We start from the raw sequence: 57,671 nt of genomic DNA on the forward strand, positions 1-57,671 counted from the left end.
CGCGCGCGAAATCGCGATGGGCAACACCGATCTGTCGCAGCGTACCGAACAGCAAGCCGCCTCATTGCAGGAAACCGCATCGAGCATGGAGCAACTCACGGGGACCGTGCGCCAGAACGCAGAGAACGCGCGCCAGGCAAGCCAGCTCGCTGTGAACGCGTCCGACATCGCGACGCGCGGCGGCGAGGTGGTAAGTCAGGTCGTCACGACGATGCAGGACATCGCGAGCAGTTCGAGCAAGGTTGTCGACATCATCGGCGTGATTGAAGGCATTGCATTCCAGACCAACATTCTGGCGCTGAACGCGGCGGTGGAAGCCGCGCGTGCCGGCGAACAGGGCCGCGGCTTTGCGGTCGTGGCCGGCGAAGTGCGCAGCCTTGCCCAACGCAGCGCGAGCGCCGCGAAGGAAATCAAGGAGCTGATCGGCGACTCGACCGACAAGGTGCAAAGCGGTTCGGCACTCGTCGGACGTGCCGGTACGACGATGGACGAGATCGTGCAGGCCGTGCGCCGCGTGACCGACATCATGGGCGAAATCAGCGCGGCGTCCGAGGAGCAATCGGGCGGCATCGAACAGGTGAACCGCGCAGTCGTGCAGATGGACGAGGTGACGCAGCAGAACGCCGCGCTCGTCGAAGAAGCGGCGGCAGCGGCAGGCTCGCTCGAAGATCAGACGCGTCAGTTGCAAGCGGTGTTGAGCGGCTGGAAAGTCGCCAGCAGCCCCGCTCGCAGTTTCGCCGCGCAGGCCGAGCCGCAGGTGAAGGCGCGGGCGGCGGTGAGCAAGAGCAAGACAGTGACGAAGAGCGCACCGCGACCGGCGCAGCCCGCAGCAGCAACGGCAAATGCCGTAACGGCAGGCGGCACCGCTTCCGCTTCGGGCAATCACGAAGCAGGCGCGGCGCGCGTCGAACCGGCGCTCAAGCCGAAGACGCCGCCCGCGGCATCCGCACCCGCACCACGGCCGGCTGCCGCCAGCGTAGCGTCGGCGGGCTCGGACGCGGACTGGGAAACGTTTTAAGAAATGATGAAGAAACATGCAGTCATTCGGTATCTCGCTCCATGTGGCGCGAATCATCGGAGCACGCTCTTACAGCGTGTCGCGGGCCGACTGCATGGTGGTGATTCTTGCGGGCGGGCGCGACCCCGCAAAAACAGTCCCTTGCTCGCCGGCAGCTCCGTCGCGCAAGCGTGATGGCTCGTATCGCAGGCAGGAACTTTCATGATGGCAACGCGCGCACAGCAACGCACCGACCGGGCAGAACCGGTCAGATCCGGCGAACAGGGACGTGATTTCGATTTCACTTCGGCGGACTTCACACGCATTCGCGAACTGATTCACCGCAGCGCCGGCATCTCGCTCTCCGATCACAAGCGCGATATGGCATATAGCCGTCTCGCCCGGAGGCTGCGCGCCCGTGGCCTCGACTCGTTCAAGCAATACCTCGATCTGCTCGAAGCGGAAAACGATCCCGCCGAGTGGGAAGCATTCACGAATGCGCTCACGACGAACCTGACCGCGTTTTTCCGCGAGGCGCATCACTTTCCGATCCTGGCCGATTTCGTGCCGCGCCGCGCGCAGCCCGTTTCGGTGTGGTGCTCGGCGGCCTCGACCGGCGAGGAACCGTATTCGATCGCGATGACGCTGATCGAAGCGCTCGGCGAGACCGGCGCGCGTCAGGCCACGGTGCTCGCGACCGACATCGACACGCAAGTGCTCGCGAAAGCCGAAGCCGGTATGTACCAGTTCGACCAGGTGAAGCACCTTTCGCCCGAGCGGCTCAAGCGCTTTTTCCTGAAGGGCACGGGCGCGCATGCGGGCATGGTCAAGGTGCGTCCGCAAGTGCGTGCGATGGTGCGCTTCGAGCAATTGAATCTCACCGACCGCGATTATCAGTTGCGCACGCAGTTCGACGCGATCTTCTGCCGCAACGTGATGATCTATTTCGACAAGCCGACGCAAGCTCAGGTGCTGAGCCGCTTCGAGCCGCTGATGAAGTCGGGCGGCCTGCTGTTCGCCGGCCACTCGGAAAACTTCACCTACGTCACGCAGGCTTTCAAGCTGCGCGGTCAGACCGTCTATGAACTGACGCGCGACGCTGCAGGCGCGCGCGCACCGGCACGCACGCCGGCGACGAGCGGGGTGACGGTATGAGCAGCGCCTTGCCTATCGCGACCAATCTCTATTACGACAACCACTTCCAACGCCCAGGCGTGAAGCTGTTGCCGAACGAGTTCTACACCACGCACGACGACATGGTGCTCGTCACCGTACTCGGTTCGTGCGTCGCGGCCTGCATTCAGGACCGCACGGCCGGCATCGGCGGCATGAATCACTTCATGTTGCCCGACGACGGCGCGGAAGTCGGCCAGGCCGCGTCCGATTCGATGCGCTATGGCGCCTACGCGATGGAAGTGCTGATCAACGAACTCATCAAGGCGGGCGGCCGGCGCGACCGTTTCGAAGCGAAGGTGTTCGGCGGCGGCGCGGTGCTCGCGGGCATGACGACGATCAACATCGGCGATCGCAATTCGGAATTCGTGCGCCGTTATCTCGCGCTCGAAAAGATCCGCATCGTCGCAGAGGATTTGCAGGGCTCGCATCCGCGCAAGGTGGCATTCATGCCGCGCACCGGCCAGGTCATGGTGAAGAAGCTGCGTCTGCAGCAGGACCCGGGTGTGGCCGAGCGCGAACAGGCGCTCGTGCGGCAAACCGCCGAAGCGCGCGCCGAGCGGCTTGCCGCCGCGAGAAAGCGGGTCGAACTGTTTTCAGCGCCAGCCGCCACGAAGCCGAAGATCGAACTGTTCGGCTCAAGCGGTGGCTCGGGCAACGGCTCAGGCAGCACAACAGCGAATGGCGCGGGCGCGCCAAGATCGCGCATCGAACTGTTCGGCTCGACCCCGCGCCCGACTAACTCAACAAACGCCAGAACCGCAGAGGAGGCGTGAGCGCTGTGCAAAAGATCAAAGTATTGTGCGTCGACGATTCGGCGCTGATCCGCAGCTTGATGACGGAAATCATCAATAGCCAGCCGGACATGACCGTCGTTGCAACCGCTCCCGACCCGCTGGTCGCGCGCGAGCTCATCAAGCAGCACAACCCCGATGTGTTGACGCTCGACGTCGAAATGCCGCGCATGGACGGTCTCGACTTCCTCGAGAAGCTGATGCGTTTGCGTCCGATGCCGGTCGTGATGGTGTCCTCGCTGACCGAGCGCGGCAATGAAATCACGCTGCGCGCGCTGGAACTCGGCGCGGTCGATTTCGTGACGAAGCCGAAGGTCGGCATTCGCGACGGCATGCTCGACTATTCGGAAAAGCTCGCCGACAAGATTCGCGCCGCGGCGCGCGCCCGTGTGCGCCAGGCCGCGCCGGTGCATCATGCGCCGGCTGCCGCCGGACATGCGCCTGTCGGCGCCGCGCCGCTTTTCAACAATCCGCTGCTGAGTACCGAGAAGCTGATCATCGTCGGCGCGTCGACGGGCGGCACGGAAGCCATCCGCGAAGTGCTCGTGCCGCTGCCGCCGGATGCACCCGCGGTGCTGATTGCACAGCATATGCCGCCGGGTTTCACAAAATCTTTTGCGCAACGCCTCAATGGTTTGTGCCGGATTACCGTTAAAGAGGCAGAGCATGGCGAACGTGTGCTGCCGGGACATGCGTATATCGCCCCAGGCCACGCTCACCTGCTGCTTGCCCGTAGCGGTGCGAACTACATCGCGCATCTGTCGGATGATCCGCCGGTGAACCGGCATCGTCCTTCGGTGGACGTGCTCTTTCGTTCCGCCGCGCAGCACGCGGGCAAGAATGCGGTCGGAGTGATCCTGACAGGAATGGGGCGCGATGGCGCCGCAGGTCTGCTGGATATGAAAAAGGCAGGGGCTTACACCCTTGCGCAGGACGAGGCGAGCTGCATTGTGTTCGGCATGCCGCGTGAAGCGATTGCGCTGGGCGCGGCGGACGAAATCGCGTCGCTGCCGGATATGTGCCGGCGCGTAATGGCGCGGCTTGCGTCGATGGGCGATCGCGTTCAGCGGGTATGATGCGCCGTTCGAATTGAGGCGGTCACACGCCGCACCGTGAATCAAGTAAAGGGAATCAAATGGATAAGGCAATGAAGTTTCTGGTTGTTGACGATTTTCCGACGATGCGCCGGATCGTTCGCAACCTTCTGAAAGAGCTGGGCTACGGCAACGTGGACGAAGCCGAAGACGGCCAGGCCGGTCTCGCCCGTTTGCGCGGCGGCACCTACGACTTCGTGATTTCCGACTGGAACATGCCGAACCTCGACGGTCTCGCCATGCTCAAGGAGATCCGCGCCGATGCAAACCTCAAGCACCTGCCGGTGCTGATGGTGACGGCCGAGTCGAAGAAGGAAAACATTATCGCGGCGGCTCAGGCCGGCGCGAGCGGTTATGTCGTAAAGCCGTTCACGGCCGCGACGCTGGACGAGAAGCTCAACAAGATTCTCGAAAAGATGGCCAAGACCGGGAGCTGATGTGAACCTGCCGACCAATGCACAAGGCGCTGAAGCGGTCAACGAGAGCGGCGACTTCGCGTCAGACCGCATTCTTGCCCGCATTGGACAACTGACACGTACGCTGCGTGATTCGATGCGCGAGCTGGGCCTCGACAAGCATGTCGAGCGCGCGGCCGAAGCGGTACCCGATGCACGCGACCGTCTGAAGTACATCGCGAACATGACCGAGCAGGCTGCCGAGCGCGTGCTGGGCTCGATCGATGTCGCGAAGCCGATCCAGGAGCAGTTGCAGAAAGACGCCGGCGAACTCGACGCGCGTTGGGAGCAATGGTACGCGGCGCCGATCGAACGCGCGGAAGTGCGCGCGCTGATGAACGATACGCGCGAATTCCTGCGCGGCGTGCCCGCAGCAACCACGGCGACCAATTCGCAGCTCATGGAGATCATGCTGGCGCAGGATTTCCAGGATCTGACCGGTCAGGTGATCAAGAAGATCACTGACGTCGTGTACCTGATCGAGCAGCAGTTGCTCGGCGTGCTCGTCGAAAACATCGCGCTCGAGCGGCGCGAGCAGTTCGCGGCGCATGCTGCGGCGCTGGTCGCCGAAGTATCTCCGACCGGCAGCCCGGAGCATCTGCTGAACGGTCCGCAGATCAATCCGGAAGGCAAGACCGACGTCGTGCAGGACCAGTCGCAGGTCGACGATCTGCTAGCCAGCCTCGGTTTCTGAGCGGCCCGCGCCCTTGCGGCGCGAGGCCAGCCAGTATGAATAGCAAGGCGCGCTCCCGCGCGCGAGTGCTGTCTATCGACACAAACCGCAGGCATACTACGAGGTCAAGCAGCGGCGCGGCCGAAGGTGAACGCTATCACCAGTGGCCTGCACGACGAGGTATTCCTCGGCGATGCGGCCCCGTCCGTGCCCTATGATTTGCCTATTTGCAGCCGGTTGGCATGAGCTTGCGCCGGCTAGCAGCCAGGGAGGAGTCTCGTTATGTGGAGTCGTGTACGTCGCGCCGGTGTGGTTACGGCGCTTGTTTTGCCCTGTTCGTTGACGGCCGTGCAGTCCGCTCACGCGGCGCTCGGCGGCGCCCCAATGTCGCCTCCGGCAGATGCGTCGGTTTCGTCCCGCAAGTTCCAGCCTGCCGACACCTCGGCGAACGCCGTGGTGCGCTCGGCATCCGGTGCGGCTTCTTCCGCTTCGGCTTCCGCGTCCTATACCGTTCGTGAAACCACGCTCGGCAATGGCACGGTGGTGCGCGAATATCTGTCCGCTGACGGCACCGTGTTCGGCATCGCGTGGAGCGGTCCGCAAATGCCCGATCTGAATGAAATGCTCGGTAGTTACTTTCCGCAGTACGTCGCGGGTGTGAAGGCGGCGCGCGCGGCGCGCGGCGGCGCTCGCGGGCCGGTTGCGGTGGATCAGAGCACGCTCGTCGTGCAGTCCGGCGGTCACATGGGCGCTTTTAGCGGCCGTGCATGGCTGCCGCCCGCGCTGCCGGCCGGCGTCAGCAGCTCAGACATCCAGTAACGGCGAGGACGAACGATGCGAACCATGCATATTGCGATGAAACTCAAGAACTGGATGCAGGTTGTGGCGACTGTCGCGCTGGTATCGGCGCTCGCCGCGTGCGGTGGCGGCGGCGACAGCGGCGGCAGTTCCAGCTCCAGTGGCGGCTCGTCAGGCAGTCAGATCAGCGGCTCCTTGCCGGCCAGCCCAACCCAGCAGCCGATCGCCGCGACAGCCGCGAACACCGTGCCGATCACGGTCGCCCACGGCGCCACGGGTGTGATCAACATACCCACGATCAGCGTGACGCTGTGCGCGCCCGGCACCACGACCTGCCAGACCATCAACAACATTCAGGTCGACACGGGCTCGTTCGGCCTGCGCATCGTCGGCGGGGCGTTGAATGCGGCGATGCAAGCCGCCTTGCCGGTCACCGCGACCTCGGGCGGCGCTCAGCTTGCTGAATGCGCGACGTTCGCCGACGGCTACACGTGGGGCACCGTGCGTACCGCCGCCGTCACCATCGGCGGCGAAACCACGACATCTGCGGTTCCGATCCAGGTGATCGGCGACAAAGACGCGAGCACCGTGCCGTCAGCCGGTTGCGGCAGCGGCTCGGCGGAAAACACGGCGAGCGACCTGGGCGCGAACGGCATCATCGGCATCGGCACCGCGCTTTATGATTGCGGCGCCACGTGCGCGAATGCCTCTACTGCGGCGACTTACAGCAATTACTTCGCGTGTCCGAACGGCACGTCTTGCGCTCGCACCGCGGTCGCGCTGGCGAATCAGGTGGCCAATCCGGTCGCCAAATTCCCGGTCGACAACAACGGTGTGATCGTGCAGATGCCGCCCATCTCGAACAGCGGGGCGCCGTCGGCCACCGGCACGCTGGTGTTCGGCATCGGCACGCAGTCGAACAATGCGCTCGGATCGGCACAGACTTTCACGACGGATAACTTCGGCGATCTGACGAACAGCGTGTTCAACGGCAACACGGTGACGGCGTTCCTGGATTCGGGCTCGAACGGCTATTTCTTCAGCGATAGCTCGCTCACGTTGTGCGGCAGCAACTTCTCGGGCTTCTACTGCCCGTCTACCGCGCAAACCCGCTCCATCACGCTGGCCGGCCTGAACAACGTGAAGGCGACGGCCAATATCGGCATCGTCAGTGCATCGACGCTGTTCGGCAACGGCACCAACTACGCGTTCAACGATCTGGCGGGTCAGGTCGGCGGTCTCGCCGCATTCGACCTCGGCTTGCCGTTCTTCTACGGACGCCACGTGTATCACGGCTTCGACCTGCGGCCGATCGGCGGCACCCAGGCGCCTTTCGTGGCTTACGCAAGCTAACCTGCCGCCACGCAAAGCCTGACGGCTGTTCACAACGCCTGCGCGACCCCGCGCGGGCGTTTCTTTTTTCGGCCTCGCGCGGGTCCACGCCGCGCTTGCCCATCCCTCGAAAAGCCCCCGTTTCCCCTTCCTTATCCGCCGATCGGTGCTTGCGCCGAGCGGGAATAATCGCTCTCACTGGAAAGAGGCGTTGTGCCTCGGCCGACTGGAGAGCTTTGTGGCAGAGGAAAGCGACCTCGAAAAAACCGAATCAGCCACTCCCCGGCGCTTGCAGAAAGCGCGCGAGGAAGGGCAGATCGTGCGTTCGCGGGAGCTGTCGACGTTCGCGCTGCTCGCGGCGGGCTTTTTCGGCGTGTGGGGCATGTCCGGCAGCATCGGCGAACATTTGCAGGGCATGCTGCGCGCGGCCTTCACTTTCGATCACGCGTCCGCTTTCGAGACCCGTCGCATGTTGATCGGCGCGGGTGCCGCCAGCCGCGAAGGGCTCGCCGCATTGCTGCCGATTCTCGCGATCACGGGCGCTGCGGCCTTGCTCGCGCCAATGGCGCTGGGCGGCTGGCAACTGTCGGCGAAAGGGCTCGAGCCCAAGTTCGACCGTCTCAATCCGATTGCCGGCCTCGGCAAGATCTTTTCGATCAACGGACCTATCCAGCTTGTCATGTCGCTCGCGAAGACGCTGGTGGTGGGCGTGATCGGCGGCACTGCGATCTGGAATCGACGTGAGGAAATTCTCGCGTTGGCCACGCAGCCGCTGCACCTTGCGCTTGCGAACACCGTGCATCTGATTGCCGTGTGCTGCGGCATGACGGTGGCCGGCATGTTCGTCGTGGCCGCGATGGATGTGCCGTATCAACTATGGCAGTTCCACAAGAAGCTGCGCATGAGCAAGGAAGAAGTGAAGCGCGAGCACCGCGAAAGCGAAGGCGATCCGCACGTAAAAGGCCGGATTCGCCAGCAGCAGCGCGCGATTGCCCGCCGCCGCATGATGACGCAGGTGCCGAAGGCCGACGTCGTGGTCACGAACCCGACGCACTTTGCGGTCGCGTTGCAATACACGGACGGCGAGATGCGCGCACCGAAGGTGGTCGCCAAGGGCGTGAACCTGGTGGCTGCGCGGATTCGCGAGCTGGCCGCCGAAAACAATGTGCCGCTGCTCGAAGCGCCGCCGCTTGCCCGCGCGCTGTATCACAACGTCGAACTGAATCGCGAGATTCCCGGCCAGCTTTATGGCGCGGTCGCCGAAGTGCTCGCGTGGGTGTACCAGTTGCGGCGCTTCAAAACCGACGGCGGCGACGTGCCGGTCGCACCGACCGAGCTCGACGTGCCCGCTGAACTCGACAAGGGCGGTGTATCGGATGAAGAAGCCGATCAGGAAGCCGCCGACACGCTTAACCCCGCTAACGATAACGGAGCCTCCGCATGAACGCTCGCGCCGGTTTCCTCGCTCGACGGCCCGATGCCTTGAGCGGCACCAATTTACGCGCCTTAGCCGGCCCGGTGCTGATCTGCATGATCCTCGGCATGATGATTCTGCCGTTGCCGCCGTTCCTGCTGGATCTGCTGTTCACCTTCAATATCGCGCTTTCCGTGATGGTGCTGCTCGTCAGCATGTACACGATGAAGCCGCTCGACTTTGCCGCTTTCCCGAGCGTGCTGCTGTTCTCGACGTTGCTGCGGCTGTCGCTGAACGTTGCGTCGACGCGAGTCGTGCTGCTCGAAGGCCATACGGGTCCTGACGCGGCCGGCCAGGTGATCGAGTCGTTCGGCCACTTCCTCGTGGGCGGCAACTTCGCGGTCGGTATCGTCGTCTTCATCATTTTGATGGTCATCAACTTCATGGTGATCACGAAGGGCGCGGGGCGTATCGCGGAAGTGTCCGCGCGCTTTACGCTCGACGCGATGCCCGGCAAGCAGATGGCGATCGACGCCGATCTGAACGCCGGTCTCATCAACGAAGAACAGGCACGTAAGCGTCGCTCGGAAGTCTCGCAGGAAGCCGAGTTCTACGGTTCCATGGACGGCGCGAGCAAGTTCGTGCGCGGCGATGCGATTGCCGGCCTGCTGATCATGGTGATCAACATCTTCGGCGGGTTGATCGTCGGGATGGTTCAGCACGGCATGGACTTCGCGTCGGCGGGCAAGAACTACACGCTGCTGACCATCGGCGACGGCCTTGTCGCGCAGATTCCGTCGCTCGTGATTTCGACCGCTGCCGGTGTGATCGTGTCGCGTGTCGCGACGAACGAAGACATCGGCACACAACTCACCGGGCAGCTTTTCACGAACCCGCGAGTGCTGGCGATCACGGGTTGCATTCTCGTGCTGATGGGCCTGATTCCGGGCATGCCGCATTTCGCGTTTCTGATTCTCGGCGGCGGTTTGATCCAGCTCGGCCGCACGATGAAAAAGCGCGCCGAAGAACGCAAGAACACGACCGCGCTCGTAGATGTCGCACCGGCAGCCGTAACACCGATCGAAAACGCGGAAGCAAGCTGGGACGACGTGACGATGATCGACACGCTCGGCCTCGAAGTGGGCTACCGGCTGATTCCGCTCGTCGACAAAAATTCCGACGGCGAGTTGCTCAAGCGGATCAAAAGCATCCGCAAGAAGTTTGCGCAGGAAATCGGCTTCTTGCCGCCTGTCATTCACATTCGCGACAACCTGGAATTGCGTCCGAACGGTTATCGGATCGCGCTCAAGGGCGTGGAAGTGGGCGTCGGCGAGGCGTATCCGGGTCAATGGCTCGCGATCAACCCCGGCCAGGTTTCCGCTGCGCTGCCGGGCACGCCGACACAGGACCCGGCATTCGGTCTGCCGGCCATCTGGATCGACACCAATCTGCGCGAACAGGCGCAGGTGTACGGCTACACGGTGGTCGATTCGAGCACGGTCGTCGCGACGCACCTGAATCACCTGGTGGTCACTCATGCGTCCGAACTGCTCGGTCGCCGCGAAGTGCAGGCGCTGCTCGAGCGGATGCAGAAAGACACGCCGTCGCTCGTCGACGATCTGGTGCCGAAGTCGCTGCCGCTCACCACGCTGCAAAAGGTGCTGCAAAACCTGCTGGAAGAAGGCGTGCCGATCCGCGACATGCGCACGATTCTCGAAGCGCTGTCGGAACACACGCCGAAGATCACCGATGCACACGATCTCACCGCCGCCGTGCGCCTTGCGCTTGGCCGCGCGATCACGCAGCAGTGGTTCCCAGGCACCGGCGACATGCAGGTGATGGGCCTCGACTCGAATCTCGAACGCGTGCTGTCGCAGGCGCTTTCGACCGGCTCCAACCCGGGTCTCGAGCCTGGTCTCGCGCATACGCTGATGAACGAAACGCAGAAGGCAATGAATCGCCAGCAGAACCTTGGGCTCGCGCCGGTGTTGCTCGTGCAACATGCATTGCGGCCGATGCTCGCGCGCTTCCTGCGCCGCAGCCTGCCGCAACTGAAGGTGCTGTCGTATGCGGAAGTACCCGACACGCGCAACATCAAGGTCGTGAATCTGATCGGCGCGCACGGTTAAAGCGCGTTCGACGAGCGTGACTGCGATCGGCAAGTTGCATTTGCTTCCCGGTTCGACGACGACCTGCATATTGACCGGCGCCCCAGGCGCCGGTTTTCATTTCCGCGCCTGACTTTTCGTACCGCCGACGTATTGGCTCGTCCATGCTTCGCCTGCGGGACCCGGAAGCAATCGTCCGGCGCGCGAGTCATTCGATAGATGCAGGAGCTGCGAATCGCGGCATCCGTCCATCGTTCGAATTACCCACGTTTAACAGCCCTTATCCACCGATCGTCGGTCGTCACGTTTCGCAATAATGATCTCAATGGGAAGCGGTGTGTTGCCGGTCCGTCAGTCCGTATACCTCATCGGGGGTCCAGCTTGAACATTCGTAAATTTATCGGTGCTACCAGTCGCGACGCACTGCGTCTCGTGCGCGAAGCGCTGGGTGCCGACGCGGTCGTGCTGTCCAATCGAACGATGGACGACGGCAGCGTCGAAATCGTCGCCCTGGCCGACAGCGACCTCGCGGCAATCACGCCGAAGGCGCCGCGCGCAGACGCGAGTGCAGCGCAATTCGCATCGACGAATGCAGCGGCTGCGCAACCCGCGCCGAGTGCGCTGAATGCGCCGCGCGCAATGTCCGCCGCGCAGCCGATGCAGGCCAATCCGTACGCGAGCGGCATGCCGGACGTGTTCTCGTCGGTGTTCGGCGCGAGCCCGGAAGCCGGCACTGAAACGACGGGCAGCTTCGCCGACTCAGCGCTGGCCGCGAGTCACGATGCACAGCCCGCTGCGAAGGTCGTTCCGAGCGCGGCCATGAGTGCCGCGATGAATGCAGCCAAGGCGTCGGCCGGCCAGGCCGACTCGCGCAAGACCGCATTGCCGGGTGCCCCGGGCATGGCCACGAAGCCCGCGTCGGCGCCGCAATCGCAACAGATTCACGTCGGACAGCCGAGCGCACGCGCAGCCGCCGCTCGTTTGAACGAAGACATTCGCGCCGATCTGCTGAAGGCCGCCGGCGTGCCGTCCGGCTCTGCAGCACCGGCCTCGGACCTCCACGCGCCGCGTACGATGGCCGAATCGAATCCCTGGCTGATCGATCACGCTCGACGCATCGCCGCCGACCACGAGCCGCAGAGCGAATACAACACACGTCCGGGCGCGATGACGCCGGCCGCCGCGATGGCCAAGGGTCTTGGCGCTGCCGTGGAACCGGGCAAGGCCGCCGCGTCGCAGGCGGACAACACGCCTGATTGGGCCCGCGAAGCCGCGCAGGTTGCCGCACGGCGCGCCGCGCAGAAGGTCGCACCGACCACGCTGCCGCCGACCGACGACTCGCGCACGCCTGCTGCAGTCGCTGAAGCGATCAAGGCGCGCATGGAGCAGGTCGTCAAAGAAACCGTGATGAACGAGCTTTCTTCAATGCGCGGCATGATGGAAGAACAGTTCGCCGGTCTCATGTGGGGCGATCGTCAGCGCCGGAATCCGGCACACGCGTCGCTCACCAAGCATCTCTTCGCCGCTGGCTTTTCCGCGCAGCTCGTGCAGATGATGGTCGCAAACCTGCCCGACGAAGTCGACAACATGGACGACGGCATGGACTGGGTGCGCTCGGTGCTCGCATCGAATTTGCCGGTCATGGAAGACGAAGACACGTTGATGGAACGCGGCGGCGTCTTTGCGCTGATGGGCCCGACGGGCGTCGGCAAGACGACGACCACCGCAAAACTCGCGGCGCGCTGCGTGATGCGTTTCGGCGCCAGCAAAGTGGCGCTGCTCACCACCGACAGTTACCGGATCGGCGGCCACGAACAGTTGCGCATCTTCGGCAAGATTCTCGGCGTGTCGGTTCATGCGGTGAAAGACAGCGCCGACCTGCAACTCGCACTCTCCGAATTGCGCAACAAGCACATTGTGCTGATCGACACGATCGGTATGAGCCAACGCGATCGCCTTGTTTCCGAGCAGATCGCGATGCTCAGCCGCGCGGGCCAGCCCGTGCAACGCCTGTTGCTGCTCAACGCAACGAGCCACGGCGACACGCTCAATGAAGTCGTGCAGGCCTATCAGCGCGGACCGGATCAACAGCCGCTCGCCGGCTGCATTCTGACCAAGCTCGACGAGGCGACCAACCTGGGCGGCGTACTCGATACGGTGATCCGCTACAAGCTGCCGGTGCACTACGTGTCGACCGGTCAGAAAGTGCCGGAGAACCTGTACGTCGCGACCAAACGTTTTCTGATCAAGAGCGCGTTCTGCATTCCGCGCGATCACTCGCCATTCGTGCCGCATGACGACGATGTTCCGGCATTGCTGTCCGCGCTGTCCGCGCGCTCGACGGCCGAATTGCACGAGGTCCGCTTTGGATAAGCTCGTCTCCGATCAGGCAGAAGGACTGCGGCGCCTTCTCGCGCGGAGCGGCTCGCGCGTGATTGCGGTGACGGGCGGCTCACTTGGCGCCGGCTGTACGGCGACAGTGATGAACCTTGCGGTGGCGCTCGCGCAGCAGGGGAAAGATGTGCTCGTGATCGACGAGTGCGTGGGCGACAAGTCAGTGAGCGCGATGCTCGGCAGCGTGCGCGGCGCGGGCAACTTCGCCGCCGTGATGCGCGGCGAGATGACGCTCGACGAAGCCGCTTTGCGGCACGCGCTCGGCTTCTCAGTGCTCGCCGCCTCACGTGCGCATCGCGAAGGCTATAGCGCGGCGCAGTTCAGCGTGGTGCTGCGCGGTTCGGCCGACATCGTGCTGATCGACGCGCAACTGGATCAGCAAGGGCACCTCTCGGCGCTCGCGATGCAGGCTCATGACGTGATGATCGTCACGCGCATGGCGGCACAGGCGATCACCGACGCGTATGCGTGCATGAAGCGCCTGCACTACGCGCATGCGATCGCGCAGTTTCGCGTGCTGGTGAATCACGTGCAGAGCGTGGAAGACGCGCGCACTGCTTTTGCAAACCTGGCCGGCGTGGCCGGGCGTTACCTCGCGGTGGCGCTGGAAGACGCCGGTTGCATTGCCGCGGATGCGCGGATGGCGCGAGCCGAGGAGTTGTCGCGTTGTGTCGTCGACGCATTTCCGTCGACACCGGCAGCGCGCGACTTCCGCCACCTCGCAGCCGAATTGCAGTACTGGCCGATGCGGCCAGCGATGTCGTCGCAAACGCCATGGATGGCGCCTGCGGCAGTTACAGCGGCGCAACACGCCGACCAACCGTCTGCGCAGCACGCCTGAGAGGCGGCACAAGGACAAGGGGAGCACGATGTATAACGCTCAGGGAAAGATTTCCCAAGCCGATGTTTTGACGAAGTACGCACCGCTGGTGCGTCGACTCGGCTTGCAGCTCGTTGCAAAAATGCCGGCCAGCGTCGATCTCGACGATCTGATTCAGGCGGGCATGATTGGCTTGCTGGATGCCGCGAGTCGCTACAAGGAAGATCAGGGCGCGCAGTTCGAAACCTACGCGAGCCAGCGGATTCGCGGCGCGATGCTGGACGAACTGCGCAGCAACGACTGGTTGCCGCGTAGCTTGCGACGCACGTCGCGAGAAGTGGAGACGGCCGTACACAAGGTAGAGCAGAATCTGGGCCGCTCGGCGAGCGAAACCGAGATTGCCGAACACCTGGACATGCCACTCGACGAGTATCAGTCGATGTTGCAGGATCTCCACGGAAGCCAGTTGATCTACTACGAAGACTTCGACCGTTCCGCGGACGACGAGCCGTTTCTCGACCGTTACTGTGTCGATCACTCGGACCCGCTTTCCGCCTTGCTTGACGACAGTCTGCGCTCGGCGCTGGTCGAGGCGATCGACCGCTTGCCGGAACGCGAGAAGTTGCTGATGTCGCTCTACTACGAGCGCGGCATGAACCTGCGTGAAATCGGCGCGGTGATGGAAGTCAGCGAGTCGCGCGTGTGTCAGTTGCACAGCCAGGCGGTGGCGCGTTTGCGCACGCGCTTGCGCGAGATGGCGTGGGCGAATGCCGAGGCAACCTGAGCGGCTTGCCTCGTGAGCTAACGCTCAGCGGGGCAATGAGTTGTGAAGCGAGGGCGTTACCCGCGCCTTTCGTCATGCGTCCGCCATTTCATGTTCGGCCGCGAGCGCGAGAAAAGCGGAACGCGACATGCCACGCGCCTGCGCGTATTCGTCGATTTCATGCACCAGCGCTTCGGGCAACGAAATGTTGATGCGTACCGCCTTCTTCAGCGCGGGAATATTCCGGGTTGTCACGAAACCCCACGTGAAACCCGCGTAGTCAGGATTACGCCGATGCTCGTCTAGCGTCAGCCTTTCGGGAATCGACAAGCCTTCATCGAGCAGCGTATCCAGATGCGCCTCGATCGCTTCTTTCGCGTTCGCGTACGCTTCTTCCAGCGAATCTCCCGCCGAGTGACAGCCCGGAATATCCGGCACGACGACGCCGATCGCGTGCTGCGCGTCGCCCGCCTCGATTGCGATCGGGAAGATCAGATTTTTCATTTCAGCCCTGCCTGTTTCAAGATGCTGTTCAGCGTGCCGGCCGGCAGATCCTTCCTGGGATGAGGGACGGTCACGAGCCCGGCTTTGAATGCGTGCCGAAAATGATGGTGGCTGCCCGTTATGCGGACGAGCCGCCAGCCGTTCGCCAGAATCAGTTTGCCGACTTCGGCACTGTTCATATTGCACTCCTCGAATCATACACACGATTACACACTCTCGCTGGATGAAGTTGGCTTCGGCTCGCCGCGACGCGTCGGCACGCCCGCTAGCAACGGAAAACTTCGTTAGGGAAAAGAGGAGATTTGATCGTGCGCGACGGATTCGCGCCACCTGGCCGAATGGCTGCGGCAGGCGGGAAGCGAAGGGCGAGGAGATAGAAGACAAAAAGGGCTCGTCGAGACGACGAACCCTTCTGTTCACGCGAGGCTGCTTGAGTCGACTGCGTTGCTGCGGCGAGCTAGCCGCGCATTACGAAGTTGCGGGCGAGTCAGGCGTTGGTGTCAGACACCGCAAAGCAATGCGAGGCCCGCACCGCGATAAGCAGCATTCAGAGTAGCGAGCAGGAGACGCTGAAGCTGAGTGCCAGCGTCTCCCGGCATCACACCGCTGCGCGCGCCGGAATGCGTCCGTCCGGGCCATAGAAGTTGGCCTTTTGCGGCAACGCCACCTGCAACGCCGTGAGTGCCCGCTGGTTGTAATCCATGCGCACGCGAATCAGTTCGCCGTTGCTCGTGTTGAAGCGGCGCGCTCGCTCGGCCGCTTTTTGCAGCAGCGACCACTGTTCGGCGAGCCGCTCGTCGGTGCTGGCCGCGAGTTCCATGCCGGCCCAACCGGCCGGAAAACCCATGCTGGCGAGCAGTTCGTCGCGGCGGGTTTCGAGCTGCGCGAGTTCGCCGATCAGTTCGGTTTTCTTGTCGATGACCGGCGGCAGCAGTTCGACCGGCGACAAGGCAGTCAATGCCTTGGTCTCCAGCGTCAAAACGGAGGCGAACGCCTCGACGGCGGAATACTCTTCGATGAGGGTGGCAAGCAGGGCGTCTTTCATCTCAACAACTCGCTGAAAACGACGGCTCGCGGACGATCCGCGAGTCGGGTTTGTCGAACGCCGCCCGGCCATTCACCGTACTTCGATGCGTCGATTAATTGCCGGTCGACGGGGTTTTGCTTTGCAACAGTTCGCGTGCGGTGCTCAGCACGCCGTCGGCGATCTTGCCCGAGTCGATCTGCAGCGTGCCGTCCTTGATGGCCTGCTTGATCGACTCGACATGCGCCGTATCGATGTCGGCCGAGCCGGACGCCGCGAGGCTGCGCAGGTGCTGCGACAGACCCGACAGGCTGACGCTGGCGTCGCCCGAACCGCTGGGAGTGGCTTGCGAGGCGGTGCTCGCGGTCTGCGCGCCGGTGTTGGCCGTCGCCGCGTCGCTTTGGTGCGAGCGGGACACGCCGTCTTTCAACGTCGGCAGATTCGAATTGGTTTTGGAATCGACTTTCACGATTGGCTTCCTGAACGATTTGATCCTGATAACGGCAGGCGTCGATCAAAACTTTAGCGCAATCGCTGCTGCTTTTCCCTTGTCTGTCAATACGATCCGGCCCTGAAACGGCGGACGCATGCGGATCGGCCGCCAGCCAGGAAAGCCCGCGGCTCACAGTTGAATCTCCACGGTCGCGCCGTCCTTGACGATGCCCGAGATAACCTGACCGTTGGGCGTCTTCACGCGGACCTGCTGACCCGGCGACGCATTGTTCATCGCGCTGCCTTCCGACGAAATCGCGAATCCTTCACCGGCGGCGACGACGCGTACCGTTTGTCCGATCGACACAGCCGACGCGCTCTTGAGCATATCGCGGCGCAGCGGCATGCCTGCGGAAACGCGTGTCAACGTGACAGAGCCAACCGCTTGCGACGGGTCCGTCACGATGGCTTGCGGCAAGCCCGTCAGATCGCCCTCGCGCGCGACGAGGTCGGCGGCCGTGAGCACTTCGCCCGGCGACATCGCGCGGCCGGCGAGATAGTAGGTGGCATGCAGCGAGATGCGCGCCTGCAGATAGATGGTCCACGGACGCTGGCCCGCGCAACGCACGCCGACTGTTACGCGGCCCCACAGGCGAGCGCCGCTCGGCATGAACGGCTCCAGCACCATGCAGGCTGCGAGACCGCGTGGAAACGCGGGTGCGACGGTGATGTCCACTTTCCCCGGCAATCCCGCCGACTGCTGCTGCAGGAACGCAAGCGCGGTCGTGCGGATCGCTTCAGAGTCTTGCTGGCCGGGCAGCGGCTCGGGCTGCGCCGGCGCGGCTGCACGCTGATTCTGCTGTGCGGGTGCGGGTGCCGCCGCGATGGGCCGCGTCGCGGCCACTCGCGCCGTCGGCGACGCCGCAGCTGCACGAGTTGAATTGGCGGGCGCGTTCGAACGCGCCGGGATCAGCTTGCCGTCCGCGCCGAGTTGTGGCGGCTCGCCGCGCGAAGCGAGCGTGTCGATCGAGTCGGTTGCCGATGCTCCCAATGCTTGCGACGCCGCAGCCGCTGCGCGACCCGTCACGCTGGCCGGCGCGTTGGCCGCCACCGGCTGAACGCCGGCGGCCTGACGCACGCCGTTCGCTTGCGGCGCCGGTGTCACGACGACCGGAACGACACGGCGGGAGGCCGGCATCTCATCGACGCTGGTTGCGTTCGTCGCGGCAGAACCGGCACGGCCCGGCGCCGGAATGGTCACGACGCCGTTCGCGTCGGGCTTGAAACTGGTGCGGATCATTTGCGGCGCGGCCGGCGCTTCGCCCGAGCCCGCGATGACGATCGAGCCGCTTGCATTGGCGGCGCGGCTGAAAGGATCGGCGTCGCGCGCGGTCGAACCGCGCGTCAGCGACTGTGCGGTGGCGGCGGCGAGGGTCGCCGCAGAGCCGGCGCGTTTCGCGGGTGCTGCCTGCATGTGCTCGGCAAGCTCGGTGAGTGCCGCCGGATCCTTTTCGTTCGGACCGGCAATCACGATGGGACCGTCCGCCTCGCCCGCGTTCGCGGCATTGGCGATCAACATAGCGGCGGCAGGCGCGCAAAGCACGGCGGCGCCGGCACCCGGCGCGCCCAGCGACGAACTCAACAGGAGCCGCGCGGCGACGTGCAGCGCAGCCGCACACAGGCGATGCGCCGCCGCGCGTTGCGCGCGGTGCGTCGGATCGAAAGTGTGCTGGTCCATGCGGTTCTCCATCGAATGCATTTGGTACGCCTTGCATTCTATTGAGAGCCCCCTTCGCGCAAACGTTGAATAGAAGCCCCCTTTCCCGGTTATTCGTCCGATTGCTGCTTGCACTCGGCCCATAAGATGCACCTCATGCAAAAAGGTCTTCCCGTCTGATGCAGTCCTCACGCGAGGCGCACGGGAAGCCTCGGGACCGTTCTCCGGAGATTCTTATGCTGGACAAACTCGATGCCGAATTCGCCTTTGGACGTGAAGCGCTCGATGTGCGCGCTTATCGCCAGGAGCTCCTGTCGTCGAATATCGCCAATGCCGACACGCCCGGCTACAAGGCGCGCGACGTCGACTTCGCTTCGTCGCTGGCGGGCGCACTGAAGAAGACCGGTGTGGCCGCGCATACGGCGTCGAACACCGCGACGCTGCCGATGGCGCAGCCGGCCGGCGTGACGAGCGGAATGTCGATGGCGTCGACCACGCCGGGCCACATGTCCGGCAAGTCGACGCTGAGCGCGGCGGGCGGCAGGCCCGACGACTACGGCAACCTGCAATACCGCGTTCCGACGCAGCCCGCGCTCGACGGCAACACGGTCGACATCGACACCGAGCGCGTTCAGTTCGCGGACAACACGCTGCACTTCGAATCTGGCATGACGATGCTGTCGAGCCAGATCAAGGCGATGTTGTCGGCGATCCAGTCGGGCTCGTAACCGGGTAACGGTCTGCACGCAAAGAAACACGCAGTACGCAAGAACAATCGCTACGGGAACTAACTTGAAGCCGGCTCGAACCGGCGGGAAAGGTCAGCAAACATGCCTTCTTTGATGAACATATTTGGTGTTGCAGGCTCCGCGATGTCCGCGCAGTCGCAACGGCTCAACGTGACGGCGTCGAATCTCGCCAACGCGGACAGCACCACCGGCCCGGACGGCCAGCCGTACAAGGCCAAGCAGGTCGTGTTCGGCGTTGCTCCGCTCGGCGGCGCGCGCAGCGGCTCCGGCCAGCAGGTTGGCGGCGTGCAGGTCACCGGCGTGGTCGACGACCCGACGCCGATGAAAACCGCCTACGACCCGGGCAACCCGGCGGCCAACGCTGACGGCTATGTGACGCTGCCCAACGTCGACCCGGTGCAGGAAATGGTGAACATGATTTCGGCGTCGCGCTCGTACCAGGCCAACGTCGAGACCCTGAATACCGCCAAGACCCTGATGCTGAAAACGCTCACGATCGGAACCTGAGGAGAGCCCCTTGACTACTGGCACCACCATCGGCAACAACGGCACGACCGTGTCGCAAACGCTGCTCGATACGATGAACGGCACGAACAGTGCCTCGGGCTCGAGCAGTTCGACGGGCAGCACATCCGGCACGTCGGGCACTTCGGCGACCGATCTGCAAAATACCTTTTTGAGCCTGCTCGTCGCGCAGCTGAAGAATCAGGATCCGACCAATCCGATGGACAGCTCGCAGATGACCTCGCAGCTCGCCCAGATCAACACCGTGTCGGGCATCAGCCAGTTGAACACGACGTTGAGCTCGCTCGCGACGCAGATGTCGGCGGGTCAGCAGTCGCAAGCGGCGCTGCTGATCGGCTCGACCGTGCTCGCGCCGGGCAACTCCGTGTCGGTCGCAAGCGGCAAGGCCGGCGCGTTCGGCGTGCAACTCGCGAACTCGGTGAGCGACCTGCAGGTCGTCGTGAAGAACTCGGCAGGCCAGATCGTCAACACGATCGACCTCGGCAAGCAGTCGGCGGGCACGATTCCGGTGGGCTGGACGCCGACCGACTCGGCCGGCAACGCGCTGCCCGACGGCACGTACACGATCAGCGCGGTCGGCACGATCAACGGTCAGCAAGCGACGGCCACCACGCTCGCAGGCGCAACGGTGCAAAGCGTCGTCATGCAGAACAACGGTACGCCGGGCCTCGTGCTCTCGAACGGCTCGACTGTCGGGCTGACCAGCGTGGCCGCGATCCTCTAATTCGATTCAGTCAGTTACGACTTTCCAGACACGGAGACCGTCATGGGTTACCAACAAGGTTTGAGTGGTTTGTCCGCATCGTCGAGCGATCTCGACGTGATCGGCAACAACATTGCCAACGCGAATACGGTTGGCTTCAAGAGCGGCGCAGCGCAATTCGCCGACATGTACGCCAATTCGGTGGCGACGGCTGTCGGCAACCAGGTCGGTATCGGCACCAAGCTCGCACAGGTGCAGCAGCAGTTCTCGCAAGGCACGATCACCAGCACGAACCAGGCACTCGACGTCGCCATCAACGGCAACGGCTTTTTCCAGCTGTCGAACAACGGTTCGCTCGTGTACTCGCGCAACGGCGTGTTCCAGCTCGACAAGAACGGCTTCATCACGAACTCGCAAGGCCTGCAACTGATGGGCTACGCGGCCAACAGCTCGGGCATCATCAATACCGCGCAGACCGTGCCGCTTAGCGTGCCGACCGCGAACATCGCGCCGAAGGCGACGACCAACATCGCCGCCGGCCTGAACCTGAATGCGCAAGACCCGCTGATGCTCGGCACGCCGAAGGTGACGGCAGGAGGCACCAATTCCGGCACGCTGAGCACGACCGGCGCGACGATCACCAACACGGCGTCGGGAACGAACAACGACAACTACACCGTCTCGTTCACGAGCGCGACGGGTTACACGGTGACCGACACCACGCTCGGCACGTCGACGACCGGCACGTACACGGCCGGCTCGCCGATTTCGCTCGGCAACGGCCAGACGATCACGTTCAACGGCGTGCCGGCGACGGGCGACAGCTATAGCGTCACGCCGACTCCCGTGGCGTTCAACCAGAACAGCTCGACGACGTACAACTACTCGACGAGCACCACGGTGTACGACACGCTCGGCGGCTCGCAGACGGTCAACATGTACTTTGCCAAGACGGCCGCCGGCACGTGGGACGTGTATGCCGGCGTCTCCACCGGCACTGCGGCGCTCGTCGGCCATGCGAACTTCAACTCGTCGGGCACGCTGCTCGGCACGACCGACGCTTCCGGCGCGGCGACTGCCACGCCGTTCGTCTTCAACTTCTCGGTGCCGACCACCGACGGTTCGGCGACGCCTCAGAAACTGACGCTGAATATCGGCGGCACCACGCAGTACGGCGGCAAGGACGGCGTGAATTCGCTGCAGCCCGACGGCTATCCGGCCGGCACGCTGACGAGCTTCAGCATCGGCGCTGACGGCACGCTGACCGGCAACTATTCGAACCAGCAGACGGCTGCGCTCGGCCAGATCGCGCTCGCGAACTTCGCGAACCAGAACGGCCTCGTGAACCTCGGCAATAACGAATTCCAGCAGACCGACGCATCGGGCGCCGCGCAGATTTCGGCGCCGGGCTCGACCAATCACGGCGTGCTGCAAGGCGGCGCCGTGGAAAACTCGAACGTCGATCTGACGAGCCAGCTCGTGGACCTGATCACCGCGCAACGCAACTATCAGGCGAACGCGCAGACGATCAAGACGCAGCAGACCGTCGACCAGACGCTCATCAACCTGTAAGCGAGCAGGACGGACCCATCATGGATCGGCTGATCTACACCGCGATGTCGGGCAGCACGCAAGCGCTCGAACAGCAGGCAATCGTTGCGAACAACCTCGCGAACGCATCGACCACTGGTTTTCGCGCGCAGTTGGCGACTTTCCGCGCCGTGCCGATGGCGTTCGGCGACGGCAGTTCGATCAACGACAACACCACGCGCACTTTCGTGCTGTCGTCGACGCCGGGCGCGGACTACACTCCCGGCCCGATCCAGCAGACGGGCAATCCTCTCGATGTCGCTATCGAAGGTCCGGGCTGGCTGTCGGTGCAGACCACTGACGGCGGCGAGGCCTACACGCGCGCCGGCAATCTGCACATCGATCAGAACGGCCAGCTGGTGAACGCCACGAATCAGGTGGTGCTCGGCAACGGCGGGCCGGTCTCGGTGCCGCCGGGTGCGCAGATCACCATCGGTCGGGACGGCACCGTGTCGGCGCTCACACCGGGCGATCCGCCGACCGCCGTGGTGACGGTCGATCAGCTGAAGCTGGTCAACCCGGATCCGAAAACCATGACGCGCGGTGACGACGGCCTCTTTCGCACCGCCGACGGCAATCCCGCCGACGCCGATCCGGCCGTGACGGTCGCGCCTGCATCGCTCGAAGGGAGCAACGTGAATCCGGTCAGCGCGATGGTCTCGATGATCACGAACGCGCGCCAGTTCCAGATGCAGACCAAGCTGCTGGAAAGCGCCGACAAGAACGATCAGTCGGCTAACCAGTTGCTCAGCTTTAGCTAACGGCCGCCGGCTTGTGCCGGCCCGCCACCATGTTGCATGGGACCAGAGTAAGTGCCTTGCATGGAACCGGAGGCACTCCGGTCGACATAGGAGAAGGAATATGAATCGCTCGCTGTATATCGCCGCCACCGGCATGAATGCGCAACAGGCGCAGATGGACGTCATCTCGAACAACCTCGCGAACGTCAGCACCAACGGCTTCAAGGGATCGCGCGCAGTGTTCGAGGATCTGCTGTATCAGACCGTCCGCCAGCCCGGCGCGAACTCGACGCAGCAAACGGAATTGCCGTCGGGCATCCAGCTCGGCACCGGCGTGCAACAGGTCGCCACCGAGCGTCTGTACACGCAGGGCAACCTGCAGCAGACCGGCAACTCGAAAGACGTCGCCATTAACGGCCAGGGCTTTTTCCAGGTGCAGATGCCCGACGGCACGACCGCCTATACGCGCGACGGCTCGTTTCAAACCAACGCGCAGGGCCAGCTCGTGACGTCGAGCGGCTATCAGGTGATCCCGGCCATCACGGTGCCGAACAACGCGACCTCGCTCACGATCGGCAGCGACGGCGTGGTGTCGATTACCGTCGCCGGCTCGACCAACAGCCAGCAGCTCGGCTCGATGCAGGTCGCCACCTTCATCAACCCGGCCGGTCTGGACGCCAAGGGCGAGAACCTGTTCGCGGAAACGGCGTCGTCGGGTGCGCCTAACGTCGCACAGCCTGGCCTGAACGGCGCGGGCACGCTCAATCAGGGCTACGTCGAAGCATCGAACGTGAACGTGGTGCAGGAACTGGTGAACATGATCCAGACGCAACGTGCTTACGAAATCAACAGCAAGGCCGTGACGACGTCCGACCAGATGCTGCAGACGCTCAGCCAGATGCAAGTCTGACGCTGAAGTCACTGGTAATTAACAGGCTGTAAATCAGGCGGTAATCAAGATGTCGCACTTCACTCGTAATCCGGTTCATTCGCGTACTGCCGTCGCGCTCGCGCAGCTCACGCTGCTCGTCGCGCTCGGCGGTTGCGGCCTCGTGCCGAAGCAGCCGATCACGCAGCAGCCGATGACGGCGCTGCCGCCGATGCCGCCGCAAGCGCAGTCGCCCGGCTCGATCTACAACCCGGGTTACGCGGGCCGGCCGTTGTTCGAAGATCAGCGTCCGCGCAATGTCGGCGACATCCTGACCATCGTGATCCAGGAAAACGTCAACGCGACGAAGTCCTCGGGTGCCAACGCAAACCGCTCGGGCAGTACCAACCTGGCAGTGCCGACGGCGGGCTTCCTTGCCGGACTGTTCGGCAGGGCGAGTTTGACCGCCAAAGGCGCGAACGTGTTCAGCGGCACCGGCGGCGCCAACGCGTCGAACACATTCAACGGCACGATCACTGTGACGGTGACCGGTGTGCTGCCGAACGGCAATCTGATGGTAAGCGGTGAAAAGCAGATGCTCATCAATCAGGGCAACGAGTTCGTGCGCTTCTCGGGCGTGGTGAATCCGAACACGATCTCCAGTCTGAACGCCGTGTACTCCACGCAGGTGGCCGACGCAAAGATCGAGTATTCGGCAAAAGGCTATCTCGACGAGGCCGAAAACATGGGCTGGCTGCAACGCTTCTTCCTCAACGTGTCGCCGTGGTGATCATGGGTACTGTTTCTTTCCGCTTTCTCGCGCGAGCCGGCCGCATCGGCCGGGCGCTGGCTTTCGTCGCGCTCGCCTGCGCGGCGCTGCCGGCGGCGACGCCCGCGCACGCCGAGCGCCTGAAGGATCTCGTGCAGATCCAGGGCGTTCGTGACAACCCGCTGATCGGCTACGGCCTCGTCGTCGGTCTCGACGGCACGGGCGACCAGACCACGCAGACCCCGTTCACCACGCAGACGCTCGCCAACATGCTGGCGAACCTCGGCATCTCGATCAACAACCAGGCCGCCGGTTCGAGCAACTCGCAATCGTCGCTGTCGAACGTTCAGTTGAAAAACGTTGCCGCGGTGATGGTGACGGCGGTGCTGCCGCCGTTCGCGCGCCCGGGTGAACAGATCGACGTGACCGTGTCGTCGCTCGGCAATGCGAAGAGCCTGCGCGGCGGCACGCTTCTGCTCACGCCGCTCAAGGGCGCCGACGGCCAGGTGTACGCACTCGGCCAGGGCAATCTCGCCGTTGGCGGTGCCGGCGCGAGCGCCAACGGCAGCAAGGTGCAGGTCAATACGCTTGCTGCCGGCCGTATTGCCGGCGGCGCGATTGTCGAGCGCTCGGTGCCGACGTCGGTGTCGCAAGCCGGCACGATGCAGCTCGACCTGAACGAAATGGACTACGACACGACGCAGCGCGTGGTGGCTGCAGTGAACAACGCGTTCGGCGGCGGCACGGCCATGGCGCTCGACGGCCGCACGATTCAACTGCGCGCGCCGACCGATCCCGAACAGCAGGTCGCCTTCATGGCGCAACTGCAGAATCTCGACGTGAAGCCGGCGCAGGCCGCAGCGAAGGTGATCCTGAACGCGCGCACCGGCTCGATCGTGATGAACCAGATGGTCACGCTGCAGAACTGCGCGGTCGCGCACGGCAACCTGTCGGTCGTGATCAATACGCAGCCGGTGGTGAGCCAGCCCGGCGCGTTCTCGAACGGCCAGACGGTGGTGGCGAAGCAGTCGCAGATTCAGGTGAAGCAGGACAACGGCGCGCTCAAGCTAGTGACCGCCGGCGCGAACCTCGCCGACGTGGTGAAGGCGCTCAACGCATTGGGTGCGACGCCCGCGGATCTGATGTCGATCCTGCAGGCCATGAAAGCGGCGGGCTCTTTGCGCGCCGACCTGGAAATCATCTAAGGACGACAGCAGATGAATTCGGATACGACCAATTCCGCCACCGCGGCGAACGATCTTAGCCAGCGCTTCGCGCTGGACGTGCAGGGTTTCGCGAAGCTGAGCGCGCAGGCGAAGGCGTCGCCGCAAGCCGGCATGAAGGTAGCCGCGCAGCAGTTCGACGCGGTCTTCACGCAGATGATGCTGAAGAGCATGCGCGATGCGACGCCGCAGGACGGCCCGTTCGACTCGCACGACAGCGCGACGTTTACGTCGATGATGGATCAGCAGTTGTCGCAGCAGATGTCGCAGAAGGGCATCGGTGTGGCGGATGCGATGCTCAAGCAGTTGATGCGCAACCAGGGCATGCAAGTGAGCGGCCCGAACGGAGCAGGCGGCGCGGGCGGACTCGCCGGCATGGCCAACGCGCTCGGCGGCGGCAGCGGTGGCGACGAAGGCCAGACCGCGGCGCTCAACGCGCTTGCCAAGGCCTACGGCAACGCGCAAGCGAACGGCCAGCTCGCGATGGGCAAAGGCTACTCGGCCAACAGCGCGCTGACGCCGCCGTTGAAGGGTGACGGCAGCTCGCCGAAGGTCGACGCTTTCGTCGACAAGCTCGCGGCTCCCGCGCAGGCTGCCAGCGCGGCGACCGGCATTCCGGCGCGCTTCATCATCGGCCAGGCGGCGCTGGAATCTGGCTGGGGCAAGAGCGAAATCAAAAAGGCTGACGGCAGCACGAGCCACAACGTATTCGGCATCAAGGCGACCAAGGACTGGACCGGCAAGACGGTGTCCACGCTTACCACCGAGTATGTGAACGGCAAGCCGCAGCGCGTGGTCGAGAAGTTCCGCGCATACGATTCGTATCAGGAAGCCATGACCGACTACGCGAGCATGCTGAAGGGCAATCCGCGTTACGCGCAGGTCATCAATTCCGCGCACGACGTGAAGGGTTTTGCGACCGGCATGCAGCGCGCCGGTTATGCAACGGATCCGCATTACGCGAAGAAACTGATGTCCATCATGCAAAAGATGGGCTGAGCGGCGCGATTGCGACTGGTCGGCGCGGATTGACCGCGAGAAGCGGTTTTGCGGGGCGCGCCGAACAACAGACGTACAAGCCACAAACACGCGACAAACACGCAACAAACACGCGGCGAAAAAACGGCGGGTGATTTAAAGACGCGTTATCGGCGAGTTACCGGGGCTTTAACGTTTGCGCGCGATTATTCTAAATTTATTATTAGTCGCCCCTAAATTTTGGCTCGATACTGCCGCTAATCCGTTAGACCCCATACCGGAAGCGTTCATGTCCGGTTGAATGTGCGTGCCGCGGCCGGGAATGAGAGACCGCGTGAAAGCCCCGTCAGGAGCTCTGGCACGTACCCGCAAGAACATGCATACCGGCAAGCCCATGGAAACCAATCAGTCGAACGGCCAAACCGACACGCTTCAGCCGCACGTTCCGCTGGACGACAGTGCACTCGATTTTGGCCGCCGCAATCCGCTCGAAATCGGCGTTCAATTGCGCAACCTCGTCAATCGGGGCGATTTTCTTACCGTTCAATATGCCGGCGGCCAGCTCGTTACGCGCCTGCTCGACGTCGACGTGCGCGGACGCACCTTCACGTTCGACTGGGGCGCGTTGTCCGATCAGAACCGCGGTCTGCTTGCGGCGTCCAGCTGTCAGTTCCACGCGGCGCCCGAGGGCGTGCGCATGGAGTTCGTCACCAGCACGCCGCGCGAAACGCGTTACGAGGGAATGCCGGCATTCGAAGCCGACTTTCCGGAAGTGCTGTACTACGTGCAACGCCGTGAGTATTTCCGTGTCGACGCACCGATTCTCGATCCGTACGTGTGCAGCGGTCGTCTGCCGGAAGGCGATTCGTTCCGTTTCGAGGTGCATGACCTCTCGCTGGGCGGCGTCGGCATGCGCACTTCCGACGAACGCGTCGCCGAACTGCCCATGGGCACGCGTCTCGACGATTGCGAATTGTCGCTCGGCGGATTAGGCCGCCTCTCGCTCGATCTGCAGCTCGTGTCGCACCGCTCGCTCGCGCTGCCGAACGGCACGCAGCGTTATCAGCTCGGTTTCCGTTTTCTGACGTTGCCCGGCAACGCGGAGAACACGCTGCAGCGTCTCATCACGCAACTCGAAATGAAGCGCCGTTCGCTGGTTCGCTGACAGCGCGCGGACCAGACATGACGCGCCGGCGAAGGCCCGGCGCATCGGCCTCGCAAACGTTGAAACAAACTCTCGCAAGCGTCGTGAATGGCCTCAATTTTCCGTCGCGAAAGCCGTTAAACACTAAGTTCAAGTAACGCGGCGGCATGTGTGGTGTCGCCCTTCAGGATGACGCATGTCCAATCTCATCAATCTCGGCCTCAGCGGACTGAATGCAGCCCAGTGGGGACTCACGACGACCGGCCAGAACATCAGCAACGCGTCGACGCCCGGCTATACCATTGAAACGCCGGTCTTCGCGGAAACGGGTGGGCAGTACACGGGTTCCGGCTATCTGCCGCACGGCGTTTCGACCGTCACGGTGACTCGCCAATACAGCCAGTATCTGACGACCCAACTCAATAACGCGCAGTCGTCCAGCAGCTCGCTCGCGACCTACAACACGCTGATCTCGCAACTGAACAATCTGATCGGCAGCCCGACTGCCGGTATTGCCAGCGCGGTCACGAGCTATTTCACGGGCATGCAGAACGTCTCGAACAACGCTTCGAGCCTCGCTACGCGCCAAACGGCGATGAGCGGCGCGCAGACACTCGCGAACCAGATCAATGCCGCGGGCCAGCAATACGACGCGCTGCGCCAGAGCGTCAACACGCAACTGAGCAACACCGTTTCGCAGATCAACAGCTACACGCAGCAGATCGCACAATTGAACGGTCAGATCTCCGCCGCGAGCACGCAAGGCCAGCCGCCGAACCAGTTGCTCGATCAGCGCGATCTCGCCGTGTCGAATCTGTCGCAACTGATCGGCGTGCAGGTGGTGAACAGCAATGGCAGCTATGGCGTCTTCATGAGCAATGGCCAGCCGCTCGTGTCGGGCGGCAACAGCTTCAATCTGGGCACCACGCCTTCGACGGGCGACTCCAGCGAACTGTCCGTGCAGTATCTCGGCCAGGCGGGCGCAAACCCTGCCGCCGCGCCGCAGGATTTGCCCGACAGCAAGATCGAGGGCGGCACGCTCGGCGGTCTCGTCGCATTCCGCAGCCAGACGCTCGATCCGGCAGAAGCGCAACTCGGCGCGATTGCGGTGAGCTTCGCCTCGCAGGTCAACGCGCAGAACGCGCTCGGCATCACGCTCGCGGGCGTGCAGGGCGGCGCCCTGTTCTCGGTGGGCGGCCCGACCGTCTATGCGAACACGCAGAACACCGGCAACGCATCGCTCAACGTGTCGTTCGCAAACCCTGCACAGCCAACCACGGGCGACTACACGCTCGCCTTCAACGGCACCACCTATACGTTGACCGACAATTCGACGGGTGGCGTGGTGGGCTCGGCGACGAATCTGAGCCAGCCGATCAACGGCCTGAACTTTTCGACCACGGGCACGATGAACGCCGGTGACTCGTTCACGGTTCAGCCGACCCGCGGCGCGTTGAACAGCTTTGCAACTGCGACGACGGACGCCTCTGCGATCGCGGCCGCAGCGCCGGTACTCGGCGCGGCAGCGTCGACCAACACCGGCACCGGCGCCATCACGAAGGGCACGGTCGCGGCGGGCTACACGATGCCGAACTCGACGACCACGCTGACATACGACGGCACTGGTCTCACCGGCTTCCCGGTCGGCTCGACGGTGACCGTGGCGGGCTCGCCGGCGACCACTTATTCGATCACGAGCGCGACGACCGTCGTGCCGTATTCGTCGAGCAACGGCGCGAGTCTGACGATCAACAACACGACCGCCGGCCAGATGAACAAGGTGTCGGTAACGATCAGCGGCGTGCCTGCTGCCGGCGACAAGTTCACCATCGGGCCGAACACCGGCGCGAACAACGACGGCCGCAACGCGCTTGCACTGTCGAACCTGTCGACGGCGAAATCGATGGACGGCGGCACGGTCACGCTGACGGGTGCGTACGCGAACTACGTCAACGACATCGGCAACCAGACGAATCAGATTCAGACTTCGAGCACGGCGCAGGCTTCGCTGGTGACGCAGATCACCACCGCGCAGCAGTCCGTCTCGGGCGTCAACATCAACGAGGAAGCAGCCAATCTGCTTCAGTATCAGCAGCTCTATCAGGCGAACAGCAAGGTCATTCAGACCGCGCAGACCCTGTTCCAGACGCTGCTCGGCATCTTCCAGTGAGGCGTTGAACATGCGCATCTCCAGCACGCAGTACTTCACCATGAACGTGGCGACGATGAGCGATCAGCAAGCTCAGGTGTCGCAGCTTTACGCGCAGATTTCGAGCGGCGTGAGCCTTGCAACGCCGTCGGACAATCCGCTCGGCGCGGCGCAGGCCGTGCAGTTGAGTTCGACCGCGACGAGCCTCGCGCAGTACACGAGCAACCAGAACACGGCGCTTGCGTCGCTGCAGCTCGAAGACACGACGCTCAGCAGCGTCAACGACGTGCTGCAAAGTATCCACACGCTCGTATTGCGCGCCGGCGACGGTTCGCTCAACAACGGCGACCGCGGCTCCATCGCGACGCAACTGCAAAGCTTGCGCAGCCAGTTGATAACGCTCGGTAACTCGACGGACCCGCAGGGCAACTACATGTTCGCCGGCTATCAAAGCAGCGCACAGCCGTACACGACGAGTTCGGCCGGCGTGGTCACGTATTCGGGCGATACCGGCACGCCTGCGGTGCAGATCACCGACTCGCACGTCGTGCAGACCGGCGACACCGGCATTTCGATCTTCAGCAGTGTCGCGCCTATCGGCACGAGCGCGGTGCCGGCGGCGACCACGGGCAACACGGGTACGGGTGTCATCAGCACCGTGAGCCTGAACAACCCGACCGATCCGACAAACGCCGACAAATACGCGATCAACTTTACGTCGTCGACGACTTACACCGTGAGCCAGACGAATCCGGCGACCGGCGCGGTTACGACGAGCGCACCGCAAGCCTTCACGGCAGGTACGGCGATCACGCTCGGCGGCCAGTCGGTGACGATCAGCGGCGCGCCGAACGCGGGCGACAGCTTCTCGGTGACTCCCGCGACCCAGGGCAGCATGGATGTGTTCGCGAACCTGAGCCAGTTGATCAGCACGCTGCAATCTCCGATCTCGGGCGGTGCGTCGACGGCGAGCTTCCAGAGCGCGCTCACGACCAGCATGACGCAGCTCGAGAACACGATGAACAACATCACGACCGCGCAAGCGACTGTGGGCGGCCGCTCGCAGGAGGTCAAGGCATTGCAGGCGGTCACTCAGACCAATACGCTGCAAACGGCCAGCAACCTGTCGGACCTGACGCAGACAGACCTGATCAAGACGGTCGGCAAATACACGCTGGCGCAGAACGCGTTGCAAGCAGCACAACAGGCGTTCGTGAAGATCCAGAATATGTCGCTGTTTCAGTACCTGAACTGATAGAGCTTCTGCTCGATTAGTTTCGATAAACGAGCGCGGTAACCGGGGACCGGTTACCGCGCTTTCGTTTTTTGGGGCGTGAGAAGTATGCGAGACGCATGCTCTATCAACAGATTCGACGCGGAGCACCGCTAGCACCAGTCGCGCATCCAAACAAAAAAAGCCGACATCAACTGTCGGCTTCAAAGTCACTTCTGACGGCAAGCGGGCAACGGCCCGAATTCCCCCGCTACCTGAACCCCAGCGCGACCCGCCCCATCTGGTCGATGCCCACCGCGAAGAGTCGCCCGAAGAACGGAATCATGTTCGGGATCATCAACTGCAAAAGCAGCATACCGATCAGCATGGTGAGCGGAAAGCCGATCTGAAACACGCCGATCTGCGGCGCCGCGCGGTTGAGAATGCCGAGCGCGAGGTTGGTGATCAGCAGAGCGGCGACGACCGGCAGAGAGAGCAGCAGTCCCGCTGAAAAAATCGTGCTGCCGAAATTGGCGAGCGTGCGCCAGCCCGGCGAGCCGAGAATATTTGCCGAGACGGGCAGCGAATTGAACGACGCGAGCAGGGCGCTGACCATCTGAAGATGACCGTCGATCACAAGGAACACGAGCATCGCGATGGTGTTCATGTAGCTCGACAGCACCTGGCTCGAGCTGCTCGCCTGGGCGTCGAAGAAAGTGGCAAAGCCAAGGCCCATGCCGAGGCCGACGAAGTCGCCGGTCGCGCTGATCGCCTGAAATACGATCTGCATGGTCATGCCGAGCGCGATGCCGATCAGAAACTGATTGACGATGATCCACACGCCTTCCGCGGAAAACACCGTGACTTGCGGCAGCGCGCCGAGCGTGGGCGCGACGATGATCGTCACGAAAGCCGCCAGGCCGATCTTCACTCGCAGCGGCAGCGAGCGGTTGCCGAGCACCGGCGCGGTCGCGACGAGCGCGAGAATCCGCACGAACGGCCACAGAAACGCGGTGAGCCAGGCGTTCAGTTGCGCGTAGGTGACGGAAAACATGGCGGCGGCGAGGCTCGATGCAGGGAGAAGTCCGCGGCGCTCAGTTGACGAGCGTCGGAATGTTGGTGAGCGTCTGGCGCAGGTAGTCGAGCATGGTGGTGAGCATCCATGGACCGGCGATCACCATCGTGACCGCGATAGCGAGCAGCTTCGGAATGAACGACAGCGTCGATTCGTTGATCTGCGTGGCAGCCTGGAAAAGGCTCACCACCAGGCCGACCACCAGCGCCACGAGAAGAAGCGGCGCGGCGAGCAGCAGGCCGACGTACATGGCCTGGTGCGCGAGTGTCATGACGGATTCTTGATTCATGGCGATTCAACCGGAAACTGGCACAACGTTGAAAACAGGGACTATCGAGCGAGCACGCTCAGACAAAGCTCTGCGCAAGAGAGCCGAGCAGCAGTTGCCAGCCGTCGACGAGCACGAACAGCATCAACTTGAACGGCAGCGAAATCGTCGCGGGCGAAACCATCATCATGCCCATCGACATCAGCACGCTCGCCACCACCATGTCGATGATGAGAAACGGAATGAAGATCGTGAAGCCGATCTGGAAGCCGGTCTTCAGTTCGCTAGTAACGAACGAAGGCACGAGCAGCGACAGCGGCACATCTTCCGGGCCTTGCATCGGCGCGGCGTGCGAGATGCGCGCGAACAGTGCGAGATCGCTTTCGCGCGTCTGACGCAGCATGAACGTCTTGAACGGAGCGAGGCCGCGGCTCACCGCCGTCTCCATCGGAACAGTACCTTCGGAGAAGGGCTTGTAGCCGTCGGTGTAAGCCTTGTCGAGCACCGGCGACATCACGAACAGCGTCAGAAAAAGCGCAAGACCGACGAGTACCTGGTTAGGCGGCGTGGTCGTCGTGCCGAGCGCCTGGCGCAGCAACGACAACACGATGATGATGCGCGTGAAGCTCGTCATCATCAGCACCATCGCAGGCAGGAACGACAGCATCGTGAGCAGCAGCATCGTCTGCACGCTCAGCGAATACGTGGTGCCGCCGTTCGGGCCCGGGCTCGTGTTGAAGGCCGGCAAGCCGGCGGTTTGCGCGAACGAAAGCGTCGGCAGCGCGAGCAATGCCACGGGCACAACCAGCGACGCGACGGGCGCGGCGCGATGCAAACCGCGAAGCACTGCAGAGGCGGCGCGCGAGGTGCGGGTGGAGGGCGCGCCAGGCGCCGATCGAAGACTGAACTGCATTACCGAACCCCGTTGCCTTGCCCGTTGAAACGTTTGCTCACTTCGCCTTTCAAGGCGTCGCGAAAGCGCTGGCCGAAGCTGCCTGGCAATCCAGTGCTGCCCGCGGCGCTGCTACTGCCCGTTGCGCCAGGCGTGCCCGCCTGGGTATTGCCGATCGCGTCGACGGCGACCGATCCCGCCGGCATCGTATGAAGCAGACGCACGTTGCCGGGCGCGGCGCCGAGCACGAGCCACGTATCGCCGATCTCCACCACCGCCACGCGCTCCTTACCGCCGAGCGACGCGCCGCCAATTGTCTTCACCAGTCCGCTGCGGCTGCCCGGCTGCAAGCCGAAGCGGCGCGCAAGCCACGCGCATCCGAACACCAGACCGATCACGACGACGAGGCCGACGATCGTCTGCAATACCGCGCCGACGCCAAGCGCCGGAACCGCAGTGCCCGCGCCGACGCTCGACGCCATCTTCGCTGCGTTATTGACCGCGTTCATGTCGGCTGCGTGTGCAGCGAGCGGTGCGCAGAACGACGCCGTTGCCGACAGCGCTGCGCCGATTGCGCGGGAGATGACGTGACGCGACGCAGGGAACACGGCGCGGCGGACTGCGGTTTTCATCGATTCAACTTCCGGATACGTTCTGACGGCGTAATGATGTCGGTCAGGCGAATACCGAACTTGTCGTTCACCACCACCACTTCACCCTGGGCGATCAGGCAGCCGTTGACGAGCACGTCCATCGGTTCGCCGGCCATGCCGTCCAGTTCCACCACCGAACCTTGCGCGAGTTGCAACAGGTTGCGGATCGCCAGCTTGGTGCGGCCGAGTTCGACGGTCATCTGAACAGGAATGTCCAGAATCATTTCGATGTCGTTGCGCGTCGAGGTCGGCGCGACTTTCGACAGCGGCTGGAACACGCCGGCCGTGCTGGCGCTGATTTCGCTCGGGTTGTCGTTCTGCTCGGCGAGCGCGCTCGCCCAGTCGGCCAGCGCTGCTTCGTCTTCCGCGCTTGCCGCGTCGGCGGCCACTTGCGCGGCGGCGGCGGTCAGCTCGTCCGCGGGCTTTGCGTTCAGATCACTCATATCCACCTTCCTTCATCGTGTCGGCTGCGCTGATCATCTTTTGCACGCGCAACGCGTATTGACCATTAAAAATTCCGTAGCCGCATTCCATCACCGGCACGCCGTCGACTTTGGCCGTGATGTGCTCGGGAATGTTGATCGGCAGAACATCGCCTTTGCGCATGTTCAGGATTTGTTCGAACGTGATCGGCACCTGCGCGAGGTCGGCCGTCAGTTCGACTTCCGCCGCCTGCACCTGCTGCGACAACACGCGCACCCAGCGGCGGTCGACTTCGAGCGCCTCGCCCTGAATCGGCGACGACAGAATGTCGCGGATCGGTTCGATCATTGAATACGGCATGCAGATGTGCAGCGTGCCGCCCGTCGTGCCGAATTCGATCGAGAACTGCGTGACGATGACGATTTCGTTCGGCGTCGCGACGTTGGCGAACTGCGTGTGCATTTCCGAGCGCATGTACTCGAACTGCAGCGGACGCACGCTTTTCCACGACGCCGCGTAGTGTTCGAACGTCAGGTTGAGCAGCTTCATGATGATGCGCTGCTCGGTCTGCGTGAAATCGCGACCTTCGACACGCGTATGGAAACGTCCGTCGCCGCCGAACAGATTGTCGACCACGAAGAACACCAGATTCGGGTCGAACACGAACAGCGACGTGCCGCGCAACGGCTTCACGTGGACCAGGTTCAGGTTGGTCGGGATCGGCAGATTGCGGGTGAACTCGCTGTACTTCTGCACCTTCACCGGACCGACGGAAATTTCCGCCGAACGCCGCATGAAGTTGAAGATGCCGACGCGCAACAGGCGCGCAAAGCGGTCGTTGATGATTTCGAGGCCGGGCATCCGGCCGCGGACGATGCGTTCCTGCGTCGCGATGTTGTAGGGACGTACGCCTACACGTTCGCTCTGCTCGGCTTCAGAGTCGGACTCGCCGGTTACGCCCTTGAGGAGGGCATCGACCTCCTCCTGGGACATGAACTCTTCGTGGCCCATTCCTTATTCCTCGTGCATACCGTGACGGTTGATGATGGCAGTGCGGGACAGCGTCACAACGACGTCACTGCACGACGAATTCGGTGAACAGCACGTCCTGGACATGGATCGGCGCGGCACCCTTGTCGGTCGGTTGCTCGATCAGCGTCCGCAGTTCGGTGGAAAGCGCGTGCTTGCCTTCGAGCGGAGCGAGTTCATCCGGATGATGGTTCGACAGCGCAAGCAGGATGCGGCTGCGGATTTCCGGCATGTGTTCGGTGAGTTCCTGCGGCGTCTTCGGATCGGTGAGCTTGAGCGTCAGGCCGATACGCAGGAAGTGCTGCTGGCCGTCGTCCGATTGCAGGTTGACCGTCATCGATTCGAGCGGGAAGAACGTCGGAGCGGGAGCCGGAGCCGGCGCAGCTGCGGTGGCGGCGGCCGGAGCGCGTTTGGACATGAAGAACCACACCCCTGCGCCGGCGCCACCGGCGGCGACGATAGCGATGAGGGCGATCAGGATGATGCGCTTCAAGGGGCCCGGAGACGCGGGCGCGGCTTGCTGATTTGCGGGAGTGGTAGCCATGAGGTTTGCTTGCTTGCCGTTAGTGCTGGTGATAGTGATTGTTGTTGATTTGCCTGCGGCGCGATGGGTCGAACAGAAGGGTTAATGCGGGCTATCTCTAGTTTTTGGCCTTTCCCTGAAATGAAATCGCGGTGGTCTATGGGCATTGCCCCGCACAAGGGCAGCGCCCATAGAGCACCGCGATTTCGAGGAACGGCCAACACCTCGAATCAACCACCGAACAAAGCCGCAACCCGCAAAAAAACCCGTCAGGCGAACGTATCGACCAACCCGACGCTGCGCCGCACGGCAACGTCCGCCGTCACGGCGGCACCCGCGGCACCGCCCATGCCGCCTCCACTACCCGCCGCAGAGCGGCTTCCAGAGCCGGAGCGTCCCGACTCGGCATTCTGCTGTTGCCCGCCCTGACGACCAAACCCGTCGCTGACGCTCGCGCTGCCGAGTCCGATGCCGTTCGCTTCCATCGCCTCGCGCAATTTCGGCAGAGCTGCCTCGACGGCTTCACGTACCTGCTGATGCTGCGAAACAAACAACGCGTGCGCATGGTTATCGGCGACCTGCAGCACAACCTGGAGCGGTCCGAGATCCTTCGGGTTCAGCGTCAGCTCGGCGCTCTGCGAATGAGCGTTCGACAGGAACACGACCTTCTGGCTCAGCGCTTCCTCCCAGTCGGTCGTGCCGACCTGCGGTCCCAACGCGTTTGCCGCTGCAGCCGCGCCCGCATTGCCGGTCGTCTGCACGGCGGCCGTCGTGCTGGCTGCGTTCGCGGCTGCCTGCGACGCGGCCAGCGCGGCACTCGCTGCGTCGGCTGCGTTCTTGAACGCCGCCAGGTCGTCCGCCTGTGCGCCTGCCGCGCCCGTCGATGCCAACGCACCTGCCGCCGCCGCGGAAGCAGCCGACGCAGCCGCCGTCGGATCTGCCACGGTCGCAGCAGTCGTCAATGCGCCGCGAGCGGCTGCGGAGCCTTTGCCGCCGCCGGAGAGACCGGCTTCCAGCGTCTTGCCGTCTGTGTCGTTCAGCGACGCGTTCGCGCTCGCCAGTCCGTTCGCCGCCGCAGCTGCGGCGGCGCCGCTTGCCAGCGCCTGCGATGGCACCACGGCCTGGCCGTTCGCGAGCGCCGCCAGAGCCGCCTGCAATGCGTCCTGCAGCGACTTTGGATCGGTCGGCGCCTTCTTGCCGGGCAGGCCGACCGTGGTGGCGTCGGTGGCCGCGCCGGCTGCGGTCGTGCCGGCATCCGTCGCTGTGGGAATGTTCACGTTGGCCGCATCGGCCGCAGCGCTTGCGTCGGCCTGGGCCTGGGCTTGCGCCTGAGCCGCTGCGGCCGCCGCCGTGCTTGCGTCGCTGCTGCTCGCCGCGTTGGCGGTGTTGGCCGACTTCGCAGGCGTGGTCCCCGTCTTGTCCGTCGATGCCTGTTGCGGCTTGTCCGCCGGCGCAGACGCCGATGCGTCTGACGCGGTGCTGTCCTTGGTGTCGCTGCTCGCGTCGTCGGCGTTTTTGGTTGCGGAGTCGTCCGGCGGCGGCGCGTCGTGCACGCTCGACGACGACGCCTGCGAAGCATCCGCCTGCGTCGGGGAAGGTGTCGGCGTTGCGGCAGACTGGCTCGCGCTCGCGTTGAATTTGGCAGCCGCGCTTGCAGCCGCACTGTTCTGCAGGCTGATGCTTTGCTGCAGGGTTTGCGAGAACGGTTTCGCGCTTGCGGCGGCCAGCGCCGCGGCGCTGTTCGAACCGTTGGTAGAGGTGCTGCCGGTAGAACCTGGCAGCGAGCCGATCTGTGAAAGAAGCGACATAAGTGTCCTGTCAATCCGTCAAAGGGTACGGTGTTCAGTCAGTGGAGGGCGGCGCGGGCGTCAGGCGCCTTCCGCGCGCATCCTCAGAATTCGTGCAGCGTGTTCGTCGGCGTCGCGTTGATCGCGCCGCGCCACGGTCTTGGCCTCGGCCGCTTCGCCGCGCGCCTGCAGCACTTCATAGGAGCCGAGCTTTTGCTTCTGACGCTGCCAGTCGGGCTTGGCCGCCTCGACTCGCGCATTGGCCGTCACGAGCAGGTTGCGCTGCTGTTCGATGGCGGCGTCGAGCGTGTCGATGAACGCCTGAAAATTGCGCATGTTGCCGGCGGGCATTCCCGCCTGGGCGGTTGCCGTGAAACGCGCGTGGTATTCGTCGCGGTACTGCACGAGCGACTGCAGTTGCGCCTCCACGTCGTTACGCTCGCGCTGTGCTCGGCCAAGACGCTGCGCGGCGGCGTCGACATCGTCTTGCGCGAGCCCAATCAACGTCTTGATCGGAAAGTGTTTCGCCATCGTCAGGCTCCTTGGGCAAACAGCGCGTCCAGCATCTCGACACTCGGTTCAAAATTCGCGCACTCACGAAAGCCTTGCTGCAGGAAGGCTTCCATCCGCGGATAAAGCGCGATCGCGCGGTCGAGCAACGCATCACGTCCGCTCGAATAAGCACCAACGTTGATCAGATCGCGGTTGCGCTGATAGCGCGACAGCATCTGCTTGAACATACGCGTTTTGTCCAGATGGTTATCGTCGATCAGCGCGGTCATTGCCCGGCTAATCGACGCTTCGATGTCGATTGCCGGATAGTGGCCTGCTTCCGCGAGCGAGCGCGACAGCACGATGTGGCCGTCGAGAATCGCACGCGCCGAGTCCGCAATCGGGTCCTGCTGGTCGTCGCCTTCGGTCAGCACCGTGTAGAACGCGGTGATCGAACCGCCGCCCGCCGGACCGTTGCCAGTTCGCTCGACGAGCGCCGGGAGCTTCGCGAACACGGAGGGCGGGTAGCCCTTGGTCGCGGGCGGCTCGCCGACGGCCAGCGCGATTTCGCGCTGCGCCATCGCGTAACGGGTCAGCGAATCCATCAGCAGCAACACGTGCTTGCCCTGATCGCGGAAATATTCGGCGAGCGACGTCGAATACGACGCGGCCTGCATCCGCAAAAGCGGTGAAACGTCGGCCGGAGCGGCGATCACGACCGAGCGCGCAAGGCCTTCCTCGCCAAGAATCTGCTCGATGAATTCCTTCACTTCGCGACCGCGTTCGCCGATCAGGCCGATCACGATCACTTCGGCGCTGGTGTAGCGCGCCATCGTGCCGAGCAGCACCGATTTACCGACGCCCGAGCCTGCGAACAGTCCCATGCGCTGGCCGCGTCCCACGGTCAGGAGCGCGTTGATCGCGCGCACGCCGACGTCGAGCACCTTGTGAATCGGCTCCCGGTTCAGCGGATTGATGACCGGCGCGGACAACGGCGCGTCGGCATGCGCGCCGAGCGGGCCGAGTCCGTCGAGCGGGCGGCCAGACGCATCGAGCACGCGGCCCAGCAGTTCCCAGCCGACCGGCAGACGCTTCGCGCCCGCCATCGGATCGGCGATCGGCGCGCTTTCGAGCGGGTAGACGCGCGCGCCGGGCAGCAGGCCGATCACTTCGGTGGTGGGCATCAAAAACAGCTTGTCGCCGGAGAAGCCGACAACTTCCGCTTCAGCCATCGGCAGCGAACTGCCCGGCGGCAGTTCGATCATCACTTCGGCGCCTACCGAAAGGCGCAATCCAACCGCTTCGAGCACGAGACCGGCGGCACGCGTCAGGCGTCCGCAGGCGCGCATCGGCTTCGCGATCGCGTTGCGCGCGCGCAGTGCGTCGAGCCGGCCGCGCCAGGCTTGCATATGCGGATTGCTGTCGAGCGCCGGATCGTACGCAGCAGGAGCCGCGGCGCTTGCTGCCTTGGCGGCGGCCGGACTTGCACCCAGACCGGCGCCCGCAGCCGGCACCGACTCGCGGCTCGCGGCCGCGCCCGTCACCGGATGACCATGACCCGGGTGAGTCGCCTGCGCAGCGGTCGAGACTGCGTCCGCGAACGGTGCGTCCGCGAGCGCCTCGGCGCCGAACGACGCCAGCGCCAGCTCGCGTTCGAGCGGCGTCAGGTCGCTTGCGCGGATCTCCTCGAGCGTCGGCTTCACCATGTACTCACTTTGCCAAGCGCCGCGGCAACGCGTTCCCAGCGTGTATCGATGCCGGCGTCCACCTCGCCGCTGCCGGCCTGCGCGCGGCAGCCGCCGCGCTCCACGGCCGGATCGGTGCGCACGGTCCAGCCGCGTGTTTGCAGTTCTTCCATCAGATACGCTTCGACCACCGGCAGATCGGCGGGACTCACGATCAGCGCGGGCGCGCCGATCAGCGCCGGTTCCGCCGCGAGCACCTCGCGGGCGGCGGCGATCAGCGCGGTCGGGTCGTGCTGCACATGCTGGCGCACCACCTGTTGCGCGATGTCGAGCGCGAGCGCGACGAGCGTCTCTGAAATGGCGCCTTGCGCGCCGTCGAGCGCGGCCTTGAAGGTTTCGGCGAGCGCGGCGAGTCGCGCAGCTTCCTCGCGCGCTTCGCTTCGGCCCTGTTCAAAACCTTGTGCGTGGCCTTGGTCATATCCGGCCTGATAGCCGAGCGCCTGGCCCGCCACGTGGCCGGATGCGATGCCCTGCGCGTGCGCGGCTTCGCGCAGGCGCTCGAGCTCGGCTTCAAAAGCCGCTTCGTCGATCTCGGACGTGGGCGGTGCCGGCGGCACCGGATCGAATGAGGCCATCTCCCAGCGCTGGTAGGCCGAGAGGCTTTCCTTTGCCGTGGAGTTGCGATTAGACATATGCATCTTCCGCCTTGCCGCCAATCACGATCTGGCCGCTTTCTGCCAGATTGCGCACGATCTGCAGGATACGGCGCTGTTGCGTCTCGACTTCGGAGACGCGAACCGGGCCGCGCGCGTCGAGGTCTTCCGCGAGCAGCTCGGCTGCACGCTGGGACATGTTCGACAGGAACTTCTGACGCAGTGCAGGCGCTGCGCCCTTCAGCGAGATGATCAGCGCCTCGGATTCGACTTCCTTCAGCAGCAGCTGGATCGCGCGGTCTTCCAGGTCGAGCAGGTTCTCGAACACGAACATCTGATCGACGATCTTTTGCGCGAGTTCGCCGTCGTACTGGCGGACGTTTTCGATGACGCCTTCCTCGTGGTTGCTCGACATGAAGTTGAGAATTTCCGCCGCCGTGCGAATGCCGCCCATCGGGCTGCGCTTCAGGTTGTCGCTGCCCGACAGCAGATGCGTGAGCACGTCGTCGAGTTCGCGCAGCGCGGCCGGCTGGATACCGTCGAGCGTCGCGATTCGCAACAGCACGTCGTTACGCAGACGGTCCGTGAAGCACGCGGCGATTTCCGACGCCTGATCGCGGTCGAGGTGAACGAGAATCGTCGCGATGATCTGCGGGTGCTCGTTCTTGATCAGTTCCGCGACGGCCGGCGAGTCCATCCACTTCAGGCCTTCGATACCGCTCGTGTCGCTGCCTTGCAGGATCCGGTCGATGATCGCGCCGGCCTTGTCGTCGCCGAGCGCCTTCGTCAGCACCGAACGGATGTACTCGTTCGAGTCCAGCGACATGCCGGTGTGCTTTTCCGCCTCGCGCACGAACTCGTGCAGCACCACGTCGATCTCGTCGCGCGTCACGGCCTTCATGGCGGCCATGGCGACGCCGATCTTCTGAACTTCACGTGGTCCAAGGAACTTGAACACTTGCGCCGCTTCTTCCTCGCCGATCGACATCAGCAGAAGCGCGCTCTTCATTACGCCTTCAGCGCTCATCGGTCACCCAATTTTTGACGACTGTTGCAACGATCTTCGGATCCTGGCGCGCGATGCTGCGTGCGAACTCCAGGTTCCGCTCATATTTGTGTTTCGCGTTTTCCAGCGCCAGCAGTTCGCTGTCGCCGGAGTCGATTTCGACGTTGCCGCTGGCGCGTTCCGCGGTCGGGATGCCGTCGAGCAGGATCGGCTCGTCCGGCGAAGGCAGCGCCGCGGCGACGAGCGGTTCCGGCGGCGGGAAGGCGCGGCGCAGCGCCGGCTTCACCATCACGAAGTAGAGGAACAGGGCGACGGCGCCAATGCCGAGATACGTCGCGATCTGCTTGTACAGAGCCAGCATGTCATGCGTGCGCCACCACGGCAGGTCCGCGTTCGGGTCCACGTCGGCGGTGAACGGGCTGTTGACCACGTTGACCGAGTCGCCGCGCTGCGCGTCGAAGCCCATCGCGTCCTTCACGAGCTGGTTGACCTGCGCGAGCTTGTCGGCGGTGACCGGCTGCATCGTCGCGTGACCCTTGCCGTCGACCACGCGCAGATAGTTGACCACCACGGCCACCGACAGACGCTTGATGCCGCCCATCGGCTGCTCGAGGTGACGCACGGTCTTGTCGAGCTCGTAATTCGTGGTCATGTCCTTACGATCGCTGACGGGCGTTGTCGTCACGCCGCCGCTCGCGCCATTGGGCGCATTGATCGGCGCGGAGGCGGGCTGCGGCGGCTGATTCGACAGCGCGCCCGGCACGCCCGACGCGCCGCCTTGCGACATTTCCGTCGCGGTGCTCGATTGCTGGCTGCGGATCGCCGCCTGTTGCGGGTTGCCGTTCGGGCCGTAGTTTTCCGAAGTCTGTTCGGTGCGCGAGAAGTCGATGTCCGCGCTCACCTGCGAATGTGCATTGCCGGCGCCGAAGAGCGGCGCAAGAATCGCGTCGATGCGCTGCTGCGTGTTGCGCTCGATTTGCTGGCGATACTTCAGTTGCGACGCGTCGAGCCCGCCGCCAACCGACGGTTGCGTCAACAGGTTGCCGTCCTGATCGAGAATGGTCACGCCCTTGACCGGCATTTCCGGCACCGCGGAAGACACCATGTGCGTGATTGCCAGCACCTGGCCTTCGTCGAGCGCGCGGCCCGGATAGAGATTGACGAGCACCGACGCCGACGGCGCTTCCTTGTCGCGTACGAACACGGAGGGCTTCGGAATCGCCAGATGGACGCGCGCCGACTTGACCGACGAAACGGATTCGATCGTGCGTTCCAGCTCGCCTTCCAGCGCGCGCTGATAGTTGATCTGCTCGGCGAACTGGCTGATGCCGAACTTCTGGTTGTCCATCAGTTCGAAGCCGACCGAGCCGCTCTTGGGCAGGCCTTGCGATGCGAGGCGCAAGCGCATCTCGTGCACCTGCTCGGCCGGCACGAGGATCGCACCGCCCGACTCGGAAAACTTGTACGGAATGTTGGCCTGCTGCAGCGCGGTGATGATCGCGCCGCCGTCGCGGTCGGACAAGTTGCTGTAAAGCACCTTGTAGTCCGGGGCGCGCGACCACAGAAACAGGCCCGCCACCACGGCGACAAGCAGCGCCACGGCGAAAATCAGCGGGGCGCGCGGGTTGCCGCGCATTTGCGCGAGGCCTGACAGGCGCTGGCCAAAATTGCCGCCGAGGCCGCCACCGAGGCCGCCCAGGTCTGCGTTACCGCCGGGCTGACCGGCGCCCGCCGCTGCCGCGCCGGGCTGTGCGCCGGCGAGGCCCATGCGGGCGTCGGGGTTGATCAAAGAGTTGGCTGACGAATCCATGCGTCGGGTTTCTCCGGGAAGCCTTTTGCGTTCTGCCGCTCAACCGCACCGAGGCTCGGCGGGAGTATGGACAGATACTTTCACGACTGAAATTATCCGCACGGCAGGCGCGCCCGATTGCTTGAATAGAGCCGGGTTTCCCCCCTAGTTTCGGGGCTTTCCAGGAGAGCCCGCTGCTATGCTTTCGTCCAGATCGGTACGGTTTGGTCGTGCCGCTCGTCATTCCTGGAGAGAACATGACTTTGCCCGTGAACGCGCTTTCGTCGGCGCTGCAACAATTGCAGTCGATGGCTGCGCAGGCCGCCGGCGGCAGCACCGCCGCTGCCGGCGCTTCGGCCGCAGGTGAGTCCGGTGCGGCTACCACCGGCGGTTTTGCGTCGGCACTGAAGGCTTCGTTGGACAAGATCAGCGGCGATCAGACCAAGGCGGTCGGCGAATCGCAGGCGTTCGAGCTTGGCGCGTCGAACGTTTCGCTGAATGACGTGATGGTCGACATGCAGAAGGCGAACGTCGGCTTCCAGTTCGGCCTGCAGGTCCGCAACAAGCTGGTGTCCGCCTATAACGACATCATGCAGATGCAGGTCTGATCGAGGCTGCGGCCACGGCGGCAAGAATGTTCCGCCCGCCCGGCCGCAACTGCCCGCGTGACACGCGCCGCGCCGCCCCTGGGGGCGTGCGCAACCTGCAGCCCTTAATCCTCCTTACACCGGCCTAAAGCTTTCTCGCTGCGTATCCGATAACCAGATACAGGCATGAATCGGGGTGCGCTTACGCATCGCGATGGGCCGCCACGACCAACCGTAGTTGCATTTGAGGAGGAGCGCCGATGTTTTCCCCAGGACACTCTGGAGCCAATGCGTATGCACGCGTGGGCGTCGAGACAGGGGTGATGGGCGCGAGTCCGCATCGTCTGATCGTGATGTTGTATCAGGGGGCCCGGCAGGCAATCGCGCAAGCGCGGATGCATTTGCAGCAGGCCAATGTACCCGGTCGTGGAGAGGCGATCGGCAAGGCGATTCAGATCGTCGAAAGCGGGCTGCAACAGTCGCTCAACCTTGAGGTGGGCGGTGAGATTGCACAGCGGCTGAACGCGCTATATAGCTATATGTCGCGCCGGCTGCTCGAAGCCAACATAAAAGAAAGCGAGGCAATGCTGGTCGAAGTCGATGGCCTGCTGGCCACGCTCGAAGAGGCATGGATCGGGATTGCCCCGGAGATAGCGCGGATGGCTGCCCAGCCGGTCGCGGAAAGCATGAGATGACATCGAACGCAGAATACTTTGCCCGCTACGAGGCCATCGCAGCGTTGTCCTGCCGCATGCTGATGGCTGCCCGACGCGCCCTGTGGAACGATCTGGTCCACTTGCAGGATGAATACCGGCTGCTCGTCGACGCGCTGAAAGAGGCGGAGACGGGCGTCAAACTCGACGAGACGGAACGCCTGCGCAAGTACGCGCTGATCCGGCAGATCCTCGCCGACGACGCCGCGATCCGCGACCTGGCCAATCCGAGCCTCGCCAAATTGTCGGCGTTGTTCGGCGGCCGGCCGTCCCGGGTGCTCAAGGAGCTGTACGGAGCGCGCTGAGGGTGGCCGCAAGGCGTCTGATTGTGTGAATTGAGCGCGTTGACGCCAATGTGATCAAGGAATCGGCATGAACGGAATCGACACGGCCGTCGCATCGCTCCTCGCGACCCGCGTCGACAGCCTGCTGAACATTGCCCCCGGCAGCGCGGCCACCGCCCAGACGGGCGCGGCCGACGTCGAGACCGCGCCGGCAACGCCGGCTCCGGCCGCTCCTTCTGCGCCGCAGCCTTCCGCGCAGACCGCGCTGTCCGCCGTCGCACTGACGCTCAACGCGATCGTGCGCTCCGGCGGCGAGGCGACGCCCGCGATCGTCGGGCAGTTACCGATCTGGCCCGCCGCTCCCGCACTCGACGTCGAGGTGGGCGCTTTGCCGCTCTTCGACGCGCCTGCTCCTTCCAATACCGCTTCCAACGCCGCGGCTTCCGCGGCTACGGCCAATGTCGCGGCGACCCAGGTGCCGGTGGCGGCGCTTGCGGCCGCGCTCGCACACACGGTCGGCGACAGCGGTCTTTTCTACGAAGCACACCTCGCGCAATGGCTGAGCGGCCAGCGCTCGCCGGAGACACTCGCGGGCGAAGCACAGAACAAGCTCGTCGCCGCCGCCGCGCAATTGCCGTTGAACTGGGCAAGCGACGGGGGCGACGCCCCGTCGGCGCAAGCTGCCGCGAGGCAAGGCATGGGCGCGACGCCGCACACATCAGGCGGCGCGGCCGACGCCGGCAACCCGAATGCCGCGAACCCGAATGCAGCCAGCACCGCCGGCCGCCCGATGCCGTCGATCGACACCGTGCAGGCCGCGCGCTTCGTCGCCGGTGAAGTGCTGGCAAGTTCCCTATCCGACCTGAACGGCCAGACGTCCCATGCAGGCCTGCATAACGCTGCCTCGCCAGCGGCTGACGCAGGCTCGCAGCAGAATCCGCAGGCCGCCGCGGTCCATCCCGCAACGGTGCCGCTCGTGCGCCAGCAACTGGATCTGCTCGCAACCGGCCAGTTCCGCTGGACCGGCGAAGCATGGCCCGGCGCGAAGCTGGACTGGACTGTCGAGCAGGAAGGCGACGAGTGGGACCGCAGCGGCGGCGGCGCGGATAGCGAGGACGATCAGCCGTGGCGCACGCGCCTGACGCTGTCGCTGCCGACACTCGGCACCGTCGACGCCGAATTGACGTTGACCGGCATGCGCCTCGTCGCGCGTGTACAGGCGAGTCCCGGCGGCGCGGCGCGTCTCGCGATGCAGGGCGAAAGTTTTCGTCAGCGGCTCGCGGCGGCGGGTATTCAACTGAACGGTTTGACGATTCGCGAGATCGGCGGCGGCGCGCCCGCCACCGGCGCGGCTGCAGCGGGCGCCGCGGCTGCGGCTCAGGCAGCGGCGTCCGCGTATGCGCGGTCGGCCTCGGCGGCGAATCGGACGGACGCCACGGCGTCTGCGGCATCTGCCGCATCGGGAGCGCCGGCAAGTGCCGCCGGGAAAAGCCGTCGCGCACCGCACGCGTCGAACGCCGCGACCGCGCCGCTCGACGATTTCGACTGGGACATGTGATGAGCCGCAAACATCGTCGCAGCGCGGCTGCGCTTGTCTACGACGCACAAGGCGGCGATCCGGCGCCACGCGTGATCGCCAAGGGCTACGGCATGCTCGCCGAGATGATCGTGCAGCGCGCCAAGGAAGCCGGGCTTTATGTGCACGAAGCGCCCGAAATGGTCTCACTGCTGATGCAGGTGGACCTCGACGCGCGCATTCCGCCACAGCTCTATCAGGCGGTGGCGGAACTGCTCGCGTGGCTGCATCGGCTGGAAAGCGAGCCGGCGCAGCCAGCGCCGGGCGGCGCGCGCACCGGCGCTGACGATGTCACCGACGTGGTCGCGGTCGATATCGAAGGCGCAACAGGCGCGCGCTAGGCACCCTACGGCGAAGCCACACAGTTGGCGTCGCTCAAAACCGCATCATCAGTTTCAGCAGCGCGTTCACGCGCCTGCCATACGGCGGCGCAATCCATGCACGCGCGTTCAGTCGTGCCTGCGTCAGTACGGGCTTCATCTTCGAGAAAGTCACGAAGCCTTCGTAGCCGTGATATGCGCCCATTCCACTTGCTCCGACACCGCCGAACGGCAGGCTTTCGCACGCCAGATGCATCAGCGTTTCGTTGACCGCCATGCCGCCGGCAATGGTTTCGTGCGTGACCCGTTCGATGGTGGCTGCGTCGTCCGCATACAGGTAAAGCGCAAGCGGGCGTGGCCGGGCGTTGATCCACGCGATCGCATCGTCGAGCGTGTCGTACGGCACGACAGGTAGCAGCGGGCCGAAGATTTCCTCCTGCATCAGTTCGCAATCCTGCGGCGCGTTAGTGACGGCGATAGGCGGAAAGCGGCGGCTCGCCGCGTCGGGCGCGCTGTCGGTCAGCGGATGCAGTTGCGCGCCCGCGGCCTGCGCTTCGTCGGCGAGACGCTGGAGGCGCGCGAAGTGGCGCGGCGAAATGATCGACGTGTAGTCCGGGTTTTGCGCGAAGCCGGGATACATCTTCGCCATCCGCTTGCGCGCCCGCTCGACGAACGCCTGCTCCTTGCCGCGCGGCACCAGCACGTAATCCGGCGCGATACAGGTTTGCCCGGCATTGAGCGTCTTGCCGGTGACGAGGTTGTCCACGGCATTGTCGAACCGCGCATGCTCGCCGATTATTGCCGGTGACTTGCCGCCGAGTTCCAGCGTAACCGGCGTCAAATGCTCGGCGGCGGCGCGCATCACTTCGTGGCCGATTTTCGTCGAGCCGGTGAAGAGGAGATGATCGAAGGGCTGCGCGCTGAATGCGGCGGCGAGTGCCGCGTCGCCGTTCACTACAGCAACGTGATCGCGGGCAAAAGTCTGGCCGATCAGCTGCTCGAACAACGCCGACGTGCGCGGGGTCAACTCGGACATCTTGACGATCGCGCGATTGCCGGCAGTCAGCGCGCTGATGAGCGGTCCAGCGGCGAGCAGCACCGGATAATTCCACGGCACGATAATGCCGACCACGCCGAGCGGCTGCGGCACCACTTTCGCGCGGGCCGGCAGCAACCATTTGTTGGTGCTGCGGCGCTGCGGCTTCATCCACCGCTTGCCGTGCCGCAGCGCGGCGTCGATTTCCTCCTTAACCAGCAGAAATTCCGCGAGCAGCACTTCCTGTTTCGCGCGATTGCCGAAGTCGGCATTCATCGCATCGGCGAGCGCGTCGCGGTTGTCGAGCAGGACTTTGCGTAGCGCTTTCAAATGCGCCGCGCGCGTCTCCCATGAGGGATACGGCGCGCGCAACCAGGCGTGACGCTGATCGTGAAGCAACGCCTCCAGCGCGGCGACCTCGGGCAGATCGTTTTTCATTGTTCACCACTCCCTGATCAAAGATGCGCGGTCGCGCCGCGCCTATCGGTGTCGTTGCCTGCTGTCTGCTGCGGTTCGTCTGCGGCTTCCAGGCATCAGCTTGGAAAAGCCCGCTCGACGATCGCCGCATGATCGAACGTGGCGGGCAGCGTGCCGTAGACCCGGCCGCTTTCGCCGCAGCCGCTGCCGAGACGCGTGGCAATGAAAGCCTCGGCGACAGCAGCGGGCGCATACTTGATGAGCAACGTGGCCTGCGCGATCAACACGATCTGTTGCGCGATGCGCCGCGCGGACGCTTCGCGATCTTCGGCAGGACCATTGAGCGTCGCGGCGAGCTTGCCGAGCGCGGCACCTAACGCCGGATGCGCGGCTGCATCCGCTTGCCATTGCGCGAAGAGCGCTTGCGCCGCATCAGGCTCGCGCTCCATGGCGCGTAGCACGTCGAGGCACATCACGTTGCCTGAGCCTTCCCAGATAGAATTGACGGGCGCTTCCCGATAAAAGCGCGCCATCGGACCGGTTTCGACATAGCCGTTGCCGCCCCACACTTCCATTGCCTCGCCGGTGAATTCGAGCGTGCGCTTGCAGACCCAGTACTTTGCCGCGGGCGTCACGATGCGCCGCCACGCACGCTCGGCGGAGGCTTCCGCTGGGTTCGCGGCAGACGTTGCCGAATCTGCATCCGCGGATTGCTCGAACGCGTGGGCGAGCCGCATGAACAGCACGGTCGCCGCTTCTGATTCGAGGCTTAGGTCGGCGAGCACGTTGCGCATCAACGGCTGATCGACGAGGTTGCGGCCAAACGCACTGCGATGGCGCGCATGATGAATGGCCTGCACGAGCGCCGCGCGCATCAGCGCTGCGCTGCCGATCACGCAATCGAGCCGCGTGTAATTCGCCATTTCGATGATGGTCGGCACGCCGCGTCCTTCGTCGCCGATCATGATGCCGAACGCATCGAGAAATTCGACTTCGCTGCTGGCGTTCGAGCGGTTGCCGAGCTTGTCTTTCAGACGCTGGATCTGCACCGCGTTCTTGCTGCCGTCCGGCGCGAAGCGCGGCACGAAGAAGCACGAAAGACCGGCGTGATCGTGCGTGCGCGCGAGTACGAGATGTGCGTCGCATTGCGGCGCGGAGAAGAACCACTTGTGTCCCACGAGTTCGTAGGCGCCGCCGCGGCCACCGGCGGCGATCGCACGCGCTTGCGTCTGATTGCTGCGCACGTCCGAGCCGCCTTGCTTTTCGGTCATGCCCATGCCGATCATCGCGGAGATTTTTTGCGTGAGCGGCAAGTCGCGTGGATCGTGCTCGCGTGCGTAGAGTTTGTCGCGAAGGGTCTCGAACAATTGCGGTTCGCGCTGCAATACCGGAATGCTGGCGAACGTCATGGTCAACGGGCAAAGAGACCCTGATTCGATCTGCGCATGCAGAAAATATCCGGCACAACGCGCGGCCATCGCGCCGGGCTGCGGATCGGAAAAAGGCAACGCGTGCAGCCCCTCGCGACGCAGCAGCGATAGCAGCTCATGCCACGCGGGATGAAACTCAAGCGCGTCGATCCGCTCGCCCGTCGGGCTGTGCGTGGAAAGCTCGGGCGTGTGGCGGTTGGCGAGTTCGGCGAGCGCGAGCGTCTCGGGCGTGGTGAGCGCCGCGCCGTGACGCAGCAATGCATCGCGATGCCACGCGGCGCCGTCGCGTTCGAGCGCGGCCGACAGCGCCGCGTCGCTAGAAAACAGGTTGTAGTCCGCGAGCGGCGGGACCTGGTTGGTGACCTCGTGGGTCTGGCCGAAGCTATGGCGTTGCATCTGCTGTCTCCGTTCGCCGTGAGTTCGACGGCGGTGTGGCCGTGTGCCGGGTCATCGCGTGGTCGGTGGTCTTTGCGTCGCTCGTCCGCGTTCTGCTTAAGGGTCGTCCGCGGCTGATTGACGACTCACCGACGGCTCATTCGTGGCACGTTTTTGACCTCGCTCTTCGCGACTCGTCGCCGCCTTCGCGGACGGGTCTGCGGCGTAAATCGGCGCTGCGACGTTTGACCGCTGCGTGTCTGCCGCGCGGGAACAGCGCGACGTCAGCGGACGTTGTTTGAATGCCCCGCGCGACCGTCCGGCGGGCGCGTGTGGGACTTCCATCATAGGGTCGCGGCGCCGCCTGTGTTTAGAGTAATCGCTCTGACGCGAAGCCGCCGCGGCCACACAACGCTCCCTACAATGCCGGTGAAACACACGTAGACAAGTGTGCACGAGACAGGGTCCGCGAGCAACGCGGGCGATCAGGAGGAGCGATGGAATACGACTACATCATCGTAGGCGCCGGATCGGGCGGTTGCGCACTCGCGAGCCGTCTTGCGGACGACTGTCCCGACGCGACGATTGCCCTCGTTGAAGCGGGGCCGCACACGAACCGCAACCTGCTGGTCAATATGCCGGTCGGCGTCGCGGCGGTCGTGCCGAACAAGCTCAAAACGAACTACGGCTATCTGACCACGCCGCAGCCGGGTCTCGCCGGACGCCAGGGCTATCAGCCGCGCGGGCGCGGCTTCGGCGGATCGAGTGCGATCAACGCGATGATCTACACGCGCGGTCATCCGCTCGATTACGACGAATGGGCGGAGTTGGGCTGCGACGGCTGGTCCTGGGACGACGTGCTGCCGTATTTCCGCCGCGCCGAGGGCAACGAACGCGGCGCCGACGCGTGGCACGGCGACAGCGGCCCACTCACCGTGTCGGATCTGCGCTACCGCAATCCGTTTTCCAGGCGGTTCGTACAGGCCGCGATAGAAGCCGGCTACAAACCCAACGACGACTTCAACGGCCCGGACCAGGAAGGAATCGGCTTCTATCAGGTCACGCAGCGCGACGGGCGCCGTTGCAGCGTGGCGCGCGCGTATGTCTACGACCGCGAGCGTGCCAATCTGCATGCCATCGCGGATGCCACGGTGCTGCGCGTCGTGTTCGAGCAGAAGCGCGCCTGCGGCGTCGAAGTCGTGCGCGGCGGTCGCCGGGAAATGCTCAAAGCGCGTGCGGAAGTCGTCGTCGCGGCGGGCGCCTTCAATTCGCCGCAACTGTTGATGTGCTCGGGCGTCGGGCCGGCCGCGCATCTACAGGCGCATGGCATCAAGGTGTTGCACGATGCGCCGGAAGTCGGACAGAACCTGATTGATCACGTCGACTTCACCATCAACAAACGCGTGTCGTCGATCGAGCCGACGGGCTTTTCGGTGCGCGGCATCGCGCGAATGGTGCCGCAGTTCGCCACCTTCATCCGGCATGGACGAGGCATGCTGTCGAGCAATGTCGCGGAGGCGGGCGGTTTTCTAAAGGGCAAGCCGACGCTCGAACGGCCTGACCTGCAACTGCATTTCTGCGCGGCGCTCGTCGACGATCACAACCGTCATATGCATTGGGGACACGGCTATTCGCTGCATGTATGCGTGCTGCGGCCGTTCAGCCGGGGCACCGTGACGCTCGGAAGCGCGGATGCGCGCACGGCGCCCGTGATCGATCCGCGTTTTTTCAGCGATTCACGCGATCTCGACCTGCTCGTGGAAGGCGTGCAGATGGCGCGGCGCATTCTCGATGCGCCGTCGCTCGCGCTGCATGGCGGTCGCGAGCTTTACACGCGGCCGGGGCAGACCGACGCGCAATTGCGCGAGGCCATCGCACGCCATGCGGACACGATCTATCACCCGGTCGCCACCTGCCGGATGGGCGGCGACGCGGCCTCCGTAGTCGATCCGCAATTGCGCGTGCGAGGGGTCACCGGGCTGCGGATCGTCGATGCATCGGTGATGCCAACGCTGATCGGCGGCAATACGAATGCGCCCACGGTAATGATCGGCGAACGCGCGGCGGAGTTGATCGCGGCAAGCCGTCGAAAGCCGCACACGGTGACAGTTCAGGCGCCCGCCATGGCGCCTGCGGGCAACGCGGCATGAAACCGGCTTCGCGCGTTGTGCCGCCGAAGTCGAACAACCAGCATCTCGATGTCAAATAGGAGATAAGTCGGCCAAACGTCGTCTAAATCGTCATAAATTGTGCCATTCCGTTTATGAGATTTCCCGCTGCCTATAATCGCCGCGCAAAAACGGGCGCGTCAGGTGGCGAGTCCGGAAACTCAAGGAAGCGAAGGCATGAGCATCAACTTGATTCACGCGATTCAGTCGGCGTTGACGGACGAGGTAGTCGGGCAGCTTGGAGCGCGCATCGGATTGCCTCCTGAGGCGGCGCGTTCGGTGATGAGCACGGCCGCGCCCGCGCTGCTCGCCGGTCTGATGCAGAGGGCTGCGACGCTCGAAGGCGCGCGCTCGCTGTTCGCCACCGTCGTCTCGCCCGACGTGAACGCGAGAATCGCCGAACAGTTGCCGCATCTGACGGGGAGTACGGGCGGCGTCAGTGAACTCGAAAGCGCGGGGCGCGGTTTGCTCGAACGATCGCTAGACCGCCGTGCCGAGTCGCTCAGCGACGAAGTCGCAGCACAAACCGGCGTGCCGGCGCACGCGACGCATGCCATTACGGGAATCGTCGGCGCAACGATGTTGGGCGTGCTGAAGCAGCACTTGCTTAAGAGCCAGGGCAATGTCGGTCAGTTGCCCGTGCTGCTGAGCCATCAGATGCCGCTCATCGCACCGTATCTGAACGATCGCCTGCTTGCCGCGCTCGGCTTGGGCAGCGTCGGCGCTTTCGCCGGCAGCGTGCTCGCTCAACTCAAGGCCGTGTCGGCGCATATCGAGCAGCCCACGCCAGCGGCAAAGCCCGCACCGGAAGTCACTGCCGCGGTTCAGGTCCCAGCGGACGCGGTGGTCGGCGAAAAACGCCGCTCGCATGCGTGGCTGTGGTGGCCGCTGCTGGCGATCATTGCCGCCGCAATGGCGCTCGTCTATCTGTTTCCGGGCGGCTTCCCGCGCGGACAGTGGAGCGGCGGGTCGGCGGTTTCGGGCGCAGAACGGTCTGCCGACGCGCAGTCGGCTTCGGCGCCGGTTGCGGCGTCAGGTGAGCTTGCTGCGGTGGCTGCGTCGAGCGATGCCGCGGCGTCTAATGCAGCAGGTGCAATTGAAACGCTCGATGCCGCGAGTTCTATGGCTGGGGTTTCTGCCTCGGCTGCGGGTACCGCTTCAGTTCCAGTGGGCGGCGCAAGCGCCGCGAGCGCGACTAGCGCCGCCAGCGCAACTAGCGCCGCGCGGCAGCCGGGCGTGGCCGTCCCGCCGACGAAAGACAGCCAGCTTGCTTTCGCGGTCGGCGAAAGCGGCAAGCCGACGCTCACGGCGACGGTCGGCAGCGAAGCAGAGAAAACCCAACTCGTGGATGAACTGACGAAGCGCCTCGGCCAGTACAACTACGCCGCAAACATCGCCGTCGATCCGGCGACGAAGCCCGCTAGCTGGCTCCCGCGCCTCGATGGCCTGATGCCGCTGATGAGCGTGCCGGGAGCGGAACTGAGACTGGACGGCACGCATCTCGAACTGAGCGGCGCCGCCGCCAATGCGAAGCTCGGCTGGCTGAACACGCTGAAATCGCTGTTCGGTGCTCCCTACGAGATCGGCACGTTCGACGCAGACAACGCGATCCAGCAGGCAACGGCGAACTTTCGCAGTGCAATCAAGGCGCTGCTCGCGCCCGGTGCTACCTGCGCCGCAGCCGATGTGGCCAAGGTGCTGAACCTGCAAGTGATCAATTTCACGAGCGCGAGCGCGCATGTGCCCACGTCGGCAGCGGAAGACTTGAACCAGTCCGCGCGCGTGCTGAACGCGTGTGCGCGCAACGGCCGGGCGGCGAAGCTCGAAGTGGCGGGATACTCCGACAACGTGGGCGGCGAACAGGCCAATCTGCAACTGTCGAAGCAGCGCGCCGAGGCGGTTCGTACGTACCTTGTCAAAACCGGCGCTCCGGCAGATTCGCTGAGTGCTCAAGGCTACGGCCAGGCGCACCCGCTTCAACCCAACGACACCGCCAGCGGACGCTTTGCCAATCGCCGCATCGAGTTCGCTGCACAGCAATGAGTTAGGCGCCGCTTGCAAGTACGTTAGCGACACGCCCCCCGCGACCCGCCGGGCGGCGCGTCGTCATTCGGAACGCGGCGTTTGAAGCGGCGCGGCAATGCCGGTCAGACCGAGCATCAGATCGTCGCCGGCCCGGCCGGGTAGCGTCTCGCGCGCCACGTCCAGCCACGCGCGCGCGGCATGCGACAGATACCCATTGCGGCGCCAGCCAATCGCCATTTCCCATGGAATTTCCGGCTCGGCAACCGGCCGGCAAGTGAACTGCGTGGCATCCAGTCGCCGGCAATAGGGCGCAGGCAGCAGCGCAATGCCGACGCCGGCCAGCACGAGCGCCGCCATGAAATCCCAATGTCCGCTGCGCCCGACGATAGTCGGCGCGAATCCCGCGCTGCGGCAGGCGCCGAGGACTACGTCGTTGAGCGCGAGGCTTTCGCCGTAGAACACGAACGGTTCGTCCGCGAGTTGGGCGAGCGGCACTACGCGAAGCTCGTCCCACCGGGAGCCGGAGCGCGCGACGAGCCAGAGCAACTGGCGCGTGATCGGCAATACGTCGATATTGTCCGGGTCCACCGGCTGCAGAACGCCCCCGAGTTCCAGCTCTCCGTTGATCAGCGCGGTCTCGATCGCGCGGGAGCCCTGCTCGAAAAGCTTCAGTTCGATTTTCGGGTAGCGCTGGCGGAACGTGGCGATAGCGGGCGTGAAGAGCGAACCGCCCATCGGCGGAATACCAATGGTGAGTTCGCCGTGACCGAGCGTGCCGAGATCGTTGAGTTCGGCTTGCAGCTGCGCGTGCGCGGCGAGCACCTCCTGGCCGCGTTGATAGACGATGCGGCCGGCGTCGGTGAGCACCATCTGGCGGCCGTCACGCAGCAACAGCGGGGAGCCGATCTCGTCTTCGAGCGATTTCACCATCTTGCTGATGGTCGGTTGGGTGACGAACATCTGCTCGGCGCCGACAGTGAAGCTCTGCTGACGAACGACTTCGACGAAATAGCGCAGCGCACGCAGTTCCACGATCAGGCTCCGGATTCCATATTGGAATGAATCCGGAGATTGTAAGTCATCAAATTTATAGCGGCGAGGTTGATGAAGGTCGCTTGCGGACAGCGCGCATGAAGCCCGCGCGATTTCGAGACGGGCGTTCCGGTGCCCGCGCTACCATCGCCGGTTTTTGCCGCGCCGGCCGCCTGCGACAACTTCTGCCCATGACATCCGCTCACCCCATTTCGGTCGTTATTCCCTGCTACAACGGCGCCTCGACGCTTGCCCGGGCTCTCGAAAGCTGCCGGCTGCAGCCGGAGGCGGCGCAGATCATCGTCGTGGACGACGCCTCCACCGATTCGTCCGCCGAACTCGTCCTTCGGTACGCGCGGGCCGACTCGCGCGTCGCGCTGCTGCGCATGCCCTGCAACGGCGGCGCAGCAAAGACGCGCAATTGGGGCGCGCTGCATGCGTCGCATGATCTGCTTGCCTTTCTCGATGCCGACGACGAATACCTGCCCGGCGCATTGGCTGCCGCAAACGCGTTCCTCGCGCAGAACCCGAAACAGGTGTCCGTGCGCCTCGACGTCGAGTACGTTGGTTTTCCTCGCGAAATCACCGGTCACCAGGACTTCGCGCAGCATGCGGCGACGCTTAGCAATACGGTGCCGAGCAGTCTCATCGTGCGTCGGGCGGCATTCGCAGCGCTCGGCGGCTTTCCTATGGATGACGCGTTTCGCCGTATCGGCGGCGAGGACGGCGCGTTTTCGTGGGCGCTCCGCGAAATTTTCGGCAATCCGCGGCTCGCGGACGCGAAGCGCGTGCGCATGCATTACCACCCGGGCATCCACGCTGAGCGCTACTTCCGCATTGCGTTCGGCTGGCTGACGCCCGATCCCGCCGACGTCGCCGACGCTTTCCGCTTTTCCCGGCAGTTTCTCGACAGAGCGCGAGCGGGGATCGTCCAGTTGCACGGCGCGCAGATGACCGCCGAAGCCGGCGCGCATGCGGTAGGCGGCGCGGCCGCTGTGTAACCCGGCGCAAAAAGCCGGTCGCCTGACGCCGCCGCAAAAGACGACCGCAACACAACGCCGCCGCAACGCCACCCCAATAAGCCCACCCCCAAAAGCCCACCCCAAACCGATCCTCACGCCCCGAAGCCATCTCGATTTGCTACAATCGCCGTTCGTCTTCGAGGAGCGTTGCGACGGGTACCGCGAATCAGCATATATTCGCCGGCCGCCCGCCAGGCTCGAAGGCTTCAATCGGAAGGAACGGATGCGCATTGCGCTTTCCTGTCCACCGCATCGAACCGCGCTCACGTCAAATTTCTAGTCAATTTCTTAGAAAGGAGGGCGTGATGAACGCCGCAGTTATCGATTCCCAAGATTACATTGTTGCCGACATGTCGCTTGCCGACTGGGGCCGCAAGGAACTCACCATTGCAGAGACGGAAATGCCCGGTCTCATGCAAACGCGTGACGAATACAAGGCGCAGCAGCCGCTGAAGGGCGCGCGAATCGCAGGTTCGTTGCACATGACTATCCAGACCGGCGTGCTGATCGAAACGCTGACCGCGCTCGGCGCGGACGTGCGCTGGGCATCGTGCAATATCTTCTCGACGCAGGATCACGCCGCTGCGGCAATCGCCAAGGCCGGCACGCCGGTGTTCGCGTTCAAGGGCGAGTCGCTCGACGAATACTGGGAGTTCTCGCACCGCATTTTCGAATGGCCGAACGGCGAGTTCGCGAACATGATTCTCGACGACGGCGGCGACGCGACGTTGCTGCTGATCCTCGGCTCGAAGGCCGAGAAAGACCGCTCGGTGATCGCCAAGCCGACCAACGAGGAAGAAGTCGCGCTGTACAAGTCGATCGAGCGCCATCTGGACGCCGACCCGACGTGGTATTCCACGCGTCTCGCTCACATCCAGGGCGTGACGGAAGAGACCACGACCGGCGTGCATCGTCTGTATCAAATGGAAAAAGAAGGCCGCCTGCCGTTCCCGGCGATTAACGTCAACGACTCGGTCACCAAGTCGAAGTTCGACAATCTGTATGGCTGCCGCGAGTCGCTCGTCGACGGCATCAAGCGCGCGACCGACGTGATGATCGCGGGCAAGATCGCCGTGGTGGCGGGTTACGGCGACGTGGGCAAGGGCTGCGCGCAATCGCTGCGCGGTCTCGGCGCAACCGTGTGGGTCACCGAAATCGATCCGATCTGCGCACTGCAAGCGGCGATGGAAGGCTACCGCGTGGTGACGATGGAATACGCGGCCGACAAAGCCGACATCTTCGTCACGGCAACGGGCAACTACCACGTG

General features: G+C 64.2%; 55 protein-coding genes and 1 riboswitch (2 of these 56 only partly in view). Of the genes, 34 read left to right on the top strand and 21 right to left on the bottom strand.

Going from position 1 to position 57,671, the window contains the following annotated elements:
• From J2W46_RS18825 to J2W46_RS18885, 13 genes are all read left to right on the top strand, one after another.
• A protein-coding gene (locus J2W46_RS18825; protein ID WP_131321581.1) for a methyl-accepting chemotaxis protein crosses the window boundary here: on the top strand, positions 1-1,018 show its 3' portion. The gene continues 836 nt to the left of window position 1, outside the view; only the last 1,018 of its 1,854 coding nucleotides appear in the window; the start codon falls outside the window, past its left edge; its stop codon occupies positions 1,016-1,018.
• A gap of 201 nt (positions 1,019-1,219) precedes the next feature.
• Positions 1,220-2,152 carry a CheR family methyltransferase gene (locus J2W46_RS18830; RefSeq protein ID WP_020070729.1) on the top strand — a complete coding sequence of 311 codons (933 nt, stop codon included), beginning with the start codon at positions 1,220-1,222 and terminating at the stop codon, positions 2,150-2,152.
• Positions 2,149-2,946, top strand: a complete 798-nt coding sequence (cheD, locus tag J2W46_RS18835; RefSeq protein ID WP_020070730.1) for a chemoreceptor glutamine deamidase CheD — start codon at positions 2,149-2,151, stop codon at positions 2,944-2,946. Before J2W46_RS18830 ends, cheD begins: the two co-directional genes overlap by 4 nt.
• A gap of 5 nt (positions 2,947-2,951) precedes the next feature.
• A complete protein-coding gene (locus tag J2W46_RS18840) occupies positions 2,952-4,040 on the top strand; it encodes a protein-glutamate methylesterase/protein-glutamine glutaminase (RefSeq protein ID WP_027776958.1) in 1,089 nt (362 codons plus the stop codon).
• Positions 4,041-4,099: 59 nt separating this feature from the next.
• Positions 4,100-4,495: a chemotaxis response regulator CheY gene (cheY, locus tag J2W46_RS18845; protein WP_006050905.1), complete on the top strand. Its 396-nt coding sequence runs from the start codon at positions 4,100-4,102 to the stop codon at positions 4,493-4,495.
• 1 nt (position 4,496) lies between these two features.
• Positions 4,497-5,207 (top strand): protein phosphatase CheZ, encoded by a 711-nt coding sequence (gene cheZ / locus J2W46_RS18850; protein ID WP_020070733.1) that lies wholly within the window; start codon positions 4,497-4,499, stop codon positions 5,205-5,207.
• Between the two features lie 261 nt (positions 5,208-5,468).
• Entirely contained in the window at positions 5,469-6,005 is a 537-nt protein-coding gene (locus tag J2W46_RS18855) for a DUF2844 domain-containing protein (protein ID WP_310355452.1), read from the top strand.
• Positions 6,006-6,020: 15 nt separating this feature from the next.
• The gene (locus J2W46_RS18860) at positions 6,021-7,337 is read left to right on the top strand and encodes a DUF3443 domain-containing protein (RefSeq protein WP_310355453.1); all 1,317 of its coding nucleotides are present in this window, start codon (positions 6,021-6,023) and stop codon (positions 7,335-7,337) included.
• Between the two features lie 217 nt (positions 7,338-7,554).
• Entirely contained in the window at positions 7,555-8,760 is a 1,206-nt protein-coding gene (gene flhB, locus J2W46_RS18865; protein WP_020070736.1) for a flagellar biosynthesis protein FlhB, read from the top strand.
• Entirely contained in the window at positions 8,757-10,859 is a 2,103-nt protein-coding gene (gene flhA / locus J2W46_RS18870; protein ID WP_020070737.1) for a flagellar biosynthesis protein FlhA, read from the top strand. Before flhB ends, flhA begins: the two co-directional genes overlap by 4 nt.
• 360 nt (positions 10,860-11,219) lie before the next feature.
• Positions 11,220-13,211 carry a flagellar biosynthesis protein FlhF gene (flhF, locus tag J2W46_RS18875; protein ID WP_310355455.1) on the top strand — a complete coding sequence of 664 codons (1,992 nt, stop codon included), beginning with the start codon at positions 11,220-11,222 and terminating at the stop codon, positions 13,209-13,211.
• Positions 13,204-14,073: a MinD/ParA family ATP-binding protein gene (locus J2W46_RS18880; protein ID WP_020070740.1), complete on the top strand. Its 870-nt coding sequence runs from the start codon at positions 13,204-13,206 to the stop codon at positions 14,071-14,073. Before flhF ends, J2W46_RS18880 begins: the two co-directional genes overlap by 8 nt.
• A 28-nt stretch (positions 14,074-14,101) precedes the next feature.
• Complete coding sequence (locus J2W46_RS18885; protein ID WP_020070741.1) at positions 14,102-14,836, top strand: RNA polymerase sigma factor FliA; 735 nt, start codon at positions 14,102-14,104, stop codon at positions 14,834-14,836.
• Between the two features lie 72 nt (positions 14,837-14,908).
• Here the strand turns inward: J2W46_RS18885 and J2W46_RS18890 are convergent, their stop codons facing one another.
• The 5 genes from J2W46_RS18890 to flgA all read right to left on the bottom strand — a co-directional run bounded on the left by J2W46_RS18890 (position 14,909) and on the right by flgA (position 18,513).
• A complete protein-coding gene (locus J2W46_RS18890; RefSeq protein ID WP_310355457.1) occupies positions 14,909-15,319 on the bottom strand; it encodes a type II toxin-antitoxin system HicB family antitoxin in 411 nt (136 codons plus the stop codon).
• A complete protein-coding gene (locus J2W46_RS18895; RefSeq protein WP_310355458.1) occupies positions 15,316-15,498 on the bottom strand; it encodes a type II toxin-antitoxin system HicA family toxin in 183 nt (60 codons plus the stop codon). The genes J2W46_RS18890 and J2W46_RS18895 overlap by 4 nt, the downstream gene beginning before the upstream one ends.
• A gap of 419 nt (positions 15,499-15,917) precedes the next feature.
• A complete protein-coding gene (locus tag J2W46_RS18900) occupies positions 15,918-16,364 on the bottom strand; it encodes a flagella synthesis protein FlgN (RefSeq protein WP_131321595.1) in 447 nt (148 codons plus the stop codon).
• A gap of 94 nt (positions 16,365-16,458) precedes the next feature.
• Complete coding sequence (gene flgM, locus J2W46_RS18905) at positions 16,459-16,812, bottom strand: flagellar biosynthesis anti-sigma factor FlgM (RefSeq protein ID WP_087754255.1); 354 nt, start codon at positions 16,810-16,812, stop codon at positions 16,459-16,461.
• Between the two features lie 153 nt (positions 16,813-16,965).
• A complete protein-coding gene (flgA, locus tag J2W46_RS18910) occupies positions 16,966-18,513 on the bottom strand; it encodes a flagellar basal body P-ring formation chaperone FlgA (protein ID WP_310355460.1) in 1,548 nt (515 codons plus the stop codon).
• A gap of 215 nt (positions 18,514-18,728) precedes the next feature.
• Here flgA and flgB point away from each other — a divergent pair, with 215 nt between their 5' ends.
• The 12 genes from flgB to flgL all read left to right on the top strand — a co-directional run bounded on the left by flgB (position 18,729) and on the right by flgL (position 31,185).
• Positions 18,729-19,220, top strand: coding sequence for a flagellar basal body rod protein FlgB (gene flgB / locus J2W46_RS18915; protein WP_020070746.1), 492 nt, complete (start codon positions 18,729-18,731; stop codon positions 19,218-19,220).
• 102 nt (positions 19,221-19,322) lie between these two features.
• A complete protein-coding gene (gene flgC, locus J2W46_RS18920) occupies positions 19,323-19,748 on the top strand; it encodes a flagellar basal body rod protein FlgC (RefSeq protein WP_027805057.1) in 426 nt (141 codons plus the stop codon).
• Positions 19,749-19,758: 10 nt separating this feature from the next.
• Positions 19,759-20,490, top strand: coding sequence for a flagellar hook assembly protein FlgD (gene flgD / locus J2W46_RS18925; protein WP_310066047.1), 732 nt, complete (start codon positions 19,759-19,761; stop codon positions 20,488-20,490).
• Between the two features lie 42 nt (positions 20,491-20,532).
• The gene (locus J2W46_RS18930) at positions 20,533-22,041 is read left to right on the top strand and encodes a flagellar hook protein FlgE (protein WP_087752480.1); all 1,509 of its coding nucleotides are present in this window, start codon (positions 20,533-20,535) and stop codon (positions 22,039-22,041) included.
• 20 nt (positions 22,042-22,061) lie between these two features.
• Positions 22,062-22,820: a flagellar basal-body rod protein FlgF gene (flgF, locus tag J2W46_RS18935; RefSeq protein WP_020070750.1), complete on the top strand. Its 759-nt coding sequence runs from the start codon at positions 22,062-22,064 to the stop codon at positions 22,818-22,820.
• Positions 22,821-22,920: 100 nt separating this feature from the next.
• Entirely contained in the window at positions 22,921-23,709 is a 789-nt protein-coding gene (gene flgG / locus J2W46_RS18940) for a flagellar basal-body rod protein FlgG (protein WP_020070751.1), read from the top strand.
• 49 nt (positions 23,710-23,758) lie between these two features.
• Positions 23,759-24,457: a flagellar basal body L-ring protein FlgH gene (gene flgH, locus J2W46_RS18945; protein ID WP_204522547.1), complete on the top strand. Its 699-nt coding sequence runs from the start codon at positions 23,759-23,761 to the stop codon at positions 24,455-24,457.
• 2 nt (positions 24,458-24,459) lie between these two features.
• Positions 24,460-25,641, top strand: a complete 1,182-nt coding sequence (locus J2W46_RS18950; protein ID WP_310355463.1) for a flagellar basal body P-ring protein FlgI — start codon at positions 24,460-24,462, stop codon at positions 25,639-25,641.
• A gap of 12 nt (positions 25,642-25,653) precedes the next feature.
• Complete coding sequence (flgJ, locus tag J2W46_RS18955) at positions 25,654-26,658, top strand: flagellar assembly peptidoglycan hydrolase FlgJ (protein WP_310355464.1); 1,005 nt, start codon at positions 25,654-25,656, stop codon at positions 26,656-26,658.
• A gap of 373 nt (positions 26,659-27,031) precedes the next feature.
• Complete coding sequence (locus tag J2W46_RS18960; protein ID WP_027805058.1) at positions 27,032-27,802, top strand: flagellar brake protein; 771 nt, start codon at positions 27,032-27,034, stop codon at positions 27,800-27,802.
• A 175-nt stretch (positions 27,803-27,977) separates the two neighbouring features.
• Positions 27,978-29,951, top strand: coding sequence for a flagellar hook-associated protein FlgK (gene flgK / locus J2W46_RS18965; protein WP_204522546.1), 1,974 nt, complete (start codon positions 27,978-27,980; stop codon positions 29,949-29,951).
• Between the two features lie 10 nt (positions 29,952-29,961).
• Positions 29,962-31,185 (top strand): flagellar hook-associated protein FlgL, encoded by a 1,224-nt coding sequence (flgL, locus tag J2W46_RS18970; RefSeq protein ID WP_310355466.1) that lies wholly within the window; start codon positions 29,962-29,964, stop codon positions 31,183-31,185.
• Positions 31,186-31,414: 229 nt separating this feature from the next.
• On the opposite strand, the gene fliR is transcribed toward flgL, so the two are convergent.
• From fliR to fliF, 13 genes are all read right to left on the bottom strand, one after another.
• Positions 31,415-32,197 carry a flagellar biosynthetic protein FliR gene (fliR, locus tag J2W46_RS18975; RefSeq protein WP_020070758.1) on the bottom strand — a complete coding sequence of 261 codons (783 nt, stop codon included), beginning with the start codon at positions 32,195-32,197 and terminating at the stop codon, positions 31,415-31,417.
• 40 nt (positions 32,198-32,237) lie between these two features.
• Positions 32,238-32,507, bottom strand: a complete 270-nt coding sequence (gene fliQ, locus J2W46_RS18980; protein ID WP_011490196.1) for a flagellar biosynthesis protein FliQ — start codon at positions 32,505-32,507, stop codon at positions 32,238-32,240.
• Between the two features lie 58 nt (positions 32,508-32,565).
• The gene (fliP, locus tag J2W46_RS18985) at positions 32,566-33,399 is read right to left on the bottom strand and encodes a flagellar type III secretion system pore protein FliP (protein ID WP_310355468.1); all 834 of its coding nucleotides are present in this window, start codon (positions 33,397-33,399) and stop codon (positions 32,566-32,568) included.
• Positions 33,399-34,010: a flagellar biosynthetic protein FliO gene (gene fliO / locus J2W46_RS18990; RefSeq protein WP_020070760.1), complete on the bottom strand. Its 612-nt coding sequence runs from the start codon at positions 34,008-34,010 to the stop codon at positions 33,399-33,401. The genes fliP and fliO overlap by 1 nt, the downstream gene beginning before the upstream one ends.
• Positions 34,007-34,474: a flagellar motor switch protein FliN gene (gene fliN, locus J2W46_RS18995; RefSeq protein ID WP_020070761.1), complete on the bottom strand. Its 468-nt coding sequence runs from the start codon at positions 34,472-34,474 to the stop codon at positions 34,007-34,009. The genes fliO and fliN overlap by 4 nt, the downstream gene beginning before the upstream one ends.
• Positions 34,467-35,465: a flagellar motor switch protein FliM gene (gene fliM, locus J2W46_RS19000; protein WP_020070762.1), complete on the bottom strand. Its 999-nt coding sequence runs from the start codon at positions 35,463-35,465 to the stop codon at positions 34,467-34,469. The genes fliN and fliM overlap by 8 nt, the downstream gene beginning before the upstream one ends.
• Positions 35,466-35,529: 64 nt before the next feature.
• The gene (fliL, locus tag J2W46_RS19005; protein ID WP_020070763.1) at positions 35,530-36,027 is read right to left on the bottom strand and encodes a flagellar basal body-associated protein FliL; all 498 of its coding nucleotides are present in this window, start codon (positions 36,025-36,027) and stop codon (positions 35,530-35,532) included.
• 248 nt (positions 36,028-36,275) lie between these two features.
• Positions 36,276-37,814, bottom strand: a complete 1,539-nt coding sequence (locus J2W46_RS19010; protein ID WP_310355471.1) for a flagellar hook-length control protein FliK — start codon at positions 37,812-37,814, stop codon at positions 36,276-36,278.
• 60 nt (positions 37,815-37,874) lie between these two features.
• Positions 37,875-38,324 carry a flagellar export protein FliJ gene (gene fliJ / locus J2W46_RS19015; protein WP_020070765.1) on the bottom strand — a complete coding sequence of 150 codons (450 nt, stop codon included), beginning with the start codon at positions 38,322-38,324 and terminating at the stop codon, positions 37,875-37,877.
• A gap of 2 nt (positions 38,325-38,326) precedes the next feature.
• A complete protein-coding gene (gene fliI, locus J2W46_RS19020) occupies positions 38,327-39,991 on the bottom strand; it encodes a flagellar protein export ATPase FliI (RefSeq protein WP_310355474.1) in 1,665 nt (554 codons plus the stop codon).
• Complete coding sequence (gene fliH / locus J2W46_RS19025; RefSeq protein WP_027776989.1) at positions 39,985-40,668, bottom strand: flagellar assembly protein FliH; 684 nt, start codon at positions 40,666-40,668, stop codon at positions 39,985-39,987. Before fliH ends, fliI begins: the two co-directional genes overlap by 7 nt.
• Complete coding sequence (fliG, locus tag J2W46_RS19030; protein WP_020070768.1) at positions 40,655-41,650, bottom strand: flagellar motor switch protein FliG; 996 nt, start codon at positions 41,648-41,650, stop codon at positions 40,655-40,657. The genes fliH and fliG overlap by 14 nt, the downstream gene beginning before the upstream one ends.
• The gene (gene fliF, locus J2W46_RS19035) at positions 41,640-43,439 is read right to left on the bottom strand and encodes a flagellar basal-body MS-ring/collar protein FliF (protein ID WP_204522541.1); all 1,800 of its coding nucleotides are present in this window, start codon (positions 43,437-43,439) and stop codon (positions 41,640-41,642) included. The genes fliG and fliF overlap by 11 nt, the downstream gene beginning before the upstream one ends.
• A gap of 236 nt (positions 43,440-43,675) precedes the next feature.
• Here fliF and fliE point away from each other — a divergent pair, with 236 nt between their 5' ends.
• The 5 genes from fliE (at position 43,676) to J2W46_RS19060 (ending at position 46,919) form a co-directional block, all read left to right on the top strand.
• On the top strand, positions 43,676-44,026 hold the full coding sequence (fliE, locus tag J2W46_RS19040) for a flagellar hook-basal body complex protein FliE (RefSeq protein ID WP_087752472.1): 351 nt from the start codon (positions 43,676-43,678) through the stop codon (positions 44,024-44,026).
• A 239-nt stretch (positions 44,027-44,265) separates the two neighbouring features.
• The gene (gene fliS / locus J2W46_RS19045; protein WP_027805060.1) at positions 44,266-44,700 is read left to right on the top strand and encodes a flagellar export chaperone FliS; all 435 of its coding nucleotides are present in this window, start codon (positions 44,266-44,268) and stop codon (positions 44,698-44,700) included.
• Complete coding sequence (locus J2W46_RS19050) at positions 44,697-45,023, top strand: flagellar protein FliT (protein ID WP_013589910.1); 327 nt, start codon at positions 44,697-44,699, stop codon at positions 45,021-45,023. The genes fliS and J2W46_RS19050 overlap by 4 nt, the downstream gene beginning before the upstream one ends.
• Before the next feature lie 67 nt (positions 45,024-45,090).
• Positions 45,091-46,560, top strand: coding sequence for a flagellar hook-length control protein FliK (fliK, locus tag J2W46_RS19055; RefSeq protein WP_310355478.1), 1,470 nt, complete (start codon positions 45,091-45,093; stop codon positions 46,558-46,560).
• Positions 46,560-46,919, top strand: a complete 360-nt coding sequence (locus J2W46_RS19060) for an EscU/YscU/HrcU family type III secretion system export apparatus switch protein (protein ID WP_204522539.1) — start codon at positions 46,560-46,562, stop codon at positions 46,917-46,919. Before fliK ends, J2W46_RS19060 begins: the two co-directional genes overlap by 1 nt.
• Before the next feature lie 34 nt (positions 46,920-46,953).
• Here the strand turns inward: J2W46_RS19060 and J2W46_RS19065 are convergent, their stop codons facing one another.
• A complete protein-coding gene (locus J2W46_RS19065; RefSeq protein ID WP_310355480.1) occupies positions 46,954-48,372 on the bottom strand; it encodes a coniferyl aldehyde dehydrogenase in 1,419 nt (472 codons plus the stop codon).
• Between the two features lie 95 nt (positions 48,373-48,467).
• Complete coding sequence (locus tag J2W46_RS19070) at positions 48,468-50,177, bottom strand: isovaleryl-CoA dehydrogenase (RefSeq protein ID WP_310355481.1); 1,710 nt, start codon at positions 50,175-50,177, stop codon at positions 48,468-48,470.
• A gap of 476 nt (positions 50,178-50,653) precedes the next feature.
• Between J2W46_RS19070 and J2W46_RS19075 the strand changes: the two genes are divergently transcribed.
• Positions 50,654-52,306 carry a GMC family oxidoreductase gene (locus J2W46_RS19075; protein ID WP_310355482.1) on the top strand — a complete coding sequence of 551 codons (1,653 nt, stop codon included), beginning with the start codon at positions 50,654-50,656 and terminating at the stop codon, positions 52,304-52,306.
• Positions 52,307-52,501: 195 nt separating this feature from the next.
• Entirely contained in the window at positions 52,502-54,367 is a 1,866-nt protein-coding gene (locus tag J2W46_RS19080; protein WP_310355483.1) for an OmpA family protein, read from the top strand.
• A gap of 63 nt (positions 54,368-54,430) precedes the next feature.
• On the opposite strand, the gene J2W46_RS19085 is transcribed toward J2W46_RS19080, so the two are convergent.
• Complete coding sequence (locus J2W46_RS19085) at positions 54,431-55,381, bottom strand: LysR family transcriptional regulator (RefSeq protein ID WP_310355485.1); 951 nt, start codon at positions 55,379-55,381, stop codon at positions 54,431-54,433.
• Between the two features lie 191 nt (positions 55,382-55,572).
• Between J2W46_RS19085 and J2W46_RS19090 the strand changes: the two genes are divergently transcribed.
• Complete coding sequence (locus J2W46_RS19090) at positions 55,573-56,382, top strand: glycosyltransferase family 2 protein (protein ID WP_310355487.1); 810 nt, start codon at positions 55,573-55,575, stop codon at positions 56,380-56,382.
• Positions 56,383-56,536: 154 nt separating this feature from the next.
• Positions 56,537-56,675: riboswitch (S-adenosyl-L-homocysteine riboswitch) on the top strand.
• 33 nt (positions 56,676-56,708) lie between these two features.
• On the top strand, positions 56,709-57,671 hold the 5' portion of the coding sequence (gene ahcY, locus J2W46_RS19095) for an adenosylhomocysteinase (RefSeq protein ID WP_310355488.1). The gene runs 450 nt beyond the window's last position; only the first 963 of its 1,413 coding nucleotides appear in the window; its start codon is at positions 56,709-56,711; its stop codon lies beyond the right edge, outside the window.

The sequence above is a fragment of the Paraburkholderia strydomiana genome, from assembly GCF_031456815.1.
GTDB classification, from domain to species: domain Bacteria; phylum Pseudomonadota; class Gammaproteobacteria; order Burkholderiales; family Burkholderiaceae; genus Paraburkholderia; species Paraburkholderia caledonica.

Bases quoted from the DNA above. Each gene is read 5' to 3' on its own strand.
- J2W46_RS18830 (WP_020070729.1), top strand. From the start codon at position 1,220: ATGATGGCAACGCGCGCACAGCAACGCACCGACCGGGCAGAACCGGTC.
- cheD (WP_020070730.1), top strand. From the start codon at position 2,149: ATGAGCAGCGCCTTGCCTATCGCGACCAATCTCTATTACGACAACCAC.
- cheY (WP_006050905.1), top strand. From the start codon at position 4,100: ATGGATAAGGCAATGAAGTTTCTGGTTGTTGACGATTTTCCGACGATG.
- J2W46_RS18855 (WP_310355452.1), top strand. From the start codon at position 5,469: ATGTGGAGTCGTGTACGTCGCGCCGGTGTGGTTACGGCGCTTGTTTTG.
- J2W46_RS18860 (WP_310355453.1), top strand. From the start codon at position 6,021: ATGCGAACCATGCATATTGCGATGAAACTCAAGAACTGGATGCAGGTT.
- flhA (WP_020070737.1), top strand. From the start codon at position 8,757: ATGAACGCTCGCGCCGGTTTCCTCGCTCGACGGCCCGATGCCTTGAGC.
- J2W46_RS18885 (WP_020070741.1), top strand. From the start codon at position 14,102: ATGTATAACGCTCAGGGAAAGATTTCCCAAGCCGATGTTTTGACGAAG.
- J2W46_RS18890 (WP_310355457.1), bottom strand. From the start codon at position 15,319: ATGAAAAATCTGATCTTCCCGATCGCAATCGAGGCGGGCGACGCGCAG.
- J2W46_RS18895 (WP_310355458.1), bottom strand. From the start codon at position 15,498: ATGAACAGTGCCGAAGTCGGCAAACTGATTCTGGCGAACGGCTGGCGG.
- J2W46_RS18900 (WP_131321595.1), bottom strand. From the start codon at position 16,364: ATGAAAGACGCCCTGCTTGCCACCCTCATCGAAGAGTATTCCGCCGTC.
- flgA (WP_310355460.1), bottom strand. From the start codon at position 18,513: ATGGACCAGCACACTTTCGATCCGACGCACCGCGCGCAACGCGCGGCG.
- flgB (WP_020070746.1), top strand. From the start codon at position 18,729: ATGCTGGACAAACTCGATGCCGAATTCGCCTTTGGACGTGAAGCGCTC.
- flgC (WP_027805057.1), top strand. From the start codon at position 19,323: ATGCCTTCTTTGATGAACATATTTGGTGTTGCAGGCTCCGCGATGTCC.
- J2W46_RS18930 (WP_087752480.1), top strand. From the start codon at position 20,533: ATGGGTTACCAACAAGGTTTGAGTGGTTTGTCCGCATCGTCGAGCGAT.
- flgF (WP_020070750.1), top strand. From the start codon at position 22,062: ATGGATCGGCTGATCTACACCGCGATGTCGGGCAGCACGCAAGCGCTC.
- flgG (WP_020070751.1), top strand. From the start codon at position 22,921: ATGAATCGCTCGCTGTATATCGCCGCCACCGGCATGAATGCGCAACAG.
- flgH (WP_204522547.1), top strand. From the start codon at position 23,759: ATGTCGCACTTCACTCGTAATCCGGTTCATTCGCGTACTGCCGTCGCG.
- J2W46_RS18950 (WP_310355463.1), top strand. From the start codon at position 24,460: ATGGGTACTGTTTCTTTCCGCTTTCTCGCGCGAGCCGGCCGCATCGGC.
- flgJ (WP_310355464.1), top strand. From the start codon at position 25,654: ATGAATTCGGATACGACCAATTCCGCCACCGCGGCGAACGATCTTAGC.
- J2W46_RS18960 (WP_027805058.1), top strand. From the start codon at position 27,032: ATGGAAACCAATCAGTCGAACGGCCAAACCGACACGCTTCAGCCGCAC.
- flgK (WP_204522546.1), top strand. From the start codon at position 27,978: ATGTCCAATCTCATCAATCTCGGCCTCAGCGGACTGAATGCAGCCCAG.
- flgL (WP_310355466.1), top strand. From the start codon at position 29,962: ATGCGCATCTCCAGCACGCAGTACTTCACCATGAACGTGGCGACGATG.
- fliR (WP_020070758.1), bottom strand. From the start codon at position 32,197: ATGTTTTCCGTCACCTACGCGCAACTGAACGCCTGGCTCACCGCGTTT.
- fliQ (WP_011490196.1), bottom strand. From the start codon at position 32,507: ATGAATCAAGAATCCGTCATGACACTCGCGCACCAGGCCATGTACGTC.
- fliP (WP_310355468.1), bottom strand. From the start codon at position 33,399: ATGCAGTTCAGTCTTCGATCGGCGCCTGGCGCGCCCTCCACCCGCACC.
- fliO (WP_020070760.1), bottom strand. From the start codon at position 34,010: ATGAAAACCGCAGTCCGCCGCGCCGTGTTCCCTGCGTCGCGTCACGTC.
- fliN (WP_020070761.1), bottom strand. From the start codon at position 34,474: ATGAGTGATCTGAACGCAAAGCCCGCGGACGAGCTGACCGCCGCCGCC.
- fliM (WP_020070762.1), bottom strand. From the start codon at position 35,465: ATGGGCCACGAAGAGTTCATGTCCCAGGAGGAGGTCGATGCCCTCCTC.
- fliL (WP_020070763.1), bottom strand. From the start codon at position 36,027: ATGGCTACCACTCCCGCAAATCAGCAAGCCGCGCCCGCGTCTCCGGGC.
- J2W46_RS19010 (WP_310355471.1), bottom strand. From the start codon at position 37,814: ATGTCGCTTCTTTCACAGATCGGCTCGCTGCCAGGTTCTACCGGCAGC.
- fliJ (WP_020070765.1), bottom strand. From the start codon at position 38,324: ATGGCGAAACACTTTCCGATCAAGACGTTGATTGGGCTCGCGCAAGAC.
- fliI (WP_310355474.1), bottom strand. From the start codon at position 39,991: ATGGTGAAGCCGACGCTCGAGGAGATCCGCGCAAGCGACCTGACGCCG.
- fliH (WP_027776989.1), bottom strand. From the start codon at position 40,668: ATGCATATGTCTAATCGCAACTCCACGGCAAAGGAAAGCCTCTCGGCC.
- fliG (WP_020070768.1), bottom strand. From the start codon at position 41,650: ATGAGCGCTGAAGGCGTAATGAAGAGCGCGCTTCTGCTGATGTCGATC.
- fliF (WP_204522541.1), bottom strand. From the start codon at position 43,439: ATGGATTCGTCAGCCAACTCTTTGATCAACCCCGACGCCCGCATGGGC.
- fliE (WP_087752472.1), top strand. From the start codon at position 43,676: ATGACTTTGCCCGTGAACGCGCTTTCGTCGGCGCTGCAACAATTGCAG.
- fliS (WP_027805060.1), top strand. From the start codon at position 44,266: ATGTTTTCCCCAGGACACTCTGGAGCCAATGCGTATGCACGCGTGGGC.
- J2W46_RS19050 (WP_013589910.1), top strand. From the start codon at position 44,697: ATGACATCGAACGCAGAATACTTTGCCCGCTACGAGGCCATCGCAGCG.
- fliK (WP_310355478.1), top strand. From the start codon at position 45,091: ATGAACGGAATCGACACGGCCGTCGCATCGCTCCTCGCGACCCGCGTC.
- J2W46_RS19060 (WP_204522539.1), top strand. From the start codon at position 46,560: ATGAGCCGCAAACATCGTCGCAGCGCGGCTGCGCTTGTCTACGACGCA.
- J2W46_RS19065 (WP_310355480.1), bottom strand. From the start codon at position 48,372: ATGAAAAACGATCTGCCCGAGGTCGCCGCGCTGGAGGCGTTGCTTCAC.
- J2W46_RS19070 (WP_310355481.1), bottom strand. From the start codon at position 50,177: ATGCAACGCCATAGCTTCGGCCAGACCCACGAGGTCACCAACCAGGTC.
- J2W46_RS19075 (WP_310355482.1), top strand. From the start codon at position 50,654: ATGGAATACGACTACATCATCGTAGGCGCCGGATCGGGCGGTTGCGCA.
- J2W46_RS19080 (WP_310355483.1), top strand. From the start codon at position 52,502: ATGAGCATCAACTTGATTCACGCGATTCAGTCGGCGTTGACGGACGAG.
- J2W46_RS19090 (WP_310355487.1), top strand. From the start codon at position 55,573: ATGACATCCGCTCACCCCATTTCGGTCGTTATTCCCTGCTACAACGGC.